Genomic DNA, 57,671 nt, shown 5'->3' on the forward strand with positions numbered 1-57,671 from the left:
CACATCCCAGTCAAGCCTCGACCGTGGCACGAGCAGCACGGATTGGTTCCAGTGATTGCGGTCGCCAATATCGTCCTCGAAAAAGCGGAGCTGGATCGGCAGCAAGTGATGCATGCCGTTTGCCGCATCGCTTCCGGCAGATGCCTCCGCCTGCGATTTCCCTTTCTTCGCCGTAGGCGCAGCGGTTACGGTCGCAACGCCTGCCAGCGCCGCCACGGTCTGCTGCGCGAACATTTGTTTCGGCGTCAGGCGGATGCCGCGCTTACGCAAACGCGAGATGATCTGAAGACTGAGAATCGAATCGCCACCCAATTCGAAGAAATTGTCGTGGCGGCCAATCTGTTCGCGACCGAGCACGTCTTGCCACACAGTTGCGATCGCCTGCTCGATCTCCGCTATCGGCGCCGAATAGGCCGCAACGACGGAGTCCTCATCCGGTTGCGGCAACGCGCTGCGATCCACTTTGCCGTTCGGCGTCAACGGCAGCCGGCTTAACAGCACGATGCGCGAGGGCACCATGTAATCGGGCATCAGCTCGGCGAGATGCTGCTTGATAGCCTCCGGCTTCAGCGCCGCGCCGGATGCCGGGACGCAGTAGGCAACCAGTTCCTTGCGTTCCTGCTCAGCCCCGATGGCACGGGCAACAACAATGGCATCCTCGATCTGCTCCAGCGCCTTGACGGCACGCGTGACCTCGCCGAGTTCGACGCGGTAGCCACGCAGCTTGATTTGATCGTCGCCGCGCCCGAGGAACAGCAGTCGCCCCGATTGATCGCAGCGGACCATGTCTCCCGTACGGTAGAGCCGCTCTCCGGGCGCTCCGAATGGATCGGGAACGAAACGCTCGGCGGTCAGGCCGGGCTCACCATGATAATCCCGCGCTAGCCCAGCGCCGCCGATATAGAGTTCGCCGATCACTCCGATCGGAACCTCGTTCAGCGCAGCGTCCAGTACATAGGCCCGCAGATTGGCGAGCGGCAGGCCGATGGGCATCTGGCCCGCCGCGCGTTCGGGCTGGTATTCATGGGTGACGGCGCCGACCGTCGTCTCCGTCGGGCCGTAGTGATTGAGGATCCGACACTGCGGACGCAACTGACGGATATCGGCGAGGAGCGCCGCATCGCAGGCCTCGCCGCCCAGGATGAGGACGTCGCGGGGCAGCAGATCCGCAGAGCGAGACGCCTGCAACAGTCCGCGCAGATGGCTCGGGACGATCTTCAGGATGCCAACCTCGCCGTCCCGCATCGCACGCGCGAACAAATCGGCGTCGAAGGCAGCTTCCGGAGACAGAAGATGCAGCGTCGCTCCAGTCGCGAGCGCCCCGAACAGCACGGTGTGACCGAGATCGGCGGCCACCGTCGAGACCATCGCCATGCTCGTGCCGGGCTCAGGTCGCAGCCGCCGCAGCAAGGCCTGAACATAGTTGGCCAGCGCTCCGTGCGAGACCGAAACGCCTTTCGGAGCTCCGGTCGATCCGGACGTATAGATCACGTAGGCAGTCTGCGCCGGGCTGATCGCGAGCCCCAGGGGAGCATCGGATGCGCTTTCAAACGTCGCATCGTCGTTGGCATCGAGCACCGCGCAACCGAGCGCTGCTGACGGCGCCAACGTGTCGCCCGCCGCGATCACAGTTCCAATGTTGCCATCCGCAAGGATGCGGCGTACCCGCTCGAGCGGCCATTTCGGATCGAGCGGTACGTAGGCGCCACCCGCCTTCAGCACGCCAAGGAGAGCTGCGACAAAGGCGGGTGACCGCTCGATCCACAGCGCGACCGGCACTTCGCGTGTCACGCCGCTTGCGGCCAGCGCCTGGGCGATGCGGTTCGACTTGCTCTCGAGCTCTCCGAACGTGACCGCTTCGTTGCCGCATCGGAGAGCGATGGCGCTCGCGTGATCTGCTGAAGCCGCACGATAGAGACTGACCAGATCGACAAAATCGAACGCCTCCGTCTCGCGTGGCACACGCTGACGGTTCGTCTCATCGATCGCAAAATCGGATAGTGGACGGTCGGCGTTGTCAGCGATCTGCCGGAGCAGCGAGCCGAACTGTGAGGCGATACGCGAGATCGTTCCGGAATCGAACAGGTCAGTGGCGAAGTTAAACGTTGCCTTCATATCGCCGGTGCCGTCGACGATGTCGAGTGCAAGATCAAAATGCGAGCCGGCGAGATCGACAATGCGGGTCTCAGCCGAAAGGCCATCGACTCCATCGAAACCGCGCGGCGCCGTCATGTAGTTGAACTTCGCCTGGAACAGGGGATTGTGCCCACCGCTGCGCTCCGGCCGCAAGGCGTCAACGAGCGACTCGAAGGGAAGATCCTGATGCGCAAGCGCGGCGATGACCGACTCCTTGACCTGTTCGAGAAGGTCCAGGAAACTTGTCCGATCGTCGATCTCGGTGCGCACCACGAGCGTGTTGACGAAACACCCGATCAGTCGTTCCACCTGCGCATGACGACGCCCGGCCGCGGGAACGCCGACGCGCAAATCGTTCTGCCCGGTATATCGATGTAAGAGAGCCTTATAAGCGCCGAGCAGCAGCATGAAGACACTCGCGCTGCGTTGCTTGGCGATCTCTCTGAGCCGAGTAGCAAGAGCTCGGTCGATATTCAGGCCGATGGTGTCGCCGCCATGGCTCTGCGTCGGCGGACGCGGCCGGTCGTGCGGGAGCGCCAGCACGGGGTGGGTCGCGCCGAGCCGCGCGCGCCAGTATGCGAGTTGCCGAGCCGCTTCGCCTGACGCGAGCCAGTTTCGCTGCCAGGCCGCAAAGTCCGCATATTGAATCTCGGGCGCCGGCGGCGCGCCGGCGTCATCATGGATGAAGCTGCGATAAAGTCCGGCCAGTTCCTCGAGCAGGACGTTGAGCGACCACCCATCCACGACGATGTGATGGGCAAGCAGGAGCAGTTCGTGCTCGTGATCGGAAAATTGCAAGAGAACCGCGCGCAGCAGCGGTCCTTCGATGAGATCGAACGGCTTTTCGAGCTCGGTCCGGGTGAGATCGGCCGCGCGCCCGGCCTGGTCAGGAGCGAAACGACGCAGATCTTCGTGGCGGACCGCGACATTCATGGTGTCGTGAACCACCTGTCTCCCCTGCCCGTCTTTCGCGGTGAACGTGGTGCGCAGCACCTCGTGGCGCCGAACGATCTCGGCGATCGACCGGGACAACAGGCTATGATCGAGCTTTCCTTTCAGGCGGATCGTGCTCGCGGCCGTATAGGCCGTCCCGGCCGGATCCATGTTCCAGAGGAACCAGAGCCGTTCCTGCGCATGGGACAGGACCAAGCGGTCGTCGGCCGAAGCCGGCTTGATCGGCGGCAGGACTCGTCGCGGCCCGTCACGCGCCATTGCGTCGACCATTCCGGAGAAGGCTGCAAGCGTCGGCGCATCGAAGAAGCCGCGTAACTCCAGCTCGATGCCGAGGCGTTCGCGGATCGCAGCGGCGACCTGCCCAGCGGTGATCGAATTTCCACCCAACGCGAAAAAATCATCTTCGCGGCCGACCGACTGCACGCCAAGCGCCTCGCACCAGATCGCCGCAACGGCACGCTCCTTATCGGTCGAAGGCGCCGCAGCAGCACTGTCGTGCCGACTGCCTCTTTCGAAAACCATGAAGCTGTCGAGCGTGCTGTTCGCCCAGCCTGCGCTGCAGGCGGACCGCTGCAGCTTTCCGCTGGTGGTGAGCGGCATCGCTTGCGGGTTCAGCAGAATGACGACGGCTGGATATTCCTGCGCCTGTCGAACCACCGCCTCGCCGATGGCTTGGGCCAGAACCTCGGGTGGCGTGCGCTTGAGCACAATGCGGCTGAACTCGGCAGCGACACCGATCCCTTCTTGGCCATCGATCTCGACTGGAAAGGCAGCGACACGGCCCTTGCGAACGGCCGAGACGTCGGCTTCCACCGCCTCCTCAATGTCAGTCGGATAGATGTTTTGCCCGCGAACGATCAAGAGGTCCTTGAGCCGACCGGCTACGACCAGCGCGTCATCCTGCATGAAGCCAAGATCGCCGGTACGCAGCCAGCGCCGGCCATCCCGCTCAACGAATGCGTTTCGCGTAGCCTCCTCGTTGTTCCAGTATCCGAGGGCAACGCTCGGCCCTGCTACCCAGATTTCGCCGACCTCGTCAGGCTTTGCCGCGCCCGCCCCATCCTTGCGCATAATGCGCACGGCATGATCGGCCGGCGGCCGACCGCAAGCCACGAGAGCGGTTCCTTCGCCGCTGCTTGCAACGCGACCGGCGGCAAGCGCCGCGGTGTCGATCGTGTGGCTGACCGGCTCACACACGCGCTCGCCCGCCGTCACGAGCAGAGTTGCCTCGGCCAGCCCGTAACAGGCAGTCAGCGCGCGCCGGTTAAAACCCGCTGGCTCGAACCGTTCGGCGAACCGCTGCAACGTGCTGCGACGGATAAACTCCGAGCCCGAAAACGCAAACCTCCAGCGGCTCAGATCGAGCCTTGCAAGCGCCTCATCGGAAATTCGGTCGGCGCATAGCGAGAAAGCGAAATCGGGTCCACCACTGATCGTCCCGCCGTGACGATCGATCGCCTCCAGCCAGCGCCGCGGTCGCTCCAGGAAATTGCGCGGCGACATCAGTACTGTGGTAAATCCAGTGAAAAGTGGATTCAACAACCCGCCGATCAGTCCCATGTCATGGTAGAGGGGTAACCAGCTTACAAAGACGTCATCCGCCGTTCCGTCAATCACGGCCTGCATCGCGCGCTCATTGGCCGCCAGGTTGGCATGCGAAACGCAGACGCCTTTTGGCTGGGACGTTGATCCAGACGTGTATTGAAGGAACGCGATCGCATCCTTGTCGAAGTGTGCCTCTCGCCAATCGGCCGCGAGCTCGGCGCGTACCGCGTCCACCTCGATGAGATGGACGTCACGATGGTTTGCCAGCAATGCTTCGACGTCGCCGTGCAGGGCCGTCTCGGTCAGGATAAAGCGTGGTGTTGCGTCGCGCAGAATTCCGTTGAGGCGTCCGGCATAACGCCGCGCGCCGCCCTCCGGCGGATAGGCGGGAACAGCGATCACGCCCGAATAGAGGCATGCATAGAATGCGATGGCATAGTTGAAGCCGCTCGGGAGCAGGATCAACGCCCGTTCGCCCGGAGCCCCAAACTGCTGCAACACTGCGGCAACGGATCGAATGCGGGCGTCGAAAGCAGCGAACGTCAACTCGCCCGCGACGTCGTCACCCTCGATAAAGCGCAGCGCCACCCGATCCGGCCGTGATGCGGCGTGGCTGCGCAGTCGTTCGACGAGGTTGTCTTTATGCATGTTCAAGAAATCCACTACCGGCGCGATATCGAAGATTTCGCATCACGGGCGATCGAGGCCCGCTCAGCTCTTCCGGTTCGGTTCGGCCATTGCGACGATCACCCTGCGTGGTCCCTTGAAGGGCTCCCGGGCATGAGCCGCCAGCATGTTGTCGAGCATGGCAACATCGCCGGCCTGCCAGGGGAAAACGATCTTGTGCGTGTCGAGAACGTTGCGCACGACCGTCAGCGTTTCATCGTCGATCGGCGAGCCGTCGCCATAGAAGACGTTGCGCGGCAGATCCATTTCGTCATCGACAATGTCGAGCAGGCTCTCCCGGACTTCGGGTTCCAGATTCGAGATATGGAACAGATGGGCTTGATTGAACCAGACCCACTCACCGGTCACGGGATGACGCGCCGTGCCTTGGCAGACCTGCCGGGTCCGGAGTTCGCCGTCGTCCTTCCATTCGCACTCGATCTCATGCATGGCGCAATAGGTCTCGACCTCCGCCTTGGAATCGGTGCCGAACACCTGCTGCCAGCCGACATCGAGCCCGCTGCCATAGTTGCGCACATACATCACGCCCTTCTCTGCAAAGCGGTCGCGGATCGTTTGCGGCATATCTCGATAGATCGCACGGCTGTCGGCGATCGGTGTCTCGCCGCCCTCGAGCGCCGGCTGCATGCAATAGAACCAGATCTTCATCGGCCAGTCGCGCGTATAGGCCTGCTCATTGTGTAGCGGAATATGCTGATGCGGCGGATACTCGGTGGACGTGTAGACGCCGGCGGTGACCTGCGAGCGCGGCGTCGATCCGAATTCATAACTGAGCAGCGGATGACCGAAGCTTGCCGCGAAGGTGCGGAAGGCGTCAGGACCGTCAACGGAAAAGCCACGAAAGACAATGCCGCCGCAGGCGATCAAATGCCGGTCGATGGCGTCGCGCAGCATGGGAAGCGCCGCGCCGAGCGGTTTGCCGGCGTCATCGGCCTGCAACAGCATTGGCAGGCTCCTGCCATCAAGCAGCGGTCGGATGGAGAATGCGCTCATGATCCTGATTCCGTATGAGAGCCAATGTTCAATTCGGGGACGGCTGTCGCTCTACGCCACGAATTGCAGAATTGATGCAGGCTGCGCGCTGTTGCGCAGAAGACTAGATGCGCGGCTGCAAGCCTCCTTGCCCGTGATCCCGAAGTTCCGACTGTGATCGGTTTGATTGGCGTGACAGTGCCGAACAGATGAGATCCAGCATCCGGGCCTGCTGCGTGTGGATGAAGAAATGGTGACCTGGCAGGATGTCGAGACTGAACTCCGCCAGCGTCTCTCGTTTCCAGGCCATCAGGGACTCGTAGCCGGTGTCGTCATCCTCGCCCCCGAAGACATGGATTGCACACGGCAATGGAGGTCGCGGCCGGTAGCTATAGGCTCCACACATCAGGAAATCGGCACGGAGCACCGGCAATGCTGCTCGCATGATCTCCGGATTCGACAGCGCCTCATCCGGAGTTCCCTGCAGATTGCGCAATTCATTCAGCAGCGCTTCGTCACTCAGCGGCAGGCGCCATCTGCTGCCATCTCGGACGGCCGGCGCCTCCGTGCCGGAGGCAAAGAGGATGACCGGAACTGGCGCGCCGCGATCAAGCAGACTGTGAGCCAGTTCGAACGCCACCAGCGCACCGAGACTATGCCCGAACAGGGCATATGGACGATCAACCTGTGCATGAAGCTCCGAAGCGAGTTGCTCGGCGAGCTTTCGCGGATCCGTTGCCAATGGTTCGTCCATGCGTGCGCCGCGCCCCGGCCACTCGACCGGTTGGACCTCGATCCATGACGGCAGCAACCTGCGCCATCGCGCATAGACCATGGCGCTGCCGCCGGAATAGGGTAGACAAAAAAGCCGCATCGCAAACGGCCTCCGCGAATTTCAGATCGGCAGCGCTAGCGTGTGGTCGTCGACGGAACGTTTTCGTCCATGAATTTGCGCAGCGTCAACGGCCGCATGTCGGTCCACACTTGCTCGATATGATCAAGGCATTCCTTCTTGGAGCCTGTCTTGCCGACAGCCTTCCAGCCGTTTGGAATTTCCTTGAACGTCGGCCAGATGGAATATTGTTCTTCGTGATTGATTACGACGGTGAACGTAACGTCATCCCTGTCGAAAACCATCATGCTCGACTCCTTCTCGAAAAAGGAAAGCGATGGCGCTTTGACTAGGACAGAAGCAGATGATGGTCAAAGCAATATCGTCGCCGTAGTTTTTATTGCCTCCAAGGTGACACTCGCACGAAACCACAACAACTGCGTGCGCCTCGCGACGCATCGACAAGTGACTGATCTACAACGCAATCCGCATCGATCGAATGCTAGCCCTTTGGAACATTGTCGCCGAGGACATTGTTCTGCGCGCCGTCGCAGCTTTTCATCGCAATCTCATCAACTTCGTCGAACCGCTGACAAAAATACCGCCGTGGACGAAAATCCACGGCGGTCGATGCTGGAAATCAGCGACGTGATGCAGTCTCAGAAATTGAACGTCGTCGACACCAGATAAGTGCGGGGCGCGCCGAGCGTGATCACGCCGCTATAGGCCGATGCCCAGTAGGACTCGTTGAAGACATTTTCAACAGAGGCACGAACCACGATCGGCTTGCCGTTCCAGGGCGAGACGAAGGTGTATCGCGCGCCGAGATCCACCCTTGTCCATTCCGGCAGCGTAAGTGTGTTCGCGACGTTGACGTACTGCGAGCTGGTGTAGATCACCCTTCCGGTCAGCGTAAGATCGCGCACGAACGGCAGGTCCCACTCCGCACCGATGTTGGCCGTGACGGCCGGCACGCCTATGGCTGTCCTGCCATCGGTGAGACCGCCGGGCGTCCTGACCTGTTCACCTCGAATCAAGGCCACGCCGCCCAGCAACCGAATCGCGGGCGTGATCTCACCAAACACGTTCAGTTCCACGCCGCGGTTGCGCTGCTCGCCGTTGAGCTGCTGCGAGGGTTGCGGCACGCCGGGCACCGCGATGATGCTCGGCTGAGAGATGTCGAATACGCTCATGGTCGTGGTGAGGCGACCCGTATCGATCTTTATGCCGGCCTCAACCTGTTTGGTCTGGGCGGGCGGAAACACGGTTCCCACATTGGAAAACGCACCGGACACGACGACCGGTGTCTGAAGGCCCTCGATGTAGTTCGCATAGAGCGAAATATTTTCGACGGGTTTCACAACAATCGCGTAAGCCGGCGTCCATACCGAAGCCTCACGCTCTGGCCTGCTTAACGCTGGCGTGAGAAAATTGTCGACCTCGCTCCCCGCGGTCTGACGGCGGACGGCAACGGTCAGCTGAACGCGCTTGTTCAGGAATGACACCGTGTCGGAAACACCAACGCTCCAGAGGTTGACGTTGGTCATCTGATTGGCGCCGACCACCGTGAAATTGGGACGAGGAATATTGGTCGGCTCAGTGTAGAGATTCCAGAAAATCGTGCCGCCACCCCGGGGTGTCAGAACGCGCTGCGTATAGGTTCGATCGTTGATCGAGTAACCGACGTTGATCGCGTGATTGACTGGACCCGTATCCGCATTGATGCGGACGCCGGCTTCGCCTGCAAAGGTCTCGAACGTATCTTTTCCGCTGAGCGGGTTCGACGCCAGCCCTCCCAACTGGAAGCGTCCCGGAGGTGATGATGCGGCACCTGGCGCAGTGTTGGTGATGATGGGGGACGGATAGGCATAGTTGATATTGCTGTCGTGATAACCAAACGACGCATATGCGGTCATCCAGTCGGTGAGATCGACCTCCCCTCTCACGGTCGAGAAGAAGTCTGTCGGTTCATAAAACGCCCAAGGCACCTGGAAATTGGTCCCGGCCTTAGGCGGTGGAGGAATTAACGTTGTCGTTGGCGCGATGGTGAAGAACCGCAATGGCGGATTCAGGACGTCGGCCTGGTAACCGATATCGACCGCCATGCGCGCGTTCTCGCCGCGATAGTCAAGGCCCAGCACCACGTTGCCAAATTCGTCGTTCTGGCGATTCCAGGGCGTATTACCGTTCCGATAGGTACTGTTTAGCCGAACGCCCCATTCCTTGTGCTCGCCGTAGCGCCGACTGACGTCGATGTTTTCGCCAAACTGCGACCTGGACGCGTACGTACCGGTCAGCTGCGTAATATCAACGTCGGGCGCATGCTTGGTAATGAGATTGACGCTCCCGCCGACCGCGCCGCCGCTCGCGACGCCGGTGCCTCCGACCGTCATGCCGTTGAGCACAGCGCTCGGCCCCTTCAGCACTTCAACCCGCTCGATGAAATTCGCGCCTGTGGAATAGCACGGCGCGATTCCGTAAAGTCCGTTCAACGCATAATCGCAGCTGTCGTAATAGAAGCCGCGGATGAACAGACTGTCGGCGCCACCGCCTGCCGCCTGCACCACCCTTACCGACGGATCATTCGCCAGAACGTCGCGTATCGTACGCGCCTGCTGGTTCTGAATCAGCTCCGCCGTGTAGCTGGTCTGGTTGAACGGCGTATCCATCACGCTGCGGTTGCCCAGAAGCCCGAGGCTTCCGCCCGTTGCGACCTGCCCGCCGGCGTAGGGAGCCGGCGGCGCGCCAAGCGTTCCGGTCGAAGGCGTCACATAGGGGACCGGCTCCACCCGGCGAGGAGCCGGGGCAGCAACGCGCCTCTGCACGCGCGTCGTCGACGTCTGGGGCCTCTGGCTCGTCTGCCGCACCCTTGGTCTCGACGGTGCGTCTACAGTTACGGGCGGCAAATTTCCTTGCGCAAATACTTTCTGACTATCCAAAAAGTCCAATGAAAGCGCAAGGTAGCTCACCGCTCCCAGCGAAACAGCACGCAGAACATTTCGCGCCCCGACGTCATACGTCATGCCTAACACCCCCAGGCAACTTGCAGATCCCAGAGTCGTCCTAACACACGCTTCCGCAGGGGTGGAGGAACACCCGATAGAAATGGTCTAAGCTCGCAATGCTCACCTGGCGAATTGCTCTGAGAGCCAATTTAACAGCGGTGAAACAACATCATGCGTTCTTTGAAATCATTCTAAAGAATGCGCACCGTGCGCGTGATGAACGCTGGTGGCCCATGATGATTCTGTAACCGAAAGGACTGCGCATCCTGCCTGGCCGAGATTCGGGAATTCTTTCCATGAAAGCTCGGGAATTTATGGCAATCACATCTCTCGATTCGGCTTCCGACAATTCAGACAGCGCACGGACTTCAACCCAGCAAATCTCGCAACGTACGCATGAACACTCTCGAGCCGATTTCGATCAATTCGTCCGGAAAATCATAGTTCGAAACATGCAAGCCGGCATGGTCCACGCCGGCGCCGAGAAAAAACATCGCGGATCTTGACCGCCGATTGAACAGGCCGAAATCCTCCGATCCCCGCAACGGAAGTCCCTGCCCCGAATATTCGATCTCTTCCGCATCCAGCGCATCCTTCAGGCGGGCAACGGCCTCCGGCGCATTCGTGCAATGACCGAACACGTCGCGGTAGACGACATCGACTTCCAACCGCTCACTATCCGCAACGCGCCTGACTAGCTGCTCCGCGCTTGAACGAAGAGTTTCCATCCTTGCGTCCGTCAACGTGCGAAGCGTCAGCCAAACTTCGGCGTATCCTGGCGAGATGCCGAACGCCGGCTCTCCCAGCCGCGCATGGGTCACCGTGACCATTGAGAACTCCTGATCGAGCGTCCCTCCCCGTCCCAACCCGGTGATATCGCTCAACAGTCGGACGACAGCTCGTTGCGGAGAAACGCCCAGCTCCGGATTTGACGCATGCGCCGTTCGCCCGGACAATTTGATCTGCATGCCGCGTGATGCGCAATTGACCAAGCCATCGGCAATAGCGACATGCCCCAGCGGGAGACCCGGCAGGTTGTGCAAGGCGAATACGAAATCCGGCTGCACTTGATCAAACTTCTTGTCGGCAAGGACGGCCGCGGCGCCCGATCCATCCTCCTCAGCCGGCTGAAACAGCAGCAAGGCTTGCCCGCACCGCGGGCGTTTTCGACCGAGGCCGCGCGCGACTGCCGCCAGAATGGTCATATGACCGTCGTGACCGCACAAATGGGCTTTTCCGGGCGTTATGGATCGATGCGGTCTCGCAGATGTCTCTTGAATCGGTAGTCCGTCCAGCTCGGCGCGAAGCATGATCGTTGGGCCAAGTGCATCGCCCCTGTAGATACCGAGAACACCATGCCCACCGAGTTCCGTAACAATCTCATCCGCTCCCGTCGCCCGAAGCAGGGCCTGCACGGCCTGCGCTGTCTCTTTCTCCTGTCCCGACAATTCTGGCCTGCGGTGGAGGTTACGTCGCCAGATGATCAGTTCGGCCAGGTCTTGCTCGCTCAGGAACATGGGAGCCCGCTTTCAAAAAGTTCGCCATCAACGGAGTGGGAATTTTCCCTGCGGCGACGAAACGAACTACGCAGCCGCCGGTTCTCAGAAGTGAACCACCCCTCCTGACGGAGTTGGAGAAATCAAGTTATCTTTTTCTGCGGCCGAGCATTTCCCGTGCTACACTGACCTGATGTGACGGGCAATTGGCATGAGCCGATCCGCATCGCGGCACGCGATCATCATTGGCGGTGGGGCCAGCGGCGTTCTGCTGGCCTATCAGCTCTTGCACCATCCAGCTTGCGATTTTCACGTAACGCTGATCGAGAAGCGCCCGGACATTGGGCGTGGCCTTGCCTATCACAGCGGCAATCTCGAGCATCTGCTCAACGTGCGCGTCGCCAACATGAGCGCTCTGCCGGACCAGCCCGATCATTTCTGGCGCTGGCTTACCTCGCGTGGCGCGGACACGCTGCTCTGTCCCGACCCCTATTGTTTCGTACCCCGGCGTATCTATGGAGACTATATCGCCAGCCTGCTCGGGCCATTGACATCCAACGCAGGTGCCTCCCCGCGACTCTCGATCGTACAAGGCAGCTGCGTTAGCGTCAGCGAACGTCCGACCGACGTCGTGGCGATGCTCGATGACGGCAGGCGTTATGTCGGCGATATCGTCGTTCTCGCCACTGGGCACGACACCAGATCCAGTTCTCCCGGCTATCTCGATCCCTGGGTATCCCCGGCTAGCGCCGGCATCGCCAACGACGACGCTGTGCTGATCCTTGGAACTGGTCTCACCATGGTCGACTATGTCTTGTCGCTTCTCGCTGATGGACACCGTGGGCCGATCATCGGCATGTCACGACGCGGTCTGTTGGCGAAAGCTCATCGCCGCGCCGACCCGGTGCGCATTGAAGAGAGGGAGGTTCCGTTCGGCGTCGATATCAGCCGACTGCTGCGCTGGATTCGTGGCCGTGTCGATACGCACGTCGCCCAAGGGGGCGACTGGCGCAGCGTCATCGATGGCATCCGGCCCTACACGCAGCGGCTCTGGCGCGAGCTTCCGCCTGCCTCCAAGCGACGCTTCCTCGAACATGCACGCGCCTGGTGGGATGTGCATCGCCATCGCATGGCACCCGAGGTGGAGGCAAGGATTGCACATGCTCTTTATGCCGGCCATTTGACCCTCGTGGCAGGGAAAATAATCGGCATTGAACCCAACGAAGCGGGTGCCTCGGTTCGTTACCGACCACGCGGCCAGCGCGAAATCCGCAGCCTAGAGGTCGGCGCCATCGTCGATTGTACGGGGATCGTCAAGGATCCTCGCGCCAGCGCCAATCCCGCCGTTCGCAGTCTATTCGACCAAGGTCTGGCACGCGTCGATCCTCTTTGCATCGGCATCGAGACCAGCGCTGATTGCGCGATCATCAATCGCGACGGCGTTCCGTCACGGCGGCTGTTCGCCGTGGGGCCACTCACCCGCGCCGCATTCTGGGAGATCATCGCGATCCCCGATATCCGCACTCAATGTGCCGCGCTGGCCGCGATGCTCGCCACCAATGACGAGGAGCAGCAGTTCGAACGTTTCGGCGCACAATCGCCTTAGCCGGCGAATCCATACGCACGTCTGCCCTCACGCGTGAGGGCTTTCGAATAAGCACGACGCTTGCGATCAAGCACCGGTGCACTCGCTTTATCGCTCAGCGCCCCTCCTCTATATTCGCATGAGGGCAAGGGTTTGGTACCTGCGCAGGAGTGATAGACGATGCGGAAAGTCGGAATTGTCGGGGCCGGCGCGGTCGGCGCCGCCTGTGCGATGGCGCTGGCTCTTCGGCGCAGCGCGGACGACGTCGTGCTCGTGAACAGGACACCGGCGAGGAGCGTCGGGATCGCCACGGATATCACCTACGGAGCGGCGATGGGCGATATGACCGGTGTTCGCAGCGGCGACATCGCGGACCTGGCCGGCTGCTCGGTCATTCTCCTGACGGCCGGCGTCAACGAAAAGACCGGAGGCGCCACCGACCGGAACGACAAGGAAGGTCGGCTGAAACTCCTCACCGCCAATGCCAAGATCTACCGGGAACTCGTTCCTGCCATCGCCGCTGCTGCGCCGGACGCCGTGGTCATCGTCGTGACCGATCCGCCGGATCCGCTCACCGACGTCGCCCGCGCCGCGGCCGGGCACAAGCGCGTGTTCGGCACCGGTACCTTCCTTGACAGCCTGCGCTTCCGGACGCATCTCGCCCGGCACTTCGGCGTTGCTCCAACCGCCGTAGATGCCCTGGTGCTCGGCGAACACGGGACTTCGAGCGTCTTTCTCTGGTCGGCCGCCCGAATTGCCGGCAGTCCGGTCGAAACACTTCTCGATCGGCCGGCGGAAACAAAGCAGCAGATTGAGCGCGACGTCCGCCAGGCCAACATCACCATCATCGAGGGGATCGGCGCCAGTCAGTACGGGATCGGAATCGTCTCCGCGCGAATAGCCGAGGCGGTTCTGCGGGATGAGAAGGTTGTTCTTCCGGTGTCGAGCCCGCAAAAAGCTTTTGGGGTCAGCCTCTCCCTGCCCTCGGTGATCGGAGCTGCCGGCATCGAGCGCATTCTCATGCCGCAGATGAGCGAGCGGGAAGAGGCGGCGCTCCGCGCGAGCGCGCAGCAGATCGCAGATGCGTCTGCTCGTTTGAAACAGTAGGATGATCGCATCCGAGCCACGCGACTCTCGGCCGAAGCCGTCGCAGCCAAAGCCGCCGCCGTTTTGGTGGACCTCGGGATTAGCATAGCGGCAATTCAGCAGCGCGTCGTGGCGAAAGAGACTCTGTGACGAACCCTGCCCTCTCGAACGATCCCGCCGACGCAGCAGCGTTCGCGCGCATACCTGGTCGAGGCGAGAACCGGCCCCAGCCGGGGATCGTGATGCTGGAAACGAGGCATCTGTCGCGGAGCGTCGGGCAGCGACTGCTCGTCAATGACATCAGTATGCAGGTCGCGACGGGTGAGATTCTCGCCGTCGTCGGCCCGAGTGGAGCCGGGAAGTCGTCGTTCCTGCGGCTGCTCAACCGGCTCGATGAGCCCACCGCCGGCTTGGTTCTGCTCAAGGCCACCGACTACCGGTCAATCGCGCCGCAGGAGTTGCGGCGGCGCATCGGCATGGTCATGCAGACGGCTTTTCTGTTTCCCGGCACCATCTCTGCGAACATCGCTTTCGGACCGCGGCAGCGCGGTGAAATCATGGCGCCGACACAGATCGCAACACTGCTCGAACGGGTCGGCTTATCGGGGTTCGCCGACCGCGACGTCGGCAATCTTTCCGGAGGCGAGGCCCAACGCGTGGCGCTGGCTCGAACGCTGGCGAATGCCCCTGAGGTTCTGTTGCTCGACGAGCCGACCTCCGCGCTGGATGAGGCCTCCGTGCGCGGGGTCGAGGAACTCGTACTCGGCATTGTTCAAGAGCGGAGAATGGCGTGCGTGATCGTCACGCACAACCGTGAGCAGGCAGTCCGCCTTGCGGACAGAACCATGATCATGGAAGCGGGCCGGCTTGTCGCGATCGGCGCAACCAGGGAGGTGCTGCATGCTGACTGAACTGGAGGGCGGCATCGGCAATGACGTCTTGATGGGTCTCGCCCAGGCTGTCGGCGCCATCGTGCTGTGCGCAGCGGTGGTGGCGCTTTGCCGGTGGCATGCCGTTCGCGTCGAGCGCGAAGCGGCCGTGTCTATGGCACGCGGCCTCGTGCAGATGGTTCTCGTTGGAATGGTGCTGGCGGTCTTGCTGCACGGCAGCCTGCTGATTGGCACTCTCATCCTGTTGATGATGACGATTGCCGCAGCATTCACGGCCGCTCGCCGCCTCCAGCAAATGGAAGGTGCGCTACTGCTGTGCTTCTGGGCGATTGCCGCCGGTGCGGGAACCGTGATCGCGGCGATGCTCGCGACCCGGAGCCTTCGGGCCGACATCGCGATCCTCGTGCCTGTTGGCAGCATGATCATCGCCAATGCGATGAATGCATGCGCGCAAGCCGCCGAGCGCTTCCGGGCCGAGATTCTAGCCCATGTCGGTCAGATCGAAGCAGGCCTCACGTTAGGTGCGGAGCCCGCGGCTACAGTTGTGCCTTATTTTCAAAGCGCCGTCTATGCGAGCCTTTTGCCCCGGCTCGATATGCTGAAGTCTCTCGGGCTGGTGTGGATCCCCGGAGTTATGGCCGGCATGATGGTCTCGGGCGCCAGTCCGGTCTACGCGGCCATCTACCAATTCGTGGTTGTTGCCATGATCTTGGCAGCATCAGGAATCACCGGCTTGGTCGCCACCATTCTCATTCGGTCACGCGTATTTACTTCAGCGGCGCAATTGGCGTTTCGCCCCAACGAAACGTCGACGTCACGCGCTGCGCTGAGGCAAGCTCATCCAGTCCAGTAAGTAACTCGGACGGTCATATATCAACTCATGCTGCCCGGCATGAAGCAACGCGGTTTCGGATGACCGTCCTGATAATACGGCCACACCATCGCTCGGCCGGCGAGATTCGGTCCGTCGACGACAGCTTCCCTGGGGACGTCGACCCACTCGCCATCGATGCGCACCCGATAGTGACCATCCTTGCTTTCCCAATCGGCGTCATCGACACGCTTTGCATCTGTGCCGTCACAGCAGGGGCCCTTGCCACTGTGCAGGCTCTCATACCAATGGTTCAACTCGGGATGCCCATAATCGTGTGCGCGGGCGGGCCCGAATGCAAAAAGTGACAGCAGGATAGCAAGAATAAGAAGCGCCGGCTGCCTGCAATCCGTACTCATTCCATGAATAATCCGTGCTTTGATCATATCCGATACCCAACTCAGTATGCTGTTCGCGTAGCTCGCAAATCGCGTGCCAGCGGATTGATCGTGCAGCACGAATTTTGCTCTCGCGGTGATTATTTCGCGAGCAGTCCGATCACGATTGGAGTTTCTCATTGCGATCAAGAACGGCCGCTACGCTGCGCGACGATCGGTGATGCCGGCCGCGTCATTGTTCTGCCTGTGATGGAGATAGGACTGACCATGTCCACATCAATTGTATGATTCTTCTCATACCATCACGTTGCCGAGAGTGGTCGCCCCAGTCGCCTGATATGCGGCATTGATTCGTGTGCGCTTGCGACGATGTTCGCAAGCCCTCGCGATTGATTGATCGTTCGGGGTTTGGCATCGTGACGCCAGACGCAGCGGGCGACGAATGGGGGTTTACCGGGCCGAACCTCACAAGATGCCTGAACCGCTCGCAACATTTTGGCGGCCCGCAAAGGTCGATGTCGCCGTTGCCGCCTCATTCGCGCTGACGTTGTCAGTACGACGCCCGGAGTGCAGCACGTCGCTCGGCCTACGAAAGACCAACGCTCTATTATTCGCCTGAGGCTTCTATTCCGGCTGGGGCGGGCGATTTGCGAGAAGCGCGCCTGGTGCCTTTCTGCATTGCCGACGGCACGCGACCCGGCCAAAAGTTCCGCGGCGAAGACGTGGATGACGCCTTCAAGTCGAGGATACGACGCATTCGCGGTATGCAGACCTGCTCTGCATCATAGTGATCGATAACGAAGCGGCGCGCGGCCTGCCGGATCGATGCGAATCGTCTGGGTTCCTGCAGCGCTTCAATCACGCGTGCGGCCAGCTCATCGACTGCGAAAAACGGAACCAGCACCCCGTTCTCGCCGGAACTGATGACCTCGCGCACCGGAGGCGTATCGGATCCAATCACCAGGCAGGCGGCGCTCATCGCTTCCAGCACCGACCAGGACAGCACGAAGGGATAGGTCAGGTAGACATGTGCGGATGATACCTGGAGCGCTGAAATGAACGTCTGATATGTCACGCCTCCCATGAAATGGACGCGCGACAGATCCAAGTGATCGCGTACCTCGTCGAGGAAGATCGACTTCCAGGTCTTGCCTGCCGGTGGGGGAAGTCCATAGGACAGTCCGTCCCTGCCGATGATGACGATTTGTGCATTGGGTCGCCGCCTGAGGATCTCAGGGAGCGCACGCATAAAGACGTGGTAGCCTCGCAGCGGTTCGAGATTGCGTACGACGAACGTCACAATCTCATCCGATTGCCCGACTTCCCGGCCGCTCGGCAGCATTAGACGGGCCTGCGGATTCGGCCGCACACGCGATGTAGCAATTCCTTCATGTATCACTTCGATCTTGCTTTGATAATGCAAGGGAAAGGTCGATTGCTGCCAATTGGTAGGCGAGATTCCGAGGTCGCAATCTGCCAGCGCGAGCAATGTCGTTGCATTCTTGAGCTGCAGCCCGATATGGCCGTCCAGTCCGGACATCGGAAACTCCGGATCGAATCCGATGTCGCGCCCCTCGGCGCCGTAAAAGAATTCGCAATAGACGAACAATCTTGCCCTGGGAAACATCGTGCGCAACGGCAGCGTCTCGCCCCATCCAGGATGGGCCAGAATCAAGTCCGGTGCGAAGCCTGACGCAGCCAAGGTTGAAAGGCTGTAGAGAACTTGCTCTGCGCGCCGGCACTCAAGGTCAAATCGTCTGGCAAAAGGATGAGTTCCGGAAACATCGGCCTCGGGCAGCATATATTTAATCAACTTAACTAAAGGCATCGACTGCGCACTCGATGCACCAACGGCAACGAGCTCGAAGCCGGGTTCGTTAGCCAGCGACTCCGCCAGATTGCGGTACTGCGCCGGGAAGTTATTGTGAACGAATAAAATCTTCATCGACGATGCTGTCGCCTCTGCTTGGAGCTGTGCGCCAATCGAGAATGAACTGAAGCTTGCGCGTTGTGCTTATAGCAAGAATCTTCTGCGGCGCAGGTATCAATCGCGAGTCATCAAACGATCATTCGACACGCCGCCGATGTGTTGGCAAAGTTCCCAATGATTAGAATGCTGCAATTCTGCATCGACTGAAGCGCTTTCACTTGTTCTGACATCTTCCTGCCCCAAAATTCGTCGATTAGTCGCAACTACATGCAACTTTTGGTTTTGCCTTGGGCATACAAATGTTGAAACTCGGTGTAGTCTTGGGAATGCAAGGGCAAGCGTGTGGGCAACGCTATGAAATTCAAACGACCTCCTTCCGACTGCCAACCGCAAATCCGGCATCTCGATCTGAGTAGCGCTGAGAACATCGCCGACTCCATCGCACTGCTGAGAGATGAAAACGACAGGCTGCGCCGGGTGGCCGCGTCGTTGAGCGCGGAGACTGAGTATATCCGCCGCTCCCTCTCGACGTCGGGATCCACACAATGGCGCTCGTCCTCACGCTTGAGGGCTCTTCCCTGATTTGCCTTTGCTGACGCAGCAGGTGCCTTGCCGTGACAACCGGTTTCGCGTTCTGGCAAGGCAAGATCCCTACGGGAAAAAACGGAAACTACGATTTCTGGTTGCATGGCGGCTTGGGCCCCATCTGCCCGAAGTTTGCTCAGTACATGATAACAAACATGTCTAACATTTTGGCGGCCAGATATGATATGATGGCGAACTGAAGTGGATTGCAATTGTTATGGTTTGTTTCGGGGGTACCTAATGAGTGATGCTGAGCGGCAGAAAGTGGTGAGTCTCGACCGCGGATTGTTCTTCGTGAACTACAGGAGTGCCGAAGACTCCCTCTCTCCGCCTCACGTCACGGTCACTCCGGCCGATGGCCACGAAAAGCGGATGGAGATCATCCTGCATCCTGACGCGACCGGGCCGACTCTTTGGGAGCCGAATTCCGGCCTGGTGGTCCGGGTCAACACGCCTGGCACTCTGCAGGTCCAAGTCCAGCCCATGCGAGTTGGAGGATCACAAGCCGCCGTGGTTCGCATTGAACCGATCCAATCCGGCCGAGCGAACGTCGTCGCGACACAAAGCGAAAGCCGGGGCTTGCACGCGAATGCCGCGACGGAGGGCCTGAAGGTGCTTGGCCACGTGGCAGGTCGCGGCGACGTCATTGTCGGAGCCAACGCGTGGATTGCGGGCCCAGCGGCACCGTCTCGCGTTGAAGGCGTGGCCCTGGAATGGCCGGAGAAGCCAGCCGGTGTTGATGTCCGCTATGCAGTCCAGTTCGCCAACGGTCAGGCGGGGAGCGGCAGGATGGTCCCGCTCGGGGCCTACGCTGGCACACGTGGCCGAGCCCTGCCCATTACGGGCATGGTCCTGGAGATGAGCGGCACCGATGAATTGGAGTTCGTCGCGGAAGCGGGGTTCTTGAACGCACCAACCTTGCGCGCCGTCGGCAAACGCGTGGTGCTGTCAGGCCCGACCAACCGCGAGCCTCTGGTTGGCATTCGCATCGGCATCGAACGGGTTGCGGCCGCAGAGCACGTCGCACCGCCCGTAAGGCCGCGAAAGCCTGCCGGTTCGGGGCGGGTCCGAGTGTTCCGCAGCCGGGCACGGCAAGAAAGTTCGGTCACCTAGAGCGTGATCCGAAGAAGTGGAAACCGGTTCTCCTCGCAACCAACGCAGGAGATTATGCTCAAGCACTGTGGATCATGATCCGATTCTGTCCGATCAGATTTTGATCCAAGAGCGATCCGGACAATGAGAGTTCGGAACGTCGGCAAGCGACCTCAATTGGTCAGGGCACCGTCAAATGGTTCTCGACACCGTCATTGACGCGCCAGCACCTGTCGGACCTCGCTCGCATATCGCGCTCGAGCGCTTGGCGGCGCAGGCGCTGACCGCCGAGGACTTTGTCGCGGCGTTCAAATATGCCGATCGCCGCTGCCGTGTTGAACCGCCGCCGGCCGCCCATTGCTTCGTTCTCCGCGCGGAGGCGAACTGGAAGCTTGGACGCGGAGAAGCGGCGCTGGCCGACCTCACCGAAGCGCTTCTTGTCGACCCTTCTGATGTCGGTGCCAACCGTCGAATGCTTGCCTGGGCCACGGACGATCGGCGGCGGGTCGCGGCGGCCAATCTGATAAGCCGTGACGGCAATCCAGCGGTCCTGCGAGCTGCCATCACCGAACTCCGGCGAGCTGGGGATCGGCACTGGGCCGCATGCTCGGTGTTTGACAATCATCTGACGGGCTGGGTCGCCTGGACGAAGGCAACCACAGTCGAAGCGAGTCTCGCGACTGACGACGGCACTTTAACGAGCCTGCTCGAGCCCAATTCATTTCATCCCTTGGCCAGCAGGGACGTTCAGGCGACCGCCTTTCTGGTCAGGCGGCCACCATCCAGGACACCTCAGACGCTGACGTTGAAATGCGACGGCGCGCTCGTCCAGATGCGGCGGCTCGCACCCAACTTGTCTCCGTTGGCGGGAGCCCGGGCCGCCGCGCATCCCTCCCCTCGGTCAAGCTCTCGCACCTTCGCCCCCACCGTCATCGTTCCTGTCTATCGTGACGTGCAGGCAACCATCGACTGCTTTGAAAGCCTCCTCAAGGCAAGAGCTTCCGGCGGGTTCGGAAAAGATCCTTTCCGCATTCTGGCCATCGATGATGCCAGCCCGGAGGTGGAGCTCCGACGCTACCTGCAAGAGCTTGCCGCGGCCAACAGGATCAACCTTGTTGTGAACGCCGTAAATCTCGGCTTCGTCGGGGCGATCAATCGCGCGCTGAAGGAAGTGCCGACTGGCGACGTCGTGCTGCTCAATTCCGATACCATTGCAGCACCCGGCTTTGTTGATCGATTGGCAGCGGTGGCGCGTTCGGCACCGAACATCGGGACGGTCACGCCGCTTTCCAATAGCGGCGATATCTTCTCGTTTCCGGTGCCGAACGACGTCAATCCGATGCCCGACTACGAGCAAATACTCGAGATCGATCGTGTCGCGGGTATTGCCAACACTGGCGAGGCAATCGACGTCCCAAGCGGCATCGGGTTCTGTCTCTATATCACGCGCGCCTGTCTCGATGCCATCGGCGGGCTGTCGGAAACATTTGAGCGCGGCTATCTCGAGGATGTGGATCTCTGTCTTCGCGCACGCGCCAAAGGCTTTCGCAATGTTTGCGCACCGTCGGTCTATGTCGGACATCACGGATCGAAATCGTTCCAACATGAGAAGCGAGGCCTGGTGCTTCGCAATCTGGACGTTCTGGACCAGCGATTCCCAAACTATCGGAATGAATGCCGCGCGTTCGAGACCGCCGATCCATTGCAGGCGGCGCGCGCGGCGCTCGAGCGCGCACTGCCCTGGTCGTCAGAATCATCCGTGCTGATTGTCGGAAATCAACGCACCTGTTCTGCTGTGGCCGAGGAGCGAGCGCGTCATCTCCGCCAGCATGGTGAGCGCCCGGTTCTGCTATGGCGAGAACGCGATGTCCATCATCTCAAGGCCGCCGACGGCACGAGTCCGCAGGCGGTCCATTTGAGACTGGGCACGGAAGAGGCCATCACCGACGCCGTCGAAATCCTTACACGGTTGCGTGCAAAACGTGTCGAAATCGTCGAGCCGAATCCGTTGCCGCGGTTGATCGATTTGATGCGAAAACTCGACCTTCCGCTCAATTTCTGGCTGGTCAAAGGAAACCTGGGCGAGGCGGCCGTCTCGCTCCCCGACGACGTACCTCTCCTCGTTCCCAGCAAAGCGGCCAAGGCTTTTGCCCAGACCAGGTGGCCCAGGCGCAATATCGTCCTCCAGGATTGGCCAACCCGTTCCCTTAACCTGCCGCCGCTTTCCGGCTCGCGCAAATCGTTTGCCATCGTTCCATCCGTACCCTCGCCCGCATCCTTGCGCGTGATGCGGCGTTTGGCGGATCGCCTGCAACGACGAGCGCCATCCCGATCGATCGTTATCGCCGGCACGACGTGTGACGACGATCGTCTGATGTCGTACTCGAATGTCTTCATAACTGGCGCGGTCGCAGCGGACGAGCTTGGCGATGTTCTGGCACCGCATGACCCGGGTTGGCTGCTCACCGATTTCGAGGAACCAACGTTCGGTCATCCGCTGATTGAGACCGCAAAGCAGGCATCGAGACCCGTCGCATATCGCGACTGGTCGGGCAGATCGACCAAACCTCGCAAGCGCGACCTTGCCGTTCCTGCCAATGTGGATGAGGCAGGATTTGTCGATGCTGTGGTCGACTGGGTTTGGCGATCATGAGCATCGCGCGCATCACTCGTACGGTGCCGGCGGCCAAACCGAAATTGATCAGCCGGCTAGCGCTCGCTCACGACGGCACCGTATCTGGCTTCGTATTCGATCCCGAAGCTCCGGAGCGCCGTTTCACCGTCGATATCCTGCTCGACGGTCTGGTCCTGAGAACGTCCTACGCCGACGCCATTGTTCCGGAACTCCAGCAGCAGGAGCTGGATGGCGCTTATGGCTTCGCGGTAACCCTCAAGCCGGATCTGCTCCAAGCCGCGAGCGTCCTTGAGGCACGCCTGGCCAATCTCGGAACTCCGATCGGACACCCCATCGACCTGGAGAATGAAAGCCCACTTGTCGATCTGCGACCGACCTGCGAACTGCGCTGGCTGGGTGGCCTGCATTTCGAAGGCTGGATCGATAGCGAAATCGCCGCCACGCTTGAAGCGATCGTCGATGGAGAAACTGTTGCGCAGGTCCGGGCGACGGCCTGGAGGCACATCGGCGACGATGCCAACAGGCATGGATCACGCAACGTCCGTACTTTCGATTTCCACGTCCCACAGCGCTTCGCCGACGGACGTGTCCACAGAATAGGTCTGCGCAAGGACGACGGCGAGCAGGTCCCGGCAACGGCCGTCTTTGTCGCATTTCCCGACGGTCTTGCCGGAATGATTGACGCGATCGGGGATCACGGCGCCGAACGCCTGCGCGGCAAATTGTACGATCAGCTCATTCCGGCCTCGCTTCCCCTCGCCGACTATGCAAACTGGCGCGATCGCTTCCCGTTACCAGAACCGCAAGCAAGCCGGCTTCAAGTGGCTGTCGTTGTCGCCGGCACCGCCGGGGCTCAGCAAACGCTCTCCACGCTGGAGGCGCAGAGCCACGAACACTGGACCGCGGGTGTCATCGACGGTCCACCGCTTTCCATCGACAGCGATGCCCTCCTTGAGTTTCTCGAAGACGCCGCACCCGATGCACAGCATGTCGTCGTCACCATGGCGGGCATGTCGCTCGAACAGAATGCGCTGGCTCGCATCGCAGCCGCATTCGAGGCCTATCCGGATGCTACGGCCATGTACGGCGATCTTGACTTTCTCGCCGACGATGGGCGCTTGTGGCCGCTTGCCTTTCCGGCGTTCGATTACGAGAGGATGCTCGAGCAGGGATATTGTGCGCACCTGTTCGCAGTCCGACGAGACGCCCTGCTCGCGGGACTTGAGGCGCGTCCTGACAACCTCTATCGGCTTTTCAACTCCCTGTTCGATCATATCGGTCCACGACAGGCAAACATCCTTCATTTGCCGGGAGCCCTGGCAGCCCTGCCGAAACTCAATCGGGTGAACGCCGGCTCCCGGCTTGCCGCCGCGAGCGACATGCATCTGCGCGCGCGCGGCGTCGCGGCAGAAGTGAGCCGGCAGCAAGGCAATCTATTTCCCGCGGTCCGAATTAGGCGGTCGATTCCGCGCGAGCGGGTGACCGTGATGATCCCGACCCGCGACCGCCTCTCGCTTCTGCGCACCTGTCTCGACAGCATTGCACCTGCGATCGAGCGTTGCCGTGCCGACGTCCTGGTCGTTGACAACGATAGCGCCGACCCGAAGACGGTCGACTATCTCGTAGATCTGTCCCGACACGGCGTCCGGACTTTGCGGATCGAGGGGCCGTTCAACTTCGCAAGGCTCAACAACCAGGCTGCTGCGATGCTCGATAGCGATGTCCTGTGTCTGCTCAATAACGATATCGAAGCAAGCTCCGACGACTGGCTCGAGGAGATGCTCGCGCGACTGGCCGAGCCGGATGTCGGCGCGGTCGGTGCGCTGTTGACCTGGCCGGGCGGCGTCGTGCAGCATGGCGGTGTCGTGCTGGGAATGAACTTCGAGGCGGCCCACGCCTACACCGATAGATTCAGCGATGATCCCGGTTTTGTTGATCAGCTACTCGTCGCCCACCAATGCAGCGCGCTAACAGCGGCCTGCCTCGTGACCCGACGAAGCGACTATCTTGCCGTCGGCGGCATGGACGAAGCTCGTTTCGCGGTGGCATTCAACGATGTCGACTATTGCCTGCGCCTGCGCGTGGCCGGCAAGCGCATCGTCTTCACGCCGCACGCGAAGCTGGTCCACGCCGAATCCGCCAGCCGTGGCAAGGACGTTCGGGCGGACCGACGGGATCGGTTCGAACGTGAGCGCACTCTACTTCGCGCACGCTGGGGCGAGTTGCTCAACCAAGACCCGGCCTACAACCCCCTGCTGTCACGCGATGGGATTCCTTATAGCGGCCTGGCTTGGCCGCCGGGACCTCGCGCCCCCCGGTATAACCATGTCACAATAGCCCGAGACGTGCCGTTGGGATTTTGATGCGACGGCGATCCACCGACGCCGCGCGCTCCCTCGCCAATAACGTGCCGAGAAGAGGCGCCCGTTACTCACGAGTTTGCCGGCGGCCTTTGCAGCGCGACGAAATTATCGAGCTCCGGTGTCAATGCATCCTGCCAAGCTGGCGTGATCACTCCGAACCGATCTTTCAGGCGCGACAGATCGAGCCGAGAATTACCTGGCCGCGTGGCCTTGGTCGGAAACTCCGCGGTCGCGATCGGAACGATGGTCTCCACGGCGAGCTCCACGCCGCGCGACCTCAGGCCGGCGACAATGGCACTTGCGAAGCCGTGCCAACTGGTCTCGCCGGCGCATACGAGATTGACCACGCCGCCGTGGCGTACGAACAGCGCGTTCAAGTCCGACACATCCGGCAACACGATGCCGGCGACCGCGTCGGCAATCGCGCTCGCCGTTGTCGGAGCCCCGATCTGGTCCGCGACGATCCGCAGCTCTTTGCGCTCGCCGGCCAGCCGCGCAATTGTACGCAGAAAGTTGGAGCCCTTGGCGGCATAGACCCAGGACGTGCGCACGATCAGATGCGGTCCGCCGGCTGCCTGGATCGCCGTGTCGCCCGCCAGCTTGCTGGCGCCATAGACCGAGAGCGGGTTCGTGGGACTGTCCTCGCGCCACGGCTGGTCGCCGGAGCCGTCGAAGACATAGTCGGTGGAGAAATGGACCAGCGGCACGTGATGCTGTGCCGCCCACTTCGCGATCGCCTCCGGCGCCTTGGCATTGACGAGGAAGGCGAGCTCGCGCTCGTCTTCGGCGCGATCCACCGCGGTGTAGGCGGCAGGGTTGACGATGAGATCGGGTTTGAAACCGTCGAGCTTTTCAGCGAGCGTCTCGGGCTTCGACAAATCGAGCTCCGCGCGCGAGGGCGCGATGATCGCGCCATGCTTTGCCAGCAGGGGCTGCAATGCACCGCCCACCTGGCCGTTGGTACCCGTCAACAAGATCCGCATCAGACTTGCCCATAGACTGGAAGGTTTTGCACGTCGGCCAAGAGCGGCGCCACGGCGTCCTTGGCCGACAAAGACGGCTTTTCGACACCCCAGTTGATGCCGATCGCGGGATCGTCCCAGCGGATCGAGACCTCATCTTTGGGGCTGTAAAGATCGTCACATTTGTAGAAAAAGTCGGCGGTCTCGGAGAGAACGACGAAGCCGTGCGCGAAGCCGCGGGGGACCCAGAGTTGGCGCCTGTTCTCTTCGCTCAATTCGACGGCAACGTGGCGTCCAAAATTCGGGCTGCCGACCCGTACGTCGACGGCGACATCCAGTACCTCGCCACGCAGCGCCGTAACCAGTTTGCCCTGCGTGGCGGGATTTTGCAGGTGCAGCCCGCGCAACACGCCGAAGCTCGAGCGTGACATGTTGTCCTGCACGAAAGGCCGCGCGATCCCGTGCTCGGCGTATCGGAAGAACTGATAAGTTTCGAGAAAAAAGCCGCGCTGATCGCCGAACAGCTTGGGTTCGAGGATGAGGACTCCGGGAAGTTCGGTCTGGATGACATTCATTTCACAACACTTCGAAATTTGCTGGCCCACAATGTTATCACTGCATTGATAACAACCTTGTGCACCTCACATTATATGTTATGTTTTGTGATAGTAAAACGTGAGGGGCTATGAAAGGCATTATCCTAGCCGGCGGGACGGGCTCGCGCCTTTACCCAGTGACTACGGTCGTATCAAAGCAGCTTCTGCCCGTCTTCGACAAGCCGATGATCTATTATCCGCTGTCGACGCTGATGTTGGGCGGAATTCGGGACATTTTGATCATCTCGACGCCGCAAGACAAGCCGCTGTTTCGGCGGCTGCTCGGCGACGGCAGCGAGATCGGCTTGCGCTTTTCCTATGCCACGCAGGAAACGCCACGTGGACTTGCGGACGCCTTCATCGTCGGTCGCGACTTCATCGGCCAGGACTCCGTCGCCCTAGTGTTAGGCGATAACATTTTCTACGGCCATGGACTGCCGAGCATGCTGTCCGCCGCCTCCATCCGCAGGAAGGGCGCGACGGTGTTCGGCTATATCGTCAACACGCCCGAGCAATATGGGGTGGTCGAGCTCGATCACACCGGCCGTGCACTCTCGATCGAAGAGAAGCCGAAGCAGCCAAAGTCCAACGTAGCCGTCACCGGGCTATACTTTTATGACAACGACGTTGTCGAGATCGCGGCTCGGATCAAGCCGTCGGCTCGCGGCGAGATCGAAATCACTGACGTCAACAACGCCTACCTCGAACGCGGCGACCTCTATGTCGAGGTGCTCGGCCGTGGCTTTGCCTGGCTCGACACCGGCACACATTCCTCGCTGGTCGAGGCCAGCCATTTCGTCCAGATTCTCGAGCAACGCCAGGGCTTGCGCATCGCCTGCCCCGAAGAGATCGCGCTGCGTCAGGGTTACATCTCGCTGCAAGCATTCGAGAAGGTCGCCGAGAAGACCGCGAAAAGCAGCTATGGCGAATATCTGAAATCCGTTGCCCGCTCACACAAGAGCTGATTCCAAAGCATGGAGGCGATAGATCATGCGCTTTAAGGGCTCGACTATTTTTGTCACCGGCGGCGCCGGTTTTATCGGTTCGGCCGTCGTGCGCCATCTGCTTCGCGACAGCCACGCCCGCGTGGTCAACATCGACAAGCTCACCTACGCCGCCAATCTCGACTCGCTGCCGACCGCGAAGGAGAACCTGAACTACAGCTTCGAGAAGCAGTGCATTTGCGATGGCGTCGGCCTGCGCCGGCTGTTCGAGAAATACCAGCCCGACGCGGTGATGAATCTGGCCGCCGAGAGCCATGTCGACCGCTCGATCGATGGCCCCGGCGAATTCATCCAGACCAACATCGTCGGCACCTTCACCATCCTGCAGGAAACGCTGCGCCATTGGCGCACGCTGTCGCCCGAGAAGCGGGCGCGCTTCCGCTTCCTGCACATCTCGACCGATGAGGTGTTCGGTTCGCTCGGCGACGATGGCTTCTTCACCGAGACGACAGCCTATTCGCCGAACTCGCCCTACTCCGCGAGCAAGGCGTCCTCCGACCATCTGGTGCGCGCCTGGCGCGAAACCTACGAATTGCCGACACTCGTCACCAACTGCTCGAACAATTACGGCCCGTATCACTTCCCGGAAAAGCTGATTCCGCACATGATCATCAAGGGCCTGGCCGGCGAGCCGCTGCCGGTTTATGGCGATGGAAAGAACATCCGCGACTGGCTCTATGTCGAGGACCATGCCAAGGCGCTCACGCTTGTGCTCGAGCATGGCGTGGTCGGCGAGACCTACAATGTCGGCGGCCGCAACGAGCGCACCAACCTGCATGTGGTCGAAAGCATCTGCGATCTCCTCGATGAGATCGCCCCGAGCGCACAAGGCCCGCGCCGCAGCTTGATCAGCTTCGTCGCCGACCGCCCTGGTCACGACCGCCGCTATGCCATCGACGCCTCAAAGCTCGAACGTGATCTCGGCTGGTGTGCGGAGGAGAACTTCGAGACCGGCATCGAGAAGACCGTGCGTTGGTATGTCGACGAGCAACCCTGGTGGCGGGCGATCCTGGAGCGGGGCTATGCGGCAAAACGCGTGGGGCTCAACCAGTAACATAACGGATGATCACTTCGGAACGGCATCGCTTCTCTCCTCTCGTGATCGGCAACATGGGTCCATACAACGATGCGCATTGCGATGATTGGGGCTGGCTATGTCGGCCTGGTGTCAGGAGCCTGTTTTGCCGATTTCGGTCATGACGTCACCTGCATCGACAAGGATGCCGACAAGATCGCAGCGCTGAAGCAGTGCAAGATTCCGATCTTCGAGCCCGACCTCGACACGCTTGTCGAGACCGGCATGAATTCGGGCCGGCTGAAGTTCGCAACCGATCTTTCCTGCATCGCCCAGGCGGATGCCGTCTTCATCGCGGTCGGAACGCCATCCCGCCGCGGCGATGGACATGCGGATTTAAGCTATGTGCATGCTGCCGCCCGCGAGATCGCGGCGCATCTGAAGGATTTTACGGTCATCGTCACCAAATCAACGGTGCCGGTCGGGACCGGCGACGAAGTGGAGCGGATCATCCGGGAGACCAATCCGACGGCCGACTTTGCGGTCGCTTCGAATCCGGAATTCCTGCGCGAGGGCGCTGCGATCCGCGACTTCCAGCATCCCGACCGTATCGTGGTCGGCACCGAAGACGAGCGCGCCAGGAAGGTGATGGGCGAGATCTACCGCCCGCTCTACCTCAACCAGGCGCCGATCCTCTACACCAGCCGGCGCACCGCCGAACTGATCAAATACGCTGCCAACGCCTTTCTCGCGACCAAGATCACATTTATCAATGAGATGGCGGATCTTGCGGAACAGGTCGGCGCCAATGTGCAAGAGATCGCGCGCGGCATCGGGCTCGACAACCGCATCGGCACCAAATTCCTGCATGCGGGAGCCGGCTATGGCGGCTCGTGCTTTCCGAAAGACACCCGCGCGCTGTCGAAGACCGCGCTCGACTACGGCGTGCAGCTCCGCATTGTCGAAGCAACTCTGACTGCCAACGAAAACCGCAAGCGTGCGATGTCGCGCAAGGTCGCGAACGCACTCGGCAGCGACCTCCGCGGCAAGATCATCGCCGTGCTGGGCTTGACCTTCAAGCCCGACACCGACGATATGCGCGAAGCACCCTCGATCCCGCTGATCGCCGGCCTCCTGGATTTCGGCGCCAAGGTAAGGGCTCATGACCCCGTCGGCATGGAGCAGGCGAAGAAGGAAATATCCGGCATTGAATATTGCGAGGATCCCTACTCCTGCGCCCGCGGCGCGGACGCGCTGGTGATCGTGACGGAGTGGCGGCAGTTCCGCGCGCTGGATCTCGAGCGGATCAAGACAAGCATGGCGACGCCGGTGATCGTGGATTTGCGGAATATCTACCGGCCCGAGGACGTACGATCGGCCGGATTCAAGTATGAGAGCATCGGACGACGATGAGCGAGTGCTTGAATTAGCGCCAAATCGTTAAGCCTCGCTGTGCCTGGTCGTAATTGGGAGGAAGCGTCAATTGTTACCAAGAATGTCGGCAGAGGAAGCGGCTCTGTTCTTGTCCTTCGTAAGAAATAGTCGCGACTATGTGGAGTTCGGAACCGGCGGAAGCACTGTCGTCGCGTCAAAGCACGTCAAGAATTCGATACTTTCCATCGATTCTTCCCGGGAGTGGCTAGATCAGGTCCGGGCCGCCTGCGTTTCGAGTCAGACAAAGCCCGAGTTGATGTTTGTCGACATCGGCCCAACCGGCGATTGGGGTTTTCCGACCGACGCCTCAACGAAGTCGCGCTGGCCGGACTATCACTCGGCTATATGGGAAATACCCCATAGCACCGCGGCGGATCTATACCTCGTCGATGGTCGTTTCCGAGTTGCGTGCTTTGCCCAGATTGTGTTGCACTGCAATCTGAACGCAATTATCGGCATCCACGACTTCGGTTCACGCCCCAACTATCATTGCGTCAGGGAAATAGCTCGCGAGATTGCGACGGCTGGCGACATGTCGTTCTTCCGTCCGCTTCCCAAAAAAGAAGCCGCAGAAGCGATCCTCCAATCGTTTCGTACGGAGCCGTCCTAAGGGCGATCCCGCTTTAGCTTTTGCTTGAGCATGATCTTCGCGCAAACGCTTCGCGTTTGTCGCGAGGGAAAACCGATCCCCAGTTTTCCGGATCATGCTCTAGCTGGGCCCTATCCGCTTGAGTCGGCCGCGTCATGCACAATGTTTACATTGTAGCGGTCAGCTATGAATTAGCTTCTTCAGTTCAGGAAGAAATTTTTGGATCGTCAGATCTTCAACATCGTTCCGGTCCCGAAGCGTAAAGAATTCCATGGCGCGAATTCGCTCAGGGTCACCTTCCCCCAAAGGCCTTCCGCGCTCTCGCTTCTTCAAGAGCTGCTGTCGAGACTTTGTATAGTAATGATTGATGGCCAGCTTCCGGCGCTTTGGAACTGAACATCGTCCACCGATTGGAAAGACCGGCGTACCATCTTCCTGGACATAACATCCCAGGACGAGCGACTGATGGGGATGGAGATATGCCACGATCGCATCAGGCCGCACGATCGATTTCATCACATAGTGGTCCGGGAAATCATCAGGGGCCCTTCGCGTAAAAGACTCAATGCAGAGGCCTTGGGGCCTTTCTTCGTGACCGTTCGATCCAAAATTCAGCCAATGAACCGCGACCGCCGGAGCTGAAGCAACATCTTCTAAAATATCTTTGATGCTGTCTCCTTCGACGGGATAAAGAAACTCGTCGGCATCAATAAACGCACACCATTCGGAGCTATTTCGATAGCTATCGATTGCGTGATGAAATGCGCGCATTTGACCAAAGTCACCCTCCACGTAGTGGTACGTGATCATTTCCGGCCAGGGAAAGGATTCTATAACGGTTCGCGTCTCGTCAGTGCTTTCATTGTCGTACAAATAGAAGTGGTCGACGCCAGCCAGTCTGTGAAAATGCAACCACTCAAGCAGATCGTCCGCCTCGTTCTTGATCGCACACACAACAGACAATCCGTGCTTCTTACGGCTCACTCCGGCATGCAGCTTTTTTGCCTCCATGACTCGCAAGAGGCCGGCGAATTCTCGACGAAGATTCTCACTCTTCGGAGCCACGGCTAGCGCGGCAAGATAAGTGTCTTGCGCCTCTTGAGCGGAACCCATGTTCAAATGCGTTACGGCAAGTCGATGCAGAATACGAGAATCGGAAGGCAGTTGCCTGGCAAGACGAACCAGAATTTCCAATGCGCGTGCGAACTCGCAGGCCTGCACAAGAACCGCGGCTTTCGCGAACTGATATTCGTTGGAACCGCTGAACCGCCCTTCCAACTCCTTGACTGACTGAATCAATTCTTCCGGATTCGGATTAGCAATCCGACCGGAAAAGAAGTCTCTCAATCTTCGCTCGACCTCATTCGTCGAGAGCGCATTGAGATCCAGGTCCAAGCCGAAACTTGACCGTGTCGAGGTTTCTGTTTCCAACCTACAGCGCTCCCGGCTTGATCATACCTAACATTGGTTCACTCCGAAAATTCCCGCTCGAGCAACTTGATCCTGCAAGAATGCGGTATAATCTAAGCGGATTGACCCAGCATCTCAGTTTCTATGTGAACCTATTCTTGATTGTTGTAAGGTTATTTCGAGGAAAATCAACCAGATAATAGAGACGTTAACGCGCATCTTTGTGCAGTGTTATGTTGCGTATCGCGGGAGACCTGAACTCTAAATGACCGGGATAATGAGAGATAGAATGCGCCCTCGCACGCTTACTCGAAGAACAATTGTGGCCGCTCTAGCGGCAGGTCTCGTTCCGACTTCCCTGCACGTTCTAAGCCTCAAGAGTTTTGCCGCGTCGGCAGCAAAGTCTCGACCTCTCGTGGGCGCAATTCGCTGGGATGCATGGTATTCGCCGGGTTCGGCACCGACACAAGCGGTTGAGAACTCACTATCGCCCGAAAAATATCGCTGGAGAACTCCATTCTTCGCCAGGGACCAGGGCAATGATTCAGATGCCGTTTCTTTCCCGGCCATCACGCAGGAGGAAATGGACAAGGAAATAGGTCAAGCTGTCTTTGCCGGACTCGACTATTGGGCATTCGTTGCCTACGGATCAAACCATCCGATGTCGAAGGCGCTCGATCAGTTCAGGGCCAGCTCGAAGAGCGGCAGTCTCAGATACTGTATGTTCACGGAGCTGAACCGGTGGGGCTCACGCGCCAAACTGACGGCTCTGCCTCAAGAGCATATCGGTCTCATGGCGGACAAGAATTACCTGCGGGTATTTGGCAACAGACCTCTGTATTTCTTGGGCTTCATCAATGAGGCAACCGTACAACGGAACTGGCAAGGAACCGCAGGCCTGAGGGAGCAGCTTGCGAAATTCAGAGAGGCTGCAACCAAGGCGGGGCTAGGCAATCCCTATCTGGTTCTAGCTGGCGATCAAAATTTCCTGGCGCGGGAAGCGAAAAACATGGGGGGCGACGCGGTCGGATCATACGCACTTACGATCGGCAACGGTCGAGGAACTTTTGCCAAGCTCACGCAAATCGCCGAACGCGGGTGGAATGAGCTCAAAAAGAGTCAATTGCCTGTGGTGCCGACTGTGATGACTGGATGGGATCGACGCCCTCGCATTGAACGACCCGTGCCATGGGAAACGAAGCAACGTCCGGGAGAAGGCATGGAGAACTTCTTTACGGCACCAACAAAAGAAGAGCTCGCCGGTCATTTGGCCCAATCTCTCGAGTGGATCGCCGCTCAAGCACCGGGCCAGCAGGCCCCCGTTGCGCTGATCTATGCCTGGAATGAAAATGACGAAGGTGGCTGGCTAATGCCGACATGGCCTTGTCAAACAGACCGCCTCGATGCGCTACATCAAGTTCTGAAGAAGACCGCTCCAAGCCATAAGCCAGAGCTCTGCTAACGGTACAGATGGGCGAGCCGCTGCAGTAGCGTCTTCCATCTATTGGCCTGATACTTCCCGGTATGGATCATCGCCAGTTGAGTGGCATCGTCCATTCATTCCAATCCACAGTCCTATGATCGGGATGATAGGGAACATACAATTGCTTCACCCAATAACTGAAGTTTGGATGAAGCTTGACAAATTTGTAGAACGCATCTCCGAAGTTTATGGGGCTCAAGCAAGTCCTGTTCATTGGCCTTTGGGCTATCGCGTTCACGCAATAGGATGACATACAGGCCCTTGTCTCGCTTTCAGCGACGTTGCTGAGGCTTCGAAAGCTGTTCGTCGAATGGAGCCGATACATATAGCGATCCGCTTCCACGTATTTCGGCTCGACTACGGTGACGGCACGTAGAGCGAAATCCCAGTCGTGGCAGTATTTCAAATCGGCCAACCATCCAACCTGTCGCAGCAACTCGCGACTCAACACGAAATTGCCGGTGGAAGCGGCGATCTGCGAGTCAAGGAACGTCCATGACAGCGGAGAACCGGCTATTCGGGCCCGATCGATGGCATACCGAAGACTCGTCGGAAATTGATGGGTCGTTATCGACCTACCGCGTTCATCGATTGGCTCGACAGCCGAAAAGCCGAAAAACAGCTTCTCATGGCCGTACTGGCTCGCAAATATCTGAACACGGTCCTTTGAAAAGGCATCATCCGAATTCAGGAAGAAGATCATTTCTCCCTTTGCGAGGGACAACGCTCTATTCCAGGTGTAGTGCGCCCCGAGGTTGAGAGGATTCCTCAAGAGCGTGCAAGACACGAAGCGCTTGCCGAAGGACTTCTTCTTAATGAGTCGCTGCGCGATTTCAAAACTCTTATCAGGAGAATGATCGTCGACCACGATGAGTTCGACATCGGAGAAGGTCTGCTGGTAGACAGTCTCGAGACACTCCTCGATGTACGCTTCATGCTTGTAGCAGGCAATTACGACGCTAGCTAACACCTGAGTCCTCCCGAGCTCAACGTCGTACGATTATCGAATGATTCGATCTGATGAGGGCACGGCTTCCTTCACCCACCTCAAGAACGGCGAGTTTGTACTCTCCGTCAGGCATATCGCGAACGAGAAAGGACAGTTGGAAGCCGAAATAGCACTCCTTGCTTTCCGCCTTCATATATTCCTTGACGTCAAAGCGCTCGTGCCAGTCCACAACCAAGCAGTACCCGTTCTGATCCTGCTTTTCCGGATTTGCGGAGAGGAGGATCAAGAAGCCTGTCCTGTGCTTGCTCGCTTCAAAGCTTCCGCCAGGACAGACCCATCCTCGCACGAGAATGCTCGCGCGCGGGTCGACTACCACCCGCTCGCCCGTTTGCGAGTTTATGTTCTCAATGACAAGCAATGATCCGGGCGGATTCTCAGATGCATCTTGCGCTTCGACAGGAACTCCGCTCCGCGTGTGCTGCAAGCCCGAATAGGCCATCTCCGATTTGTGAAGGGTAGCGAGCAGTTCAACGTGCGTGGCCGCTTCCTTCACCGCTTGCTCGAGCTCCTGCCGACTGAGGCAGTCCAATAGCTCCGGATTCGAACGAACTTGGATCGAGATCGGTTCGGATGACGCTACCCTTCTCACCACCTCAAGAAACGCTCGTCCGTAACGCGAGTCCGGTTCTAGATGGGCTCCCTCGGCCCACTCGTTCCAAGAGTTGATGAAAACGATAGGTTCGGAAAATGAGCTCTTCCTTGCTCGGCGGGTGGCATCTCGCAGCCAGACTTCAAATGCCTCCGGACTCGACCTGTTAAAGATGTGGCCCCGCGAACCCTTCCGGGGTGTGTTATCCCAACGCGGCATAACGGCCGGAAAATAAGGATAATCGTATGTCTTGCCCAGAGACGAGCGCATGGCGTCAACGTAGTCGTAGACCTTGCCCGTAAAGGTCGCTGGAGCTCCCAAGTCCGAGAGGGGCAACTCCGCCGTCGAGACGGTGTGCGGAGGAAATTCCACCGCCGCATCGCAGTTGACGTCCCGCGGATCAAATTCTCCGAACGTCATGGCGTTGCAGATCAGAATCTCGCCAATTCCCAGCTCCTTTGCTCTCGTGCGCCAAATCTTGAATAGACGCTGCTTGTCCGGCAATAGCGATGGCCGGTAGATAAGTATGACCTTGCGGCCGTCTACCGAGATGTAGCGCTCGTCGAGCAGAAGGTCCGCCATATCGTCAATAAAGCGAACATCTTCTTCCAGAGAATGATTTTGTCCGAGCAGGAGCTCCGCATCTGAACCGTCCCAGCGACGTGACCAATTCTCATTCGCCCAGCAGATGCAGAAGGGTAGATTCGGCTCTCCGTCCTCCAGAAGAAGTTCCAGCGGCCTTTCCAGAAGTCTACGCCCCTGGAACCAGTAAGCGTAGTAGCAGAAACCGTAGACGCCGTAGCGGCGAGCCAAATCGGCCTGCTGTCGACGCGTGTCCGTCAATCTCACATCATAGAAGCCTAGGTCTGCGGGCAGCCAGGGAGATTGATGCGCTGGAAACTGAGGACGCATGCGCGAAACGTTGGTCCACTCAGTGAAACCAGGTCCCCACCACCTGTCATTCTCCGCGAACGAGTGAAACTGAGGCAGATAAAAGCAAACGTAGCGCACCTCCTTGCCTGTGGGGTCCGGAGCAGGCGTAACGATCCTGTTGTTGTTCGGAATCAGGAGGTCGCTGTAATCGGCGCTCGAAAATCCCAGCGCGATGACGAGTTCGTCCGGCGCGAAGTTGTCAAAGAGCGGGATCTCAAAGTATTCCCCATCGTCCAAGCTGACGCGAAGATAAATCTGGGCCTGGCTCGGGTCCAATAGCGTGTTTCTGAGGGCCCGCGCCAAGCGCCGACGTGCGCCCGGGTTCGCCAGATCGATACGGAATCCAGGACGACCAATTGCCTTCGAGCGAATTTCGGCGGGAGCCGCACGGTCTGTCCTCGTCTCTTCGATCGAGTGGGAGCCAACAAAGAGCGAAAGGGAAACAGAGGCCGCGGGCGACCTGGCATCGACGATCCAACCCGAGATTTCCCGGCCGGAATACTCAAGTATCGCGCCGCGCAGGCGGGCGCCCGACTCCAAATTGCTTAAATCGGAATCCAGGAACAAGCTTTGAAGATTTTCCTCTTGTGGAATAGGACTAGCAACAGGTTGCGTGTCCTTCGCATCTTTGACACCGCGTTCCGCAATCTTATTCATCGCACCCCGATCTCCTGCCAACCCCTCGGGACGGGCTGGCCTATGTTCTTCTCGCATCACAGCATGCGCTGGCTTGACGGCGATTCACTCGCAACTTGCAGGCGAGAAGTCTTGTCCCAAGAGTAAGCACGGTTCCGTACCGCATCCTCAACGATTGAGCCGCTTGCGAGCCCGGACATCGCGCGAGCTTCGAAAGAAGATCAGCCATCATCACACATTCAGTTGTGCATTAAGCGCCTTACTTCGCAAGCGCGAGATTAGCGCAATCTTTCTGTCTTCGATATGAAGGCACGCTTCAGTTGTGTCCGAATTGTCGCAGTTGCTTGCCTCCTTTTGCATCTTTCCGCTCCCGAACGAATAAACAACGCTCAGTTGTCGGCGAGCGCGACGCCGATCGAGCTCAAGCGCCGCACTGCGCCTTCATTGCGTTGTCGCGCGGCGTGTTGATACCAATACACCGCCATGTCCCTATCTTGAGCCACGCCGGTGCCCGACATCAGTGCGTCTCCCAGCGCTAGCTGCGCTTCCGCCATGCCTTGTTCAGCCGCCTTCTGAAACCATTCGACGGCCTTCTTCGGATCCGCTTCGCGGCCCTGCCCTCTCCCGAGCATCACAGCAAGGTTGTACTGCGCCACCATATGTCCCTGCTGTGCGGCCGCCTCGTACCAGCTCACACCCTGAGCGACGTCCTGGGCGACGCCATTGCCGGTGCAATATATGACGGCGAGCTGAAACTGCGCGGCCGCATTGCCTGCGCGCGCAGCCGTGGCCATCCACGACGCTGCGGCCCGCGCATCGCTCACGCCGCTCTTCGGATCGGCATACAGAAGCGCAAGAGTGTATTGGGCTTCGACATGGCCAGCCTCGGCCGCGCGCGTGAACCACGGGATCGCGCCTTGAACATCCGCAGTCCCGCCGAACTTGCCCATTCGCAGCGCCCCGAGTTGGAATGCCGCCGGTGCGTAGCCGGCTTCCGCGGCTTCGCTCAAGAGCGCCTGCACCTGTACGAGGCGTTCGGAGGAGCCATCCTGGTGAAGCAAGAACAGGGCATAGGCGGTCTTGGCGTCGGGATCCCCGCCAACAGCGGCCTTGCTCAGCCATTCTCCTGCGAGTTTTTGATCGCGTGGAACGCCGTTGCCTATCGAATAGAGCCTGCCGAGTTGTACTTGCGCGGCACTAATGCCGCCCTCCGAAGCGCGTTCAAACCATTTGATCGCGGCTTCCACATTGCGTTCGACGCCAGAGCCGTTGAGATAAAAGATCGCGACGTTGAACGCGGCGGTCGCGTGGCCGTTCTCCGCCGCACGCTCGAACCATTTTGCGGCGCGACGAATGTTCGGGGCGACACCCGTTCCGGTCGCATAGAAGCGACCGACGAAAAACTGCGCCTGTACATCGCCTCGCTCGGCGGCCTTCTCGTACCAAGTCGCCGCTTCCCGCAGGTCCGGCTCGGCACCTGCTCCGTGTGAATAGAACTCCGCCAGCGCCTGGATCGCCGGAAGGTAATCCTTGCGCGCCGCCTTGCGCAACGCGGTTTCGGCCAGGTCGAGATCCCTGGCGACACCCTTTCCGTTCAAGCGCAACAAGCCGATGTTGTAGAGCGCTATCGCATCGTCATGCCTTGCCGCACTCTGGAACAGGCGCGCCGCTTCGGCGGGGGCCTCTGGCATCCCTGCTCCCTTCAAATTCATGAAGGCGAGCGCAACCTGCGCCCTCACATGGTCCTGATCGGCGGCTTTGCGATACCAGATCGCGGCCTGCTCGAAATCGACGGGGACCCCTCGGCCCTGATAGTGGACATCGCCAAGCGCAAATTCGGCTGGCGCACACTTCTGCTCAGCCGCGGCCCGATACCATCCGAGCGCCGCCTGAAAATCTTTCGTACAGCCCAACCCTTCGCTGTACATGTTGCCAAGGACCGTCTGCGCCTCTGCTTTGCCGGCCTCCGCTGCAGCAGAGATCCAGCGAAAAGCGACCTTGACGTCCCGCTCAACACTTGTTCCGTGCGGGAATACGAGGCCATGAACATTCGATGCCTTGTCACCGAGCCGAACGGCGGATGACTGGCGCCAGGTTTCATGTCGATAAGGACCGAGTGGGGCCTTGTCCCCATGGAGAAAGATCAAGCCGAGCTGAAATTGCGCTTCGATGCTGCCGAGCTCGGCCGCCCGCTCGTACCAGACAGCGGCGTCAGGGATGCTTCTCACAACCCCCTCGCCCTTCACATAGAGCATTCCGATCCGATAGCTCGCCTCGGCCTCGCCGGCCTCTGCGGCTAACTTCCAGAGCTTGAGCGCCTCCAGATACTGGCCGCGCTCGTATGCAGCCACGCCTCGCCCAAATGGCCCAGCGTGGGAGAACTGGGTAGCCGGCCGAATCCACTGGAACAGCGATCGCGCCGAAGGTGTCATGGCTCACGCATAGCTTCTCGGATACCCTTCATCATCCCGCCGAGCAGATACATTGCGACGGACCGGGTTCCGACGTTGATATCCCCCTGAAGGGTCATTCCAGGGATCAGCCGAAAATTGCTTGGCACGTCCTTGAACTTGGAAGAGTCGACCGAGCATCGCGCTTTATAGTAGGTGTAGTCGAGCGGCTTGCCATCCTCATCCGTTGTAAACGCACCCTCGCTGATCCAGCGCACCTTGCCTTCGGCGGTGCCGTGCTCCGCCGCATTGAACGCCTCTATCTTTATGGTGCAGGGATCGCCAGCCCGGATGAACCCGATGTCCCTTGAGGAGATCCTGATCTCCGCCTCGAGCTTGGTGTCGACCGGCATGAGCGTGATGAAGGGATCGCCCGGCTTGAGGACCGAGCCGACCGAAAGCCTCGCCATGGTCAGTACCACCGAGGGCTCCGCGGCCGTCCAGCGGACGAGATCCTGATGCTTCAGCGCCTTCTCATAGGCCGCTCGCGCATCATCGAGTTTGTTGCGCGTCGTCACCAGATCCTGGCTCAGTTGTGCAAACCACTGCTGCTTGAAGGCGTCCCGATCGGCGACCAGCGATCCCAGCGTATTCTGCGCTTCGATCAGGCTGCTGTGCGTGTTCTCCAATGTCCGCAGCAGTTCCAGCCGGGTATCCTGCGAGATGTACATGTTGAGCTGCGAGCCGGTGCCATGCTCGGCAAGCGTCGTGCGCATTGTCTCGATCTTCTGCAAGACCTCGTCGCGCTGCCGATACCTCGCATCGTCGCCGCGAAGCTTCTCGATCGTCGCCTGGGTCTGCTTGATCTTCGATTCGAAACTGTTGAGCTGGGCGGTATATTGCGCCATCCGCTGGTCGTAGAGCGCTTTCTGCAGCGCCGCGTACTTCTGGAAGTCCGGGTCCGACTTGCTGGCAAAGACGAGCGGCTGCTGCTTCAGTTCAGCCTCATCTCGCGCCACTTGCGTCTCGAGACTCGCGATCTGCAATTGCGCCTGCGTCAGATCGGCCGAGGTAAAGGTTGCGTCGAGAGTGGCAAGCAGCTGTCCGGGTTGCACCTGCTCGCCCTCGCGCACATCGATTGTCTTGATGATCGATGGATCCAGCGCCTGCAGAACGCTGATCTGACCGGCTGGCACGATCTTTCCGGAAAGGCTGGTAATAACGCGGTCGAGCCGCGTCAGGCACAGGATCGCCACGATCGCAACCAGGAATGCAGAAAGGACGAACAGGGTCGCCCTCGCAACCATAGGCTCTGCCTCCTCCCGGATCGCATCGGTTTCCGACTGGAATTGGCGAACGGTCGCAAGCGACGCTTGATTACGAGACAAGGGTCGGGCTCCGGAAGTTCGGTCTGTCGTTGCGATTCGCCGGCGCCAAGTGCGTGTTCTGCTGGTACCAAAGCGAGCTGTAGATATCGTTACGTTCCAACAGCTCCTCGTGCCGCCCGATGTCGTCGACCACGCCGCGATTGAGCACGAGAATCGCGTCCGCGGTTGTCAGCGACGACAGTCGATGCGAGATGATGATCAGCGTCCGGCCATTCGCAATTCGCGAGATATTGGCGTTTACAATCGCCTCGCTGTCGGCATCGAGCGCGCTGGTCGCTTCGTCGAGAATAAGGATCGGCGGATTGACGATCAGCGCACGCGCAATGGCAAGCCGCTGCCGCTGCCCTCCCGAGAGGTTGGGCGAACCTTCATAGACGTGGGTCTCGTAGCCGCGGGGCAGCTTGTCGATGAACTCCTCTGCGCCCGCGAGCCTGGCCGCCTTGACGATGTCGTCGAATGTCGCATCCGGCTTGGCCGCGGAGATATTCTCTCGGATCGTGCCACTGAACAGGAAGTTTTCCTGCAGCACGACGCCAACGTTGCGGCGCAGATGATCAACGTCGTACTCGCGAACGTCGATCCCATCGATCTTGATCAACCCTTCATAGTCCGAATGCAGCCGCTGCAGCAATCGGGTGATCGTCGTCTTGCCCGAGCCGCTCTTGCCCATCACGCCGAGTGTAGTTCCCTTGGGAACCTCGAACGAAATGCGGTTCAGCGCCGGCGAGACTGCGCCCTTGTATCTGAACGTGACGCCGGAAAACTCCACGTTGCCTTCGAGCGGCGACCGGACGCCATGCCCGGAGCGTCCTTCCTCGGCTGGCTGGTTGACGAGATTGCCGACGGTGATAACCGCGCTTCGCGCTTCGTCATATTGGTTGATAAGTTGCGCCATCTGCATCAACGGACCCGAGACCCGCTGCGATAACAAGAGAAAGGCGAACAGCGATCCGATCACGACGGGATCATTGCTTATAAGCGCGAGATAGACGCCCAGCGCGAATGAACCACTTACTGCCAGGCGCTCCAACGGGCGCACGACTACCTGAATCGCGTTTCCGGTCATCCCTTCCGTAAGCCGGGCCTTGGCGACGCGTGCGACCAGCACGTCCCACAGATGACGCTGCCGCGCATCGAGCGCGAGCGATTTCACCGTCCGGATGCCGTTGAGCGTTTGAACCAGAAATGCGCCCTGCGCGCCTTCCGCGACAAGGACGGCATGCGACGCCTTGCGGTAGGTCGGCAGCATCACGATAAGCCACGTTACGATCAATCCCGAGAGCGCCAAAACCACCAACGTCATGATCGGGCTGAAGAAGAACATAACGGGCAGGAAGAAGATCAGCGTCGTCGAATCCAGAATCGTGCCGAACATCTGGCCCATCAGGAAGGAACGGATGCGAAACACCTCACGGACGTCGCGCGCGACAAGGCCGACAGCGGTCTGCTCGAAATAGTCAATGGGGAGATTGAGAAGCTTTTCGAAAACGTAAGTGGACAGCTTGACGTCAAGCCGCGTCGTCATGCGATGAACGAGGTATTGCCTCAAGAACAGGAATGCCGTCTCGAAGGCGACGATCACCACCATCCCGAGACAGAGCACATAAAAGGTGTTGTATGCCTGGTAGAGGATCACCTTGTCCGACAGGAGGCGCCAGAACATGATCGGCGCCAAGGCAAGAAATCCGAGGATCAACGCGGAGATCACGACGTCCCGAACCATACGGCGTTCACGGAACAGCAGCCCGGCGACGAGGCCGAGACTGAACGGCTGCGATTCGTCGGAGATATCATAGTTGCGCTTGGCCAGAACGACATCTCCGGACCAGATGTCTTCGAAGCGCGGTCGATCGATCACAAGCAGCGCATCTTCCGCTGCATTCGGATCCCTCAATACAACGCGCGTATTGTTGGCGCCTCCTTCGACGCGCAACAGCACCATGTGACTTCCGTTGCGTAGACGAACGATGGCCGGGAGCGCCTTCTTCAGATGAGCAAGCCCGTCCCAGTCAAGTTTGACGATCTTCGATCGCATGCCGGCCTTCTCGGCGCAGCGGACGAGTTGACCGAGCTCCACCTCCTGGTCGGTCAGCAGGTTGTCTTTGATAAGCTGCGTTTGGGTGAGATGCAGCCCGTGCTGTCGTGCAACGATGATCAGACATCCGAGCGCGGACGGAGGCACCGGATCCGCATGGGTCTTCTCGGCGGCAGCTTGGATGATCATGAAGCTCAGCCCATGTGTCTGTTACGAGCGTTTGTTACGATCTTTCACGGACATACCGTTACACGACCGACGGCACGCTGCCTCTTAGATACTAACATACATACAACAAAAACGACAGGGACACTAACATTTAAAGCGATAAGGATCGCGCCGGTCATTGCAGGTTGCATCGACTGTTGGACCGGCACCGTCATGAAATCTCTAGGCAGAGGCTTCCTGAAAGTTAAAGCCCGTTTCCAACAAAGTCCTCTGGATGCCTTCGTTGTCCGCCTCGGGCATCAGCGCGAGCGCACGGACCTCGAAGTCCTCCGTCGCTATCGAAACGGTCGGAAAGCCCGCCATCAACAGCAGGTTGCCGAGGCGTTCGGCCGTAAATCCGGTGTGATGGGCCATATGGACGTGCCCCTCCTCGATCGCGCGCGAATGACCGTACAGCATGTCAAGCGGCCTGATCGGACCCGCCGGCGATTGGTAAGCGATGGCGGCAATCCCATGCTCGACGATGAACTGGGCAACCGACTCGATATCCGGGCTCGTGATTAAGGCGAACCCGTCGGGTTTCAAGACCCCATGGAACTGACGCAGCGTCGGAAAAACTTCGTGTGCGTAGAGATGCTCAAGCACATGCGACGACCAGACAGCATCGAATGATTGCGGCTCAAAGGAACCACCGAGATCGAGGATTGACCCGAGGACGTCCGGCCTGACTTCCGGATCGATGTCGAAGCGCACTTCCTCCCAGCCTTGCTCGCCCACCATTCGAGCAATTCGGCGGGCAGGTCCAGGGCCGGAGCCCGCATTGAGCAAGCGCTTCATACTGGCGGACAAGATCGGTTCCTGACGTCGCAATCGGGCGGGGTGAGAACGATACGAATTCCAATCGCCGACTACCATCACCTGATTGATGTGGCCTGACAAAGGCGTAAAGCGCATATGAAGTCACTTCAGACACAAAAGCAAAAGCCCCGCGAAGCGGGGCTTTCACTAACGTGACTCTCAGCAGCCGAGTTAGAGCTTCGGCAAACTGACGACCTGGTCGCTGAACTTGAGATCTTCAACTCCGCTGACCGCAACCGTCTGATTATCGCTGAAATGGAGCGTGTAGGTATTCGTGCTCGCGTCGACGTCAATCTTGGTGACATCAAAGAATGAACGCTCCGCAAAGCTGACGGTATCGTCGCCGTTGCCACCGATGATCGTGTCGTTTCCGGCGTGCGACTGGATATGGAAGCTGTCGTTGCCGTTTCCGCCCTGCAGCGTCGAGTTCGCAGCGGTGCCACCATAGAGCCAGAGCTGGTCGTTGCCGCCATCACCCTGCAGGACGTCACCCTGCACGCCGACCAAGGTGTCATTGCCGCTGCCACCCGAAAGCGTGCTGTGCCCCGACGTGAAGTCCCTGAGCAGATCGTTGCCGTCGCCGCCGACCAGCGATTGAGCACCCGTGCCCGCCCTCAGATAGTCGTTGCCGCTACCGCCATCCAACGTGTCGTTACCACTGCCGCCATAGATGCTGTCATTGCCAGCACCGCCGAACAGGGAGCTGTTGCCGTGTCCGCCGGTGATCAGGTCGTTGCCACCGCCGCCATAGACCGTGTCATCGCCGCTGTCGTGCAGGTGCACCGTGTCGGAGCCCTTGCCCATTGCAACAAACACATCATTGTCGGCACCGCTGACATTGAGTGTTTTGCCACCGGCGTCATCCAGGATGATCGCCTTCAGATTTGGCGTCGTCTCCACCGATGTGGACGAGGAAACGTCCAGCACCTGGATCGTGGGAGCAACCGGCCCGCCATGAAACGGTCCGTATTGAAACCATCCCCTTGTGCCATCCTCTCCGCCGTCCTGGAACACACCGCTCTGCTCCAGCGAGTCGATCAGCGCCGATCTGACACTCGCCTCGATGTTGTTACCGTTGTGGTGAAGGAATTGACCCAGCTCAGTCTTCGTCAAGTAGGTAACGGCCATGATACCCTCTGGCAAGATTCCGAGATTTCACCGATCAGCTGACACGTCGGCCAGCGCCAATGTGCTGCAAGTTGAATGTGCTGCAACTCTACCCAGTGAAGAGGACCTACTCGACCCGACACAACCATCTCAATGTTAGGGTGCATCGCGCCGTTTGTTAAGCCATTGTTAGTCGCGCTGCACAATCGAAGTCAAGGACTAAATTCACGCGCGATTAACTCAGATTTGAGGCCAATGTCACGCTATTGTTAAGTGCGCTGCCGGCGGGGCGACTCGTCCGTCGATGGCCGCTTTTTTTGGCGATTCGGCGCAATCCAAGGCTAAAACCATTCGGAATTCGCGGATGAGCCATGCATGCAGGTTGGACAGATCAAGATCGCAGGGCGCGCAACGAAGAAGACAATTGTAGAGATGCGTTAAGTAATGGTAATGTAACCGCCTGATTTTACTTGGAAATGTGAAGATTTGTTAGTGTGGCACCGCATGACCTCTCCCAGACCGATGCGGAGGACCGTTACTGTTACCCAGCGGAAGGGTGGCGTCGGCAAAACCACGATTGCGATCTGTATCGCAGCCGAGCTGGCACGCCGCGGTCATGACGTCGCACTGGTCGACAGCGATCCGCAGCGCTCGGCCTCGCAGTGGGCCGAGCCGGGCAATCTGGAATTCCCTGTTTACGAAATGGCTCTGGAAGGCACCTCGGTATCCGCCTGGGCTCAGGAGGTGCGAAATATTCAGGCCGCTCTCGTGGTGATCGACACCGCGCCGAATGCGCGTGAAATGGGTGCGTCGATCGCCCTGGCGAACCTGATCCTGGTCCCCTGCACGCCCTCGGGACTTGATCTCGACGCCACCTTGCAGACGCTTGCTATCATTGATGCGGCACGTGAACGCCGGCGCGATGCGATCAAGGTCATTCTAGTTCCCAACCGGCTCGATCGCCGCACGCTTGAGGGCCGACAATTGGTCGAGGAGTTGAGCGAGTTCGGCGAGATCGTCGCGCCTCCGATCGCCAGTCGATCGGCGTTCGTCCGCTCCTTTACAAGCGGTCAATCGGTCGCGAGCTTCATGCCGGGAGACGCGGCGGATCTGGAGATCCAGCAGCTCGCAGATGCGGTGGAAAGGGTTGTCGGAGAGGACTAGAGCATTTCGGTGCTGATGGAATTAGAACCGAAGCTCTAGATTTCTGTTTGACGCGTTTCGCGAACCGGTGTCCCCTTCGCTCGAAGACGCTCTAGCGTGATTATGCGCCACTGTAACCAAAGCCAGCCGGTCGCGCGCGACCGTCTGCACATGCCCTCCTTGGACATATATGCCGACGCCGCGGCCGAATGCTGCTCCCCACTCGATCAAGCGTTCGGGTTGCTGCAACATGCAACGCCGTTTCCCGCGCCGGATTGCAACAACGCTCGGCTTTCCAGGCAAGCGCCGTTTTGCCGTCGAAATTCCCGTCTTGGAGTCTGCAATTGTCACCCCAGCGGCTGCTCGGCCATGCAGCCACGAAGATTTGAAGCAGCGTCGATCAAGCCTTGCGCGCCTGGCTAACCGGAAAGGCCTCAGCCGAAGCTTCTTCAAGCCGCATCTTCTCCAGCAGGAGATCGGTGACTATCTTTCGCAGTCGCTGGTTCTCGAGCGTGAGTTCCTCCAGCACACGACGCATTTCGTCCATCGTTGCGGAGTTTGCTGGCGCCTTCCCGTCACCCGCGGGATCGGACGGAACAATCGCAGCATTCTTGCGCAGAGGCAGCTTCCGCCAACGATGAAGCGTCATGACGCTGACCCCGAGCGCCTTGCAAATCTCCACTTGGGAATTGCCGGCTCGGGCGAGCTCGTCTGCTCGAACGAGCTTCAGGAGGATCTCCTCGTGAGAGTGCTTCTTCATCTTCCCGCCTAAACGCGCCCGGGCCCGCAGCTTGCGGCCGGATCAGCTACCCGACGTAGCCGAAGACTCGGTCCGGGCGGCATCACAATTATCATAAATACCCACAGTCAGAAACGAGCGGCGAAACGCCGGAGGCGTTGGTAACGTCCATGCTTCAGGTAAAGTGTTAGTCATCATCAGCGCAAGCTAGCCGTTCGTGTTAGATGCGGTGCAACCTGATCTCCGGGCCGTTAGCCGCATATCATTCGCCTCGTTCGCCGGTCGTGCCGCGTTACCGCTACCACGGCCATGACGACCCGGGTCCCGTCTTCCTGATCATCGTTGAACATCATCGGTGCTCCACGGTGGAGCGCCGCAACAATGTTGTCTTCGATCGCTTTGTCACTTCAAAACAGTCGAACCGCTCATATCCGATTGGGCTGTTAGGTCAATTGAGCGAAGCGCATATTCAAACGGTTTTTGCCGACAGCACCGAACAAACGGTTTATTCCGAAGGCGCCCCGAAGATCAGGATACCGCCGCAGGAGGCCCAGACTACCTCGGTCCACCCTCTACATTGAATTTTCGGCTCACTTAATTCGTGAAGTATGAGCTGCTTTAACTATATCATACAGTAGTAAGGGTACGACCGCGGGTCAACCTCGAATGGATTTACACCTGGAAATAACGATGCCGAAGGCACGTCTTTCCCGCGTTTTACCGCCAGCACGCCCCTATCATCGGACCGAACACTGTTATGTGATGCGCCGTTAAGACCCCGCAGCCCTTCTGAGATCCCTAGCCGAGCGAGACTACGGACGCTCACGCACACTCGAGCGACCATCGCTTGCGATCTTACGATCTACTCTCGGTGCATCGGCGGTGCCCAGACTGCGCTCCAACCATCCGACGAGATCACGCCTTCTCAATCCAACACCAGTACGGAAAGCAATCGCCCTGCCGTTCTTGTTGCCGCGTAGCCTGCAGCAAATCTATGCGCGCGTTATGTCGAACATTGACGTGCTCACCCTCTTGCGGCGCGCATCATCGCAGACGAGTGCTGGGCAACTCGCACGGCGCAACGTCGCAGGCCAGCCGGTGGCGGCCTGCCGAGCGGTCGATTATTTCCTTTTAAATCATTTCAAATTTAAATATATTTAATCCGACTCGGCCAACAACCAATTCCTGCGGGCGTGCCTAGCCATGAGATGAAGAGGTCCGACCCGGAAGACAGTGGCCACGCGGCCAAGCATCGGAGGACGATGTCCCAGCGTAGCATCGGCAGTCTGAGCAATGGCGTCAGCGCCAGAGCTTCGGCCCGGACGGAGATGATGTTGCCAGTTTCGAACGTCGCCTCCGAAGCCTCAGCGCAATGGCCCGGAAGCGAGGCCAAGACATTCCACGTCTCTTCGGGCGTGGATCCTGGCCCCTCCGGCTTCAATTGGCCCTCATGATCCGAGCGACGAATACAACCGCACCGGCGCCTCAGCAAGCGTGCAAGGCAGATGTGCATATTGGAGCTTTGCATTACGCGCCTGTCGACTTCCGTGCAGATGCAACACTGAAGAAATGGCCTTCAATCGGGAATGAGCGCGCAAAGGCGACCCGCTGGCCTGAACCTTATCTTTTGCTGGAGGGCTCACTGGACGCATGCATCCGGGCATTCCTGGCCAAGCCCGCGCACCAGCGCCATCTCTACGAAGTGCATACTGAACCGCAAGCCCGACTTGTGACGGCCGTATTGTCCGCAGAACAGATCATCGAAATCGCTCGCCTCCGGGATTTTCTCTAAGAGCCAATGCCCCCAATGCCTCAGAAACTTGCCTCGATCGCCGCTTGGGCGCTCCTGTGCTTTCTTGCCTACGCCTCGGTATCGCCAATTGGAGCGAGGCCGACGCTCCCCTCCTCAACGAGCCTGGAGCATATTGCCGCGTTCGCGACCATCGGCTTCCTCTTCCACTTGGCCTATCCGCGCCACGTCATGCTTGTGTGGTTCATCGTCATTGGCAGCGCCGCGCTGTTTGAACTGATGCAACTCGCGACCGTCGATCGCCACGCGCGACTGGTGGACGCCATCGAAAAGATGGCGGGCGGCAGCATGGGCATATTTGTCGGCCGCGCCGCGGTCCATTTCGAGCGAGCGCTGCGCCGGCGCCAGATTTAGTCGCCGGCGCCGGCAGAAGCGCGAGGGACAGGCCGGACGCCGCGATCACAATCGGTGTCCCCAGAGCGTGATTCCACGGCTGCCTGCATGCGGGCCGGACATCCGAATACCTTGGCGCCCGCCGGCACATCCCGATTGACGAAGGAATTCGCACCAATAACGGCTTTGTCGCCAACCGTCACGCCCATCTGAACGATCGCGTTAGGTCCGATATAGACGCCGTTTCCGATCTTGGTCGGAGCGTACTCGATCGGCTTCTCTCCGAGCGAGATGGAGCGATTGACGGTGTGATGCGTATAGATCTGGACGCCGGCGGATATCGAGCACCAGTCGCCGATCTGCAGACCTCCGCCCGAACCGTCCAGAATGCAGCCGGGTCCGATCCATGTATGCCGGCCGACACGGACATCTCCGAGCACGAGCACGTTGTCGTACATCGTCGTGCCCTCGCCGAAGCCGTAAGCGGCCGCATTATCACCTCGCTCCGTGAGGAGATCGCCGATCGACACCCTTCGGGAGAACTGCGCTTTCTTGCGGGCTGCGAGAATCTGCAGAAAGCGCCTGATCAGCCCGAGCCATTCGTCCACGCGCTGCTCGGACATTCCGGAGTTGAAGTCTGGCGACATCTGAGCCCCTTGCTCGGCCGAACCCTGGGCGGGCTATGATATCACCATCACGCGTCGAACGAAGACGCGACAGGGACCGCCGTGCGAGGGCCTGCTGTTTAGCTCGCGTTCTCCGTCATCGCAGCGACCCGCGCGGCGAACGGCCGAATATCCCTAGGACAGCGGCGCGATTTAATCAACAATTATTAGTATTTAATTCCGTTGCCTCAACGTTTTTGAATGGACGCTCCGCCCGATTCACGGTTCCGCTCTGCCGCGTTCACCATCAGCGCAGGGGACAGGCCCGCTGCGAGGCCCGTAAGCTGGGTCCTGAGCACCTAAGACCATGGAAACAAGTCGAAATTTCCGTGGGTCGCCGCGCGGCTGCGGTCTCCGACTTCAGTAACTTTGCTCACCGAATGCCTCCCTCACACGAACAAAACGCCACTTCATGCAAAAGGGCTCAGCATTGACCGGCATCGAATTAATATTTAAGCTTCCACTTTAAATCAATATTTTGAATGTCATTTTAATTTACAACGGCTTCAAATGCAAATCGAGAAAAATGCCGCCAGCCTTCAGGCACACCATAGAAACTCCCAGAGATACGAAACCTTGCTGAAGTCAGGGCTGACCGACACCGAACGTCGAACTATTGAAACCCTGCTCTCCGAAGCCCAGGCCGAAATCGCAAGATTAACTGGGATTACCACATCCCAATTTTGGCAAGGGCAGAGCAACTCGATTTCGTGAGAGCTCGACTTATTGGAACCTGTTCCCTGGCGCGTCCCGACACACGTCGTTCCTCGTATTGAGAAGGAACTGTCAACCCTCTGGTTCTGCTCAAACGTATGGTGGTTAAAATAAATCCAGCAAGCTATTAAATTGAGATGACCAATCCGGACAAATCGATTTCGACCAAAAACCTGTCGCAAGTAATGAGCGATCAGTCACGCGGCGAGTTCTTCGCAGGACTCTTTGCGATTGGCTGCATAAGTGGCCTCGCATCACGCGTCTTCCAATCGGCAAACAAACTGGGGTGGATGGAGGCCCTCTCTGAGACCTTTGAGGTAAGCGTGGTGGTTTGGGTATCCTGTGCAGCGGGGGTATACCTTGTTCTTCAAGATCGAACGACCGGGATTCGTTCTTTCGAGGTGGCCATAGGCGCAGCATTTGCCTTTCTGATCCTTCTGCCAATCGGCGCGTTGAGCTGGCTCGCGGTTGCGGCGCTGGGCTTGTACGTCATCATTTTCTCCGAGGACCCGTCGGCGCGACGCGGCGCTTTCATACTGGTGGCAACCACCGTTCCGGTGATCTGGAGCCGACTCTTATTCCAGTTCTTTGCCGATCTGATATTGCGGATTGACGCCTCCCTTGTCGGTTGGTTGTTGCGCACTCCCCGAACCGGGGACATCGTTGGATTCGCCGACGGTTCGGGAGTTCTGGTCATCCTGCCAGGTTGTTCTTCGCTCGCGAATATGTCGCTTGCATTTCTCTGCTGGATTACCTTGAGCCGGTTGGTCGACCATAAGAGATCTGCCTACGATCCGTTCTGGTGCCTTCTGGCCTGCGTGTCGGTGATCGCGGTGAACGTCACGCGCATGAGCGTCATGGGCTTAAGCCAGTGGCACTACGATACATTCCATAGTCCATTGGCGGCTGCTGTTGCCAATGCCGCCATGCTGGGCCTAATCCTCGGTTGCTGTCTGATAGGGGTCAGGCGTGAATTTTTCCAGCGGATTTAAGTGGGCACTCGCCACGGTACTCGCGCTAGCCATCGGATGGAAGATGGTGCTCCCGCCTGACTACCAAGGTCATCTGAAGGAAGACCTTGTCGAATTTCTTGAGCGCAACCACTTCAATGTGGTCGCGAGATACGAGACAGGAACGCTGATCATCAGCGCCAACGCAGCATCATGCCAAATGCATGTTGCAAAGCTAACCCCCGATGGATCGAACGCGAATCTCGTACGGCATCTCACCGCAGGAGCGCAACGCTCGTTCGTCGTCTTCCGCAGCGAGATTTATACGCAGCAACCGGTATTTTGGACTGTGCTAGATTATCTTTGGTCCAGATTTCTTCGCGAGCTTCGCTTGACCAGGAACGTGTCGCCCGTCATCGATGTGGCAGAAAGCTCATCATGCAACGCCGAACGGCTCCCGTGGGGTGAGCTTGAACGTTGAATCATGGGTGCTCTTTGGGAGGTCCCTTTCGTGTGAACGATCGGCCTAATTTTAGCTCTTTCAGCCATCACGCGACGGTATTCTGCAAAAAATTCGACCGGATAGCCGCCACATCCTGACCTCCGGCTACTTCATCGGGCGACCGGTCCGGTGCGGTTCGGCGGGACGAAAATATCATAACGATGGCTAACCCTTCGGCGGCGGGCGATCACCGGCGCCTTCATCGATGAACCATCCACAAACGTCGCCCCGTTCGCTACTCTCAGCGTTCCTTGAATGCCCGTCCCGCCTGATCCCGCAACGGCTTGACCAGGTACGACAGCGCGGTTCGCGCCGGCGTCTTGATGAAGACATCGACCGGCATGCCCGGCACCAGCTTCGCCGATCCCAGTCTTGCAAGCTCGTCGGCCTTGAGCAGGATGCGCGCCGTGTAATAGCTCGTGCCGGTCCGCTGGTCCTGCGTCAGGTCCGCCGACACCATGCTGACCTCTCCGTCGACCTCGGGCGTCGTCTTCTGATTGAAGGCCGCAAATTGCATGGTCGCGGTCTGTCCGACATACACCTGATCGATATCCCGCGGCGTGATCTTGACCTCAACCGCGAGGGCGTCCGCATCCGGCACGACGAGCATGATCTGCTCACCAGGAGCGATCACGCCTCCCACGGTGTGAACGGAAAGCTGATGAACGCGGCCGGACTGCGGCGCCCGAATATCGATGCGATTGAGCTGGTCCACCGCCGCGGTCTTCCGCTCTGTAAGCTCGGAAAGCTTGGAGCGCGTTTCGATCAGATCCTTGCCGACCTCGGTTCGCAGGTCCTGATCGATCTGGATGATCTGAAGCTCGATCTCAGCGATCTTTCCCTTTGACTGCGCCATCATGCCGCTCAACTGGCTGCGCTCACCTTCCAACCGCGCGCTGTCGCGCTCGAGCGCGGTCAGGCGCGTGATGGGCACCAGGTTTTTCTGGAACAGCGTCCGGACGCCCTCGAGTTCCTGGCGGATGTAATCGACTTCCTTCTGCTTGGCCTCGGCCTGCCCGGCGTAGCCCTTGATCTCGTCCTGAAGCTGCGCCTTGCGCTCCCTGAGCTGTGCCTTCTGGCCGCTCCGGGACTGTCGGCGCAGATCGAACAAGGTGCGCTCCGCCGAGATCGCGCGCCCCGCCTCCAGATTGCTGTCTCTCGACCGTTCGAGCAGCGCCGGCGGAAATACGATCTGATCAACGCTGTCGCGCTCAGCCTCGAGGCGTGCCTGGCGGGCAAGCAGTTCGTCGAAACTCTTGGTGACGATCGTTGCGTTCGCGAGCGTCTGGGTCTCGTCGAGCCGGATCAGAATATCTCCGGCTTTCACCCGGTCACCATCGCGGACACGCAGTTCGCCGACAATCCCGCCGGTGGCGTGCTGAACCTTCTTCACGCTTGAATCCACCACGACGACACCCTGGCCGATCACCGCGCCGGACAACTGCGACGTCGCGGCCCAACCGCCGATGCCGAAGGTGACGAAGCCGACCATGAACATGCCGACGATCATGTAGCGCTGGATGGACTGCAGCGCCGGCGTTGCTACCTGGCGATCCATCGTCCGCCTCCCTGTCCGTCTGCCACCACCCTGAGCGGCGCTGTCGGTCGCAGCACCTTCTTGAGCACCTCCTCCTTCGGCCCGAAGGACTGAAGCCTTCCTTCGCCGATCACCAGGACATGGTCGACCGCTTCGAGCGCCTTCGGCCGGTGCGCAACCACGGCGACGATGCCGCCGCGGTTACGGACATTCAGGATCGCTTCCGTAAGCGCCTCTTCGCCTTCGGAATCGACATTCGATGTCGGCTCATCAAGCACCACCAGGAAGGGATTGCCGTAGAGCGCCCGGGCGAGCCCAATGCGTTGCCGCTGACCGGCGGATAAAGCCATTCCGCCTTCGCCGACCTTGGTGGCATAGCCATCCGGGAGCGAGAGGATGAGATCATGCGCACCGGCTGCTTGTGCGGCCTCCAGCACTCCCTGCGATGTGGCCTGAAGATCGAACCGTGCAATGTTGACGGCAATACTGCCCTCGAACAGCTCGACGTCTTGCGGCAGATAGCCGATATGCTTGCCAAGCTCGTCGGGTGACCACTGTTCCAGCGCCGCGTTGTCGAGCTTGATCTTGCCGCGCAGCCGCGGCCAGACGCCGACCAGCGCACGAACCAGCGTAGACTTGCCGGATCCACTGGGGCCAATAATTCCCACGCCCTCGCCGCCTTTCAACTGAAACGAGACATCTGAGAGGACCAGCTTCTCTGAATCCGGGGGCGCGACATAGAGATGCTCGACGACGAGCGCCGCTTTGGGCGCAGGCAGTCCAAGCGGCGAATCCTCGTCGGGGAGGAGCTTCAGCAAGCGATCCAGCCGATGCGCCGACTGTCGGGCGCCAACGAATCCCTTCCAGTTCGCGATCGCCACCTCCACGGGCGCAAGCGCCCTCGCCGTCAGGATCGAGCCGGCGATGATGATGCCGGCGGTCGATTCCTGGTTAATGACGAGAACCGCGCCGACCGCAAGAACAAGCGACTGCAGGAACGAGCGAAAGAACTTCGAGAGCCCGCCGAGCCCGCTCGCAACGTCGCTCGCCTGCTCATGCGCCGAGAGATACTTGCTGTTGACATCCTGCCAGCGCAGCGCCGCCTGCCGCCTCATCCCCATCGCTTGCAGGACCTCAGCGTTTCGCCGTCCCTCGGCGGCAAGTGCGTTGCGCGCGACGCCGAGCCGCGCGAACGCCTTTGCCGGACCGCGCGTTCGGGTCTCCGTCAGGACTGTGACTCCGACCAGCACCAGCGCGCCCAACAGCGCGGTCACGCCGATCCAGAAATGGAACAGGAAGCAGATGCCAAGATAGATCGGCATCCAGGGCAGATCAAAGAGCGCGGTCGGCCCGCCCCCGGACAAGAAACTGCGGACCTGATCGAGATCGCGCAATGGCTGCATGCCGTCGCCATCGCCGCGCGTCTTGAGCGGCAGGCGCACGACTGCATCGAACACACGAAGGCCGAGCCTTTCATCGAGGTAACGCCCGATCCGAACACTGATCCGGCTTCGGACCAGATCGAGGCCGCTCTGGAACAGATAAAGCACCATCGCCAGCACCAGCAACGCAATCAGCGTCGGGATGCTGCGACCGGGCAGCACCCGGTCATAAACCTGAAGCATGAAAAACGAGCCGGTGAGCATCAGCAGATTGCTCAGGCCGCTGAAGGCGGCAAGGCTCCAGAATATCCGGCGGCACGAACTCAGGAATGCCGATATCTCGGATTGCGGCTCATCGTAGAAGTCGGCAGGACGCGGCGGGCGGCTAAACAGCCGCGCTCGCACGACCTCGACCGAACGTTCGCCCAACCTGGTGAGCTCTCGCGACGATGATCGCGCCCGCTCTGCCAGAAGTCCTAGGGCGGCGATAAATATCGCCCATCGCGATACTTCCATCTCCTCAATATTTACCGACGGGGAGGTATCTCCCCGCCGTCCAAGATTAGTCATGGCACGTGTCCCCTAACATGCGCCGTGGAGATTAACTCCACGGCGCTGAATGTTCTTCGACTTATTGCGCCCCTTCGCTTACGCGAAATGGAAGTCGTGACTCTGCAGTGCACCAAGCTTAGTGTTCTTCAGCGTGAGCGAGTCAGCTCCGTTCGCAATGACCACGTCCTGTCCGACCTGCGAAGCGTGGTTGAGAACGCTGGCAAAGTCGCTGAACGCACTCTTGCTGAACTGGATCGTGTCGTGCGAAGTCCCGTAAGCATCGAAGTCCTTGATGACATCCTTACCGAAATTCGCGGCGAATACGAACGTGTCTTGATTACCCTTGCCGACGAACAAGTCGTTGCCCGATGTGCTCGTCAGCGTATTGCTGCCTGTCGAGCCAAGGATCGCGCTGCCCGAACTGGCCGTTGTGTGACCGGCACTGTCGACCCCCACCGCTTTGAACGAGTGCACAGTGTTGGATACGGCAGACGTGCTCGTGAAGCTCCAGTTACCGTCCGCACCGGCAGTCGTCGTCCCGATATACGCCTTGCCGTCGTACATCTTGACTTGGCTGAATGCATCAGCGGTGCCTTTCATTGTAACGACATTGCTCGAGCTCGTGGTGAGCGAAGTGAAGTTCACTGCTGAAGCTGGAGCGGTCGGGGTCGTCGGCGTTGCGCCTGGAGCGCCGATGGTGTGATCCCCATTGAGATCCTGATGGAAAATATTCTCATAGGATTGGACCGTTGTGCTGTTGGCAGCAAGAGCAACGCCGTGGGTCGGGTAGAACTTGAAGTTGCCCTGACTATCCGTAGTCCAGAAGGTGAACTGCCCGCTTGAGTCTTTCCACGCAACATCGTAGCCGCCGCCATCCAGCTTGACTGAGCTGATTGGAATCCAGTCTTCGAATTGGCCGGCTGTCACAGCAGCGCCGTGATATTTCAGCTCGGGGCCGGAAGCTCCGAGGAAATAATTGTTGCCGACCTGGACCAGGCCAGTCAATCCAGACGGTGTGGTCGATCCACCACCGATCACCGGATGGAAGGCCTGCGATGCAGCGCTGACATTGCCCGCAACGTCCGTTGCCGTCGCCATGAGGTCGTGAGTCCCGCTCGACAGAGCGCTGGTGGTGACGCTCCAGCTCCCGTTCGTCCCCGCCGTGGCGGTACCGACGACATTCGACCCGTCATAGACCTTGACAGTGCTGCCAGCCTCGGCCGTTCCAGACACCTGCACGTGGTTGGTATCGACAACGGAGTTCGCCTTCAACGCCGGCGCAGTCGGCGCCTTAGTATCGATGGTGATCGCAAGCGCCACGGACGTCACGCTGCTGGCTCTTGCTGTCGTACCTGTGCTGGCAGCCGTGGCCGTGAAACTATGAGCACCGTCCTGCAGCGCCGCGGTGGTCAGGCTCCAGTTGCCATTGGCGTCGGCCTTGACGGATCCGAGCTGGGTATTGCCATCGAACACCTTCACGGTCGCGTTGGCCTGGGCCGTGCCCTTGAGCGTCAGCGTGTTGTCGTTGGTGATGTTGTCGCCGGACTTGCCGCTGTCGTTCGAGAACGAGACGATCTTCGGCGTCGCGGAAGGCTGCGTCGGCGGAGTCGTCGTCGGCCCACCGATCACCGGATCGACCGCCTGCGAGGCAGCGCTGACATTGCCGGCAGCGTCCGTGGCCGTAGCCGTCAGGTTATGAGACCCGGTCGACAGGGCGCTGGTGGTGATGCTCCAAGTACCATTCGCCGCCACCGTGCCGGTGCCGACCACATTCGCTCCATCATAGACCTTGATCGTGCTGCCCGCCTCGGCGGTGCCCGACACCAGCACCTTGTTCGTGTCGACGACGGTATCGCTCTTCACGACCGGGGTGGTCGGCGCAACATTATCGACCGTCACCGTGAGAGCGGCAGATGCGGCGCTGGTCTGACCGCTCGCATTGGTGGCCGTTGCCTTCAGCACGTGCTGGGCATTGGTCAGCACCGACGTAATATACTCCCAACTCCCGCTCGCATTCGCATTGGTCGTACCGATCTGCTTCGTGCCGTCGAAGATCTTGATGGTGCTATTTGCCGCAGCGGTCCCCTTCAACTGAAGCGTGTTGTCGCTGGTGATGCCGTCGCCGACTTTTCCGGTGTCGTTCGAGAACGAAGCGATCACCGGCGCGTCCGGAGTTGGACTGGCAGGAGGCACCGTGGGCGACCCGCCACCTTCCACCGGAAACGGCGGGGCGATAAGCGCGCCCGGAACGAGTTCGCCATTCACGATTGAAGCATAGCGGACGTTTTCCCAATCGGTAATATGTATTTTTCCGTTGACCTCCAGAAGGAGGAGCGGGTCATACATAAATGGTCCCACAAAATACACGTCCTTGAGCGATACGTAGATATCGTCCGAATCCGCGTGAATCCGCAAGCCATACAGACCACCTTCGAACACCACATTGTTGAACGTGAACGATCCGCTGTAATCGTCCGCAACGAAAAAACCAGCGTTTGCAGCAGTGTTGTGAGATACAATCGTTGTGTTTGTGATGGTCACATTCCCACTGCCGCCGGGATCATAGGCTTGAATACCATCAGCGTGATCAGACCCCTGCCCAGTCGTTTCGATGTACGAATTGCTGATGGTTATGTCGCCGTCCCCACCAATGCGCACGCCTTCCCTTGAATTGATGCGGACCTGGTCGAGGCTGAATGACCCACTGCCTACGACTGAGGCGATGGAGCCGGAATC

At 59.5% G+C, this 57,671-nt stretch carries 41 protein-coding genes and 1 pseudogene (2 of these 42 cut by a window edge); 19 read left to right on the plus strand and 23 right to left on the minus strand.

Translation table 11 applies throughout. The features are described 5' to 3' along the window. The 4 genes from I6F35_RS10630 to I6F35_RS10645 all read right to left on the minus strand — a co-directional run. Positions 1–5,283: the 5' portion of a non-ribosomal peptide synthetase gene (locus tag I6F35_RS10630; RefSeq protein ID WP_225117611.1), read on the minus strand. The gene continues 4,506 nt to the left of window position 1, outside the view; only the first 5,283 of its 9,789 coding nucleotides appear in the window; its start codon is at positions 5,281–5,283; its stop codon lies off the left edge, out of view. Positions 5,284–5,346: 63 nt separating this feature from the next. Further along, entirely contained in the window at positions 5,347–6,315 is a 969-nt protein-coding gene (locus I6F35_RS10635; protein ID WP_225117612.1) for a TauD/TfdA family dioxygenase, read from the minus strand. 103 nt (positions 6,316–6,418) lie between these two features. Continuing rightward, positions 6,419–7,168 carry an alpha/beta fold hydrolase gene (locus I6F35_RS10640; RefSeq protein ID WP_225117613.1) on the minus strand — a complete coding sequence of 250 codons (750 nt, stop codon included), beginning with the start codon at positions 7,166–7,168 and terminating at the stop codon, positions 6,419–6,421. A gap of 35 nt (positions 7,169–7,203) precedes the next feature. Beyond that, positions 7,204–7,434, minus strand: a complete 231-nt coding sequence (locus I6F35_RS10645; RefSeq protein ID WP_225117614.1) for an MbtH family protein — start codon at positions 7,432–7,434, stop codon at positions 7,204–7,206. Here I6F35_RS10645 and I6F35_RS10650 point away from each other — a divergent pair. Continuing rightward, positions 7,433–7,816, plus strand: coding sequence for a hypothetical protein (locus I6F35_RS10650; RefSeq protein ID WP_225117615.1), 384 nt, complete (start codon positions 7,433–7,435; stop codon positions 7,814–7,816). The two genes, I6F35_RS10645 and I6F35_RS10650, sit on opposite strands and share 2 nt — an antisense overlap. Here the strand turns inward: I6F35_RS10650 and I6F35_RS10655 are convergent. Beyond that, positions 7,786–10,149 (minus strand): TonB-dependent receptor, encoded by a 2,364-nt coding sequence (locus I6F35_RS10655; protein WP_225117616.1) that lies wholly within the window; start codon positions 10,147–10,149, stop codon positions 7,786–7,788. The genes I6F35_RS10650 and I6F35_RS10655 overlap by 31 nt on opposite strands. 350 nt (positions 10,150–10,499) lie before the next feature. Beyond that, positions 10,500–11,648, minus strand: coding sequence for an amidohydrolase (locus I6F35_RS10660; RefSeq protein ID WP_225117617.1), 1,149 nt, complete (start codon positions 11,646–11,648; stop codon positions 10,500–10,502). 190 nt (positions 11,649–11,838) lie between these two features. On the opposite strand from I6F35_RS10660, the pseudogene I6F35_RS40475 reads away from it, so the two are divergent. The 5 genes and pseudogenes from I6F35_RS40475 to I6F35_RS10680 all read left to right on the plus strand — a co-directional run. Beyond that, positions 11,839–12,261, plus strand: a pseudogene (locus I6F35_RS40475) (FAD/NAD(P)-binding protein); the annotation flags it as partial. A gap of 3 nt (positions 12,262–12,264) precedes the next feature. Beyond that, positions 12,265–13,233 carry a hypothetical protein gene (locus I6F35_RS10665; protein ID WP_346283154.1) on the plus strand — a complete coding sequence of 323 codons (969 nt, stop codon included), beginning with the start codon at positions 12,265–12,267 and terminating at the stop codon, positions 13,231–13,233. 159 nt (positions 13,234–13,392) lie between these two features. Beyond that, positions 13,393–14,319, plus strand: a complete 927-nt coding sequence (locus tag I6F35_RS10670) for an L-lactate dehydrogenase (protein WP_225117619.1) — start codon at positions 13,393–13,395, stop codon at positions 14,317–14,319. A 221-nt stretch (positions 14,320–14,540) separates the two neighbouring features. Then, complete coding sequence (locus I6F35_RS10675; RefSeq protein WP_225117777.1) at positions 14,541–15,209, plus strand: phosphate ABC transporter ATP-binding protein; 669 nt, start codon at positions 14,541–14,543, stop codon at positions 15,207–15,209. Next, on the plus strand, positions 15,199–16,041 hold the full coding sequence (locus I6F35_RS10680) for an ABC transporter permease (RefSeq protein ID WP_225117620.1): 843 nt from the start codon (positions 15,199–15,201) through the stop codon (positions 16,039–16,041). Before I6F35_RS10675 ends, I6F35_RS10680 begins: the two co-directional genes overlap by 11 nt. Positions 16,042–16,061: 20 nt before the next feature. Here I6F35_RS10680 and I6F35_RS10685 read toward each other — a convergent pair whose 3' ends face one another. Together I6F35_RS10685 and I6F35_RS10690 are read right to left on the minus strand one after the other, a co-directional pair. Then, positions 16,062–16,445 (minus strand): hypothetical protein, encoded by a 384-nt coding sequence (locus tag I6F35_RS10685; protein ID WP_225117621.1) that lies wholly within the window; start codon positions 16,443–16,445, stop codon positions 16,062–16,064. Between the two features lie 559 nt (positions 16,446–17,004). Further along, positions 17,005–18,342 (minus strand): glycosyltransferase, encoded by a 1,338-nt coding sequence (locus I6F35_RS10690; RefSeq protein ID WP_225117622.1) that lies wholly within the window; start codon positions 18,340–18,342, stop codon positions 17,005–17,007. An 810-nt stretch (positions 18,343–19,152) separates the two neighbouring features. On the opposite strand from I6F35_RS10690, the gene I6F35_RS10695 reads away from it, so the two are divergent. The 3 genes from I6F35_RS10695 (at position 19,153) to I6F35_RS10705 (ending at position 25,002) form a co-directional block, all read left to right on the plus strand. Next, positions 19,153–20,025, plus strand: coding sequence for a hypothetical protein (locus I6F35_RS10695; protein ID WP_225117623.1), 873 nt, complete (start codon positions 19,153–19,155; stop codon positions 20,023–20,025). 175 nt (positions 20,026–20,200) lie between these two features. After that, on the plus strand, positions 20,201–22,657 hold the full coding sequence (locus I6F35_RS10700) for a glycosyltransferase (protein ID WP_225117624.1): 2,457 nt from the start codon (positions 20,201–20,203) through the stop codon (positions 22,655–22,657). Next, positions 22,654–25,002: a glycosyltransferase family 2 protein gene (locus tag I6F35_RS10705; protein ID WP_225117625.1), complete on the plus strand. Its 2,349-nt coding sequence runs from the start codon at positions 22,654–22,656 to the stop codon at positions 25,000–25,002. The genes I6F35_RS10700 and I6F35_RS10705 overlap by 4 nt, the downstream gene beginning before the upstream one ends. Positions 25,003–25,070: 68 nt before the next feature. Here I6F35_RS10705 and rfbD read toward each other — a convergent pair whose 3' ends face one another. Then, complete coding sequence (gene rfbD / locus I6F35_RS10710; RefSeq protein WP_225117626.1) at positions 25,071–25,985, minus strand: dTDP-4-dehydrorhamnose reductase; 915 nt, start codon at positions 25,983–25,985, stop codon at positions 25,071–25,073. Beyond that, entirely contained in the window at positions 25,985–26,539 is a 555-nt protein-coding gene (gene rfbC, locus I6F35_RS10715) for a dTDP-4-dehydrorhamnose 3,5-epimerase (protein ID WP_225117778.1), read from the minus strand. The genes rfbD and rfbC overlap by 1 nt, the downstream gene beginning before the upstream one ends. 110 nt (positions 26,540–26,649) lie before the next feature. Between rfbC and rfbA the strand changes: the two genes are divergently transcribed. The 4 genes from rfbA to I6F35_RS10735 all read left to right on the plus strand — a co-directional run bounded on the left by rfbA (position 26,650) and on the right by I6F35_RS10735 (position 30,623). Beyond that, positions 26,650–27,525, plus strand: a complete 876-nt coding sequence (gene rfbA / locus I6F35_RS10720) for a glucose-1-phosphate thymidylyltransferase RfbA (RefSeq protein WP_225117627.1) — start codon at positions 26,650–26,652, stop codon at positions 27,523–27,525. Between the two features lie 25 nt (positions 27,526–27,550). Further along, entirely contained in the window at positions 27,551–28,618 is a 1,068-nt protein-coding gene (gene rfbB / locus I6F35_RS10725) for a dTDP-glucose 4,6-dehydratase (protein WP_225117628.1), read from the plus strand. Between the two features lie 72 nt (positions 28,619–28,690). Further along, entirely contained in the window at positions 28,691–29,992 is a 1,302-nt protein-coding gene (locus I6F35_RS10730) for a UDP-glucose/GDP-mannose dehydrogenase family protein (RefSeq protein WP_225117629.1), read from the plus strand. An 82-nt stretch (positions 29,993–30,074) separates the two neighbouring features. Then, positions 30,075–30,623, plus strand: coding sequence for a hypothetical protein (locus I6F35_RS10735; protein ID WP_225117630.1), 549 nt, complete (start codon positions 30,075–30,077; stop codon positions 30,621–30,623). A 159-nt stretch (positions 30,624–30,782) separates the two neighbouring features. Here the strand turns inward: I6F35_RS10735 and I6F35_RS10740 are convergent, their stop codons facing one another. After that, positions 30,783–32,033: a glycosyltransferase family 92 protein gene (locus tag I6F35_RS10740; protein WP_225117631.1), complete on the minus strand. Its 1,251-nt coding sequence runs from the start codon at positions 32,031–32,033 to the stop codon at positions 30,783–30,785. Positions 32,034–32,427: 394 nt separating this feature from the next. Between I6F35_RS10740 and I6F35_RS10745 the strand changes: the two genes are divergently transcribed. Continuing rightward, positions 32,428–33,474, plus strand: coding sequence for a hypothetical protein (locus tag I6F35_RS10745; RefSeq protein ID WP_225117632.1), 1,047 nt, complete (start codon positions 32,428–32,430; stop codon positions 33,472–33,474). A gap of 67 nt (positions 33,475–33,541) precedes the next feature. On the opposite strand, the gene I6F35_RS10750 is transcribed toward I6F35_RS10745, so the two are convergent. From I6F35_RS10750 to I6F35_RS10780, 7 genes are all read right to left on the minus strand, one after another. Beyond that, positions 33,542–34,465 (minus strand): glycosyltransferase family 2 protein, encoded by a 924-nt coding sequence (locus tag I6F35_RS10750; protein ID WP_225117633.1) that lies wholly within the window; start codon positions 34,463–34,465, stop codon positions 33,542–33,544. Between the two features lie 16 nt (positions 34,466–34,481). Then, positions 34,482–36,683 (minus strand): glycoside hydrolase family 99-like domain-containing protein, encoded by a 2,202-nt coding sequence (locus I6F35_RS10755; protein ID WP_225117634.1) that lies wholly within the window; start codon positions 36,681–36,683, stop codon positions 34,482–34,484. Positions 36,684–37,051: 368 nt separating this feature from the next. After that, positions 37,052–39,013: an SEL1-like repeat protein gene (locus I6F35_RS10760; protein ID WP_225117635.1), complete on the minus strand. Its 1,962-nt coding sequence runs from the start codon at positions 39,011–39,013 to the stop codon at positions 37,052–37,054. 77 nt (positions 39,014–39,090) lie between these two features. Next, a complete protein-coding gene (locus tag I6F35_RS10765) occupies positions 39,091–40,440 on the minus strand; it encodes an HlyD family type I secretion periplasmic adaptor subunit (protein WP_225117636.1) in 1,350 nt (449 codons plus the stop codon). Continuing rightward, positions 40,430–42,664: a peptidase domain-containing ABC transporter gene (locus I6F35_RS10770; RefSeq protein ID WP_225117637.1), complete on the minus strand. Its 2,235-nt coding sequence runs from the start codon at positions 42,662–42,664 to the stop codon at positions 40,430–40,432. The genes I6F35_RS10765 and I6F35_RS10770 overlap by 11 nt, the downstream gene beginning before the upstream one ends. Positions 42,665–42,865: 201 nt before the next feature. Next, the gene (locus I6F35_RS10775) at positions 42,866–43,492 is read right to left on the minus strand and encodes a class I SAM-dependent methyltransferase (RefSeq protein WP_225117638.1); all 627 of its coding nucleotides are present in this window, start codon (positions 43,490–43,492) and stop codon (positions 42,866–42,868) included. Between the two features lie 180 nt (positions 43,493–43,672). Further along, the gene (locus tag I6F35_RS10780; protein WP_225117639.1) at positions 43,673–44,629 is read right to left on the minus strand and encodes a calcium-binding protein; all 957 of its coding nucleotides are present in this window, start codon (positions 44,627–44,629) and stop codon (positions 43,673–43,675) included. A 483-nt stretch (positions 44,630–45,112) separates the two neighbouring features. On the opposite strand from I6F35_RS10780, the gene I6F35_RS10785 reads away from it, so the two are divergent. Continuing rightward, positions 45,113–45,772 carry an AAA family ATPase gene (locus I6F35_RS10785; protein WP_225117640.1) on the plus strand — a complete coding sequence of 220 codons (660 nt, stop codon included), beginning with the start codon at positions 45,113–45,115 and terminating at the stop codon, positions 45,770–45,772. 379 nt (positions 45,773–46,151) lie between these two features. Here I6F35_RS10785 and I6F35_RS10790 read toward each other — a convergent pair whose 3' ends face one another. Continuing rightward, on the minus strand, positions 46,152–46,511 hold the full coding sequence (locus I6F35_RS10790; RefSeq protein WP_225117641.1) for a helix-turn-helix domain-containing protein: 360 nt from the start codon (positions 46,509–46,511) through the stop codon (positions 46,152–46,154). Positions 46,512–46,774: 263 nt separating this feature from the next. Here I6F35_RS10790 and I6F35_RS10795 point away from each other — a divergent pair, with 263 nt between their 5' ends. Then, entirely contained in the window at positions 46,775–47,071 is a 297-nt protein-coding gene (locus I6F35_RS10795; protein ID WP_225117642.1) for a hypothetical protein, read from the plus strand. A 1,226-nt stretch (positions 47,072–48,297) separates the two neighbouring features. Next, positions 48,298–48,654, plus strand: coding sequence for a VanZ family protein (locus I6F35_RS40145; protein WP_225117643.1), 357 nt, complete (start codon positions 48,298–48,300; stop codon positions 48,652–48,654). Here I6F35_RS40145 and I6F35_RS10805 read toward each other — a convergent pair. Continuing rightward, positions 48,651–49,280: an acyltransferase gene (locus tag I6F35_RS10805; protein WP_225117644.1), complete on the minus strand. Its 630-nt coding sequence runs from the start codon at positions 49,278–49,280 to the stop codon at positions 48,651–48,653. The two genes, I6F35_RS40145 and I6F35_RS10805, sit on opposite strands and share 4 nt — an antisense overlap. Before the next feature lie 869 nt (positions 49,281–50,149). Here I6F35_RS10805 and I6F35_RS10810 point away from each other — a divergent pair. Both I6F35_RS10810 and I6F35_RS10815 read left to right on the plus strand, forming a co-directional pair. Continuing rightward, positions 50,150–51,004: a hypothetical protein gene (locus tag I6F35_RS10810; RefSeq protein WP_225117645.1), complete on the plus strand. Its 855-nt coding sequence runs from the start codon at positions 50,150–50,152 to the stop codon at positions 51,002–51,004. Beyond that, positions 50,982–51,443: a hypothetical protein gene (locus I6F35_RS10815; RefSeq protein ID WP_225117646.1), complete on the plus strand. Its 462-nt coding sequence runs from the start codon at positions 50,982–50,984 to the stop codon at positions 51,441–51,443. Before I6F35_RS10810 ends, I6F35_RS10815 begins: the two co-directional genes overlap by 23 nt. Positions 51,444–51,705: 262 nt before the next feature. Here the strand turns inward: I6F35_RS10815 and I6F35_RS10820 are convergent, their stop codons facing one another. The 3 genes from I6F35_RS10820 to I6F35_RS10830 form a co-directional block, all read right to left on the minus strand. Further along, a complete protein-coding gene (locus I6F35_RS10820) occupies positions 51,706–53,022 on the minus strand; it encodes an HlyD family type I secretion periplasmic adaptor subunit (protein WP_225117647.1) in 1,317 nt (438 codons plus the stop codon). Further along, positions 53,007–54,953 carry a type I secretion system permease/ATPase gene (locus I6F35_RS10825; RefSeq protein ID WP_225117648.1) on the minus strand — a complete coding sequence of 649 codons (1,947 nt, stop codon included), beginning with the start codon at positions 54,951–54,953 and terminating at the stop codon, positions 53,007–53,009. Before I6F35_RS10825 ends, I6F35_RS10820 begins: the two co-directional genes overlap by 16 nt. A gap of 78 nt (positions 54,954–55,031) precedes the next feature. Next, positions 55,032–57,671: the 3' portion of an Ig-like domain-containing protein gene (locus I6F35_RS10830; protein ID WP_225117649.1), read on the minus strand. Its footprint extends 108 nt past the window's final position; only the last 2,640 of its 2,748 coding nucleotides appear in the window; the start codon falls outside the window, past its right edge; its stop codon occupies positions 55,032–55,034.

The organism is Bradyrhizobium sp. BRP22, assembly GCF_020194175.1.
Taxonomy (GTDB): Bacteria; Pseudomonadota; Alphaproteobacteria; order Rhizobiales; family Xanthobacteraceae; genus Bradyrhizobium.

Coding starts and splice junctions, on each gene's coding strand:
- I6F35_RS10810 (WP_225117645.1), top strand. CDS start 50,150: ATGACCAATCCGGACAAATCGATTTCGACCAAAAACCTGTCGCAAGTA.
- I6F35_RS10690 (WP_225117622.1), bottom strand. CDS start 18,342: ATGAAGATTTTATTCGTTCACAATAACTTCCCGGCGCAGTACCGCAAT.
- I6F35_RS10705 (WP_225117625.1), top strand. CDS start 22,654: ATGAGCATCGCGCGCATCACTCGTACGGTGCCGGCGGCCAAACCGAAA.
- I6F35_RS10680 (WP_225117620.1), top strand. CDS start 15,199: ATGCTGACTGAACTGGAGGGCGGCATCGGCAATGACGTCTTGATGGGT.
- I6F35_RS10785 (WP_225117640.1), top strand. CDS start 45,113: ATGACCTCTCCCAGACCGATGCGGAGGACCGTTACTGTTACCCAGCGG.
- I6F35_RS40145 (WP_225117643.1), top strand. CDS start 48,298: ATGCCTCAGAAACTTGCCTCGATCGCCGCTTGGGCGCTCCTGTGCTTT.
- I6F35_RS10685 (WP_225117621.1), bottom strand. CDS start 16,445: ATGATCAAAGCACGGATTATTCATGGAATGAGTACGGATTGCAGGCAG.
- I6F35_RS10660 (WP_225117617.1), bottom strand. CDS start 11,648: ATGTTCCTGAGCGAGCAAGACCTGGCCGAACTGATCATCTGGCGACGT.
- I6F35_RS10675 (WP_225117777.1), top strand. CDS start 14,541: ATGCTGGAAACGAGGCATCTGTCGCGGAGCGTCGGGCAGCGACTGCTC.
- I6F35_RS10665 (WP_346283154.1), top strand. CDS start 12,265: ATGCTCGATGACGGCAGGCGTTATGTCGGCGATATCGTCGTTCTCGCC.
- I6F35_RS10780 (WP_225117639.1), bottom strand. CDS start 44,629: ATGGCCGTTACCTACTTGACGAAGACTGAGCTGGGTCAATTCCTTCAC.
- I6F35_RS10645 (WP_225117614.1), bottom strand. CDS start 7,434: ATGATGGTTTTCGACAGGGATGACGTTACGTTCACCGTCGTAATCAAT.
- I6F35_RS10735 (WP_225117630.1), top strand. CDS start 30,075: ATGTCGGCAGAGGAAGCGGCTCTGTTCTTGTCCTTCGTAAGAAATAGT.
- I6F35_RS10770 (WP_225117637.1), bottom strand. CDS start 42,664: ATGATCATCCAAGCTGCCGCCGAGAAGACCCATGCGGATCCGGTGCCT.
- rfbA (WP_225117627.1), top strand. CDS start 26,650: ATGAAAGGCATTATCCTAGCCGGCGGGACGGGCTCGCGCCTTTACCCA.
- I6F35_RS10805 (WP_225117644.1), bottom strand. CDS start 49,280: ATGTCGCCAGACTTCAACTCCGGAATGTCCGAGCAGCGCGTGGACGAA.
- I6F35_RS10730 (WP_225117629.1), top strand. CDS start 28,691: ATGCGCATTGCGATGATTGGGGCTGGCTATGTCGGCCTGGTGTCAGGA.
- I6F35_RS10635 (WP_225117612.1), bottom strand. CDS start 6,315: ATGAGCGCATTCTCCATCCGACCGCTGCTTGATGGCAGGAGCCTGCCA.
- I6F35_RS10790 (WP_225117641.1), bottom strand. CDS start 46,511: ATGAAGAAGCACTCTCACGAGGAGATCCTCCTGAAGCTCGTTCGAGCA.
- rfbD (WP_225117626.1), bottom strand. CDS start 25,985: ATGCGGATCTTGTTGACGGGTACCAACGGCCAGGTGGGCGGTGCATTG.
- I6F35_RS10755 (WP_225117634.1), bottom strand. CDS start 36,683: ATGAATAAGATTGCGGAACGCGGTGTCAAAGATGCGAAGGACACGCAA.
- I6F35_RS10655 (WP_225117616.1), bottom strand. CDS start 10,149: ATGACGTATGACGTCGGGGCGCGAAATGTTCTGCGTGCTGTTTCGCTG.
- rfbC (WP_225117778.1), bottom strand. CDS start 26,539: ATGAATGTCATCCAGACCGAACTTCCCGGAGTCCTCATCCTCGAACCC.
- I6F35_RS10695 (WP_225117623.1), top strand. CDS start 19,153: ATGAGTGATGCTGAGCGGCAGAAAGTGGTGAGTCTCGACCGCGGATTG.
- I6F35_RS10700 (WP_225117624.1), top strand. CDS start 20,201: ATGGTTCTCGACACCGTCATTGACGCGCCAGCACCTGTCGGACCTCGC.
- I6F35_RS10650 (WP_225117615.1), top strand. CDS start 7,433: ATGCTCGACTCCTTCTCGAAAAAGGAAAGCGATGGCGCTTTGACTAGG.
- rfbB (WP_225117628.1), top strand. CDS start 27,551: ATGCGCTTTAAGGGCTCGACTATTTTTGTCACCGGCGGCGCCGGTTTT.
- I6F35_RS10825 (WP_225117648.1), bottom strand. CDS start 54,953: ATGACTAATCTTGGACGGCGGGGAGATACCTCCCCGTCGGTAAATATT.
- I6F35_RS10640 (WP_225117613.1), bottom strand. CDS start 7,168: ATGCGGCTTTTTTGTCTACCCTATTCCGGCGGCAGCGCCATGGTCTAT.
- I6F35_RS10820 (WP_225117647.1), bottom strand. CDS start 53,022: ATGGATCGCCAGGTAGCAACGCCGGCGCTGCAGTCCATCCAGCGCTAC.
- I6F35_RS10670 (WP_225117619.1), top strand. CDS start 13,393: ATGCGGAAAGTCGGAATTGTCGGGGCCGGCGCGGTCGGCGCCGCCTGT.